Below are 56828 nucleotides of genomic sequence, written 5' to 3' on the forward strand. Positions count from 1 at the left end.
AGGTTGGTGATCTGGGCACGTTTGGTCACGTCCAAGACCTCGATGATGCGCTGGTACTGAATCTGGCTGTCGCCCTTTACCACGACCGGCAGCTCGGGGTCGGCGGCCCGATAGTCGCGCAGCCGCTGCTCCAGTTCCGGTAGCGTGACCTCTTGCGTGTCGAGGTAGATACGGCCTTCGGCGGTGACGGTGATGGCCTTCGTGCGTGGCTTGGCCAGACTCGGTGCCTGGCTGGCCTTGGGCAGGTCGACGCTGATGCCCTGCACGGTGGCGGTGGCCATGATGATGAAAACAACAAGCAGATTCCACGCCAGGTCCATCAGTGGGGTGACATTCAGGTCGTCATAAATGCGATGTTCACGCCGCCGCCGCATCTGTGCCCCCCTGCTTGCCATAGGCATGGACAAACCTGCCGAGCAGTTCGTTGGCGAACAGGTCCATGGCGTCTGTCAGGCGCCTGACCTGGGAGGCGAGCCCGTTGTAGGCAAACAAGCACGGGATAGCGACCACCAGCCCGGCCACAGTGGTGCTCATGGCCGACGCCACGCCAGGGGCGATGGTGTTGACGTCCACGTCGCCCTCGGCCGCCACCGAGGCGAAGGTGATCATCACCCCGAACACCGTACCGAGCAGGCCGAGGAAGGGTGCAGCGCTTACCGCCATGGTGATCAGCACCAGCCCCCGATCGAGGCGGCTGGCTTCCTCGACGATGGCGGAGTCGATGGCGCTGCGCAGCACTTCAAGACTCTCCGCAGTCAGGCGGCCGAAGCCCGTCTGGCCTGGTGTGCGCAGCAGCCGAACCAGTTCGGTGATCGCCCGCTGCTGCAGGCGTTGCAGCGGGCTGGTTGCAGCGCGTAGTGGTGTCGCCGGGTCAGTATCGGCCGCTGGAAGTTGCAGCCAGTCATCGGGGTTGGCGGCATAAAGTTTGAGAAAGTGCCGATTGGCGCGGCTCACCCGACCCAGGGTCAGCGTCTTGTCGACTATGACCTCGATGCTCATGACCCCGATCACGGCGATGATGCCGATTATGATCCAGCCGTCCACGCTGACCAGACCGGTCAGGGTGCGCAGCAACTCGCCGTAAGCGCTGACGCCGGAACGGCTCGCCTCGACTTCGCCGAACAGCAGTCGTGGCGTGTCCGGCTGCTGCAGGGCGACCGCCGCGGCGAGCCACTCGGGTCGGCGCGCGACGTGGCTCACGCGCAGCTCGTCGAGGTCGCCGACGAAGCCAGGTCCCCCGGCAGCAGCACCGACCACCAGCTCACCCTGGAGCAGCGCAGGGGGCACCTCGCTGCTGGCAACCACCGCGCCGTCGAGCAGTAGCGCCGCACCGCGGCCGAGCGTGAGCGCGAGGTGATACCAGCGATCCGCCTGTAGCGGTGTAGTGGCACTGAGCAGGATTTCACCCGCGGTGCCGCTCAGACGGGCGGTGAGGCGGCCATCGTCGATGCGCAGCAGCAGGCCCGAACCGCCGGCAGGATCGCCGACACTCAGCAGCCGCGCCGCGCCGGTGACCGCAGTGGGGCGGATCCAGGCCGATACGGTGAGCTCCCGGGCATCGTTCAGCACGCTCGCCGGCACGCTCAGCCCCTGGCTGCCGTCGAGATGGATGCCGCGGCCGATGAAGCCCATCTGACCCTGGGCGGCGGTGGATGTGGTCAGGTGGTTGGCAAACGCGCTGGCGTCCCGAGGCGGGCCGTCGGTCTCGCCAAAATGCAGAACCAGCCGCTCGGCGCCATCGTACGCGGCGCCCGACCGGCCCGGCGGCGCCTCGGGATTGCCAAAATACAGATTTATGGAACTGGCGCGGCCGGGCTCCAGGGCCGGCAAGCGCACCCATAGCAGTCCGATGCCGGTCGTCGGATCGTAGGTATCAATGTCGTAGGCAAGCTCGCTCCGGTCGTCGCCGGCAATCAGGCGCAGGTCGGCGCCATCACGCGCAGTGTCGAAGAAATAGCCGAAATTGGCGAACTGCAGGCGTACCAGCACCGGCACGTCGGGCACCGGCTGGGCGAGGTCCTCGGGGGCTGTGACTGCCAATGGCAGCCGGTACTCCCAGTCGCCGTTCCACCAAGCCAGCGTTGGGCCCGGCAACCACATCGACAATGTGCCGATCACAAATACCATCCGCCGCCATGTCATCGAACAGCCTCCAGAGCATGAAGGCCTCGGGCCTCCGGCGAGCAGCATTGAAAGCATTTTGGATTTTCAGCCGGGGACATCTGCGGCACCTTGGAGTCATTTAAAATAGTTTTTATTATCAAATAGTTGATTACAGAATACCGATACATCTCCCGTCGGCCAGAAGGCTTTGCTCGCTGTATCCGGCTGTATATGGCTTGATATGGGCTTCACTACGGTTCCCGTGTGTGAACCTCGCGAGGCTGACCCATCGTCACCCTTGTTTGTTTCTTTCCGTTGACATCCTGTGCCGAGGAGCCTTCTGTCTGTGGGCCGTCGGGTCGGGGGAGGCGTGGATATTGCCCAGTATGGCTACCGTTGCAGTGGCGTTCGCCGCCGGCCTGGGCGTGGCGCTGTGGCTGCCTGCCGTAGCTCCCTGCGTGCTGGTTCCGGCCACGGCGGGTGCCGGGCTTGCATGCGTCGTGCTGGGTCGACGACGGCGTGTGCTGCTCCTGCTGGCGGTGTGCCTAGCAAGTGGTGCCTTTGGTTTGCATGTGGCACAGCGGACGCTTGCCAGTCGCCTGCCGGTGGTGTTCGAGGGCCGTGATGCGCTGCTGCTTGGGGTCGTCAGCGACCTGCCACAGGGCGATGCGCTGCGGACTCGATTGCGCGTCGATGTCGAGCGACTCATCGTGGCCGGCGAGCCCGTGCGTGGGCCGCGCCGGGTGTTGTTGTCCTGGTATGGCGAGCGTCCGGCGCTGCGCGCCGGCGAGCGCTGGCAGTTGCCGGTGCGCCTGAAGGCGCCGCGCGGTTTCAGCAATCCGTCCGGATTCGACTACGAGCGCTGGCTAGTCGGCGAGGGCATCGACGCCACCGGCTATGTGCGCCCCGGCGCGGCGCGGCTGCCGGCATCGACCTTGGCGGCGCCGGTGCAGCGCCTGCGCCAGGCCATCGCCGAGCGGCTCGACCGATACCTTGGGCAGGACGATGCGGCGCGCATGGTGCGCGGTCTCGCCATCGGCGTCACCGGCGCGGTGAGCCCGGCGACCTGGCGCACGCTGCGCGAAACCGGCACGGCGCATCTGCTGGCGATTTCCGGCCTGCATGTGGCCCTGAGCGGACTGCTGGTGTACGCGCTGGTCGGCTGGCTATGGCGGCATCTGCCCGGTCTGGCGCGACGGCTGCCGGCGCCCCGCGCTGCGGCAGTGGCGGCGGCGCTGGGCGTATTCGGCTACGCGGCGCTGGCCGGGTTTGCGGTGCCGGCGCGGCGCACGGCGCTGATGTTCAGCGTGGCCGCGCTGGGCGCCGCGAGCGGACGTGAGACTTCGCCGGCGCGCCTGCTGGCGCTGGCCGGACTGGTGGTGTTGCTGTTCGATCCGCTGGCCTTGCTGGCGAGCGGATTCTGGCTGTCGTTCGGCGCGGTCGGCATCCTGCTGTGGCTGGCGCTGGGCCGTCTGCACGGGCGCGCTGACGACGAACCGGCGTCCGGCGCTCGGCAGCCGGATCGTGTGCGCGGGGTGTGGCGGCGGGCGCGCGAGGGAACGCTCGGCGCCGTGCGCCTGCAGCTGGCGGTGGCCTTGGCGCTGACGCCGTTGACGCTCGGCTTCTTCGGTTTGCTGTCGCCCACCTCGGTGCCGGCCAATCTGCTCGCCGTGCCGCTGCTCGGTCTGGTGGCAGTGCCGCTGACGCTGCTGGGCGTTCTCACCCTGCCCGTGCCGGCGCTGGCCGGGCCGCTGCTGCTCGGCGCGCAGGGCGTATGCGCCGGCACCCTGGCGGTGCTGGAGGCGCTGCGCGGGCTGGCGCCCGGGCTGTTGTGGCCGCCGGTGCCGTGGCCGCTGCTTGCCGCCTGCCTGCTTGGCGTGCTGATCTTGCTGTTGCCGCGCGGGTTTCCGGGCCGCTGGCTGGGTGTGCTGTGGTGCCTGCCGGCAGTGCTTTACCGACCGTCGTTGCCGCCCGCAGGGGCGTTCAGTGCCACCGTGCTCGACGTCGGTCAGGGTCTGGCGGTGGTGGTGCGCACCCGCAATCATGCGCTGGTCTATGACAGCGGGCCGCGCTTTTCGGAGCGTTTCAGTGCCGGCGAGGCCATCGTGCTGCCCGAGCTGGCGCGCCTGGGCGTGCGGCACCTGGACCTGCTGATGCTGTCGCACGCCGATACCGATCATGCCGGCGCCGCGGCCGACATCGCAGATGGCATCCGCACCGGCGGCATCGTCAGCGGCACGCCCAGGCAGATCAGGGGTGTGAGCGGCGTCGAGCCCTGCCGTGACGGGTACGGCTGGACCTGGGATGGCGTGCAATTCCGGCAGTTTCACCCGGGCGACCACCTGGCCACGGCTGGGGACAATGACCAGTCGTGCGTGCTGCTGGTCCGCGCTGCCGGCGGCGCCTCCATGCTGCTGACCGGGGACGTGGAACCGCCTGCGCAGCGCTGCCTTTTGGATGCCAATGTGCTGGACCCGGTCGATGTGGTCGTGGCGCCGCATCACGGCAGCCGGGGCGCGCTGTATCCGCCGTTGATTGCCCGCCTGGCGCCGCGGGAGGTGATTTTCTCCGCCGCTTACCGCAGTCGCTTTGGTCATCCGCATCCGCTCGTCACCGCGGCCTACGCGGCGGCTGGTGCGCGGTTGTGGAACACGGCGGACGCCGGTGCGCTGCTCATCGCAGCCGGCCCGCAGGGCCTCGAAGTGACGGCGCAGCGTGCCCGTCGGGGCCGCTGGTGGCGGGCCGGGGCGCCGCAGGCACCGTGATAGACTGCCAGCCCGCCGCCGCGGCGGGGTCTGTCTGTCCATCCCCATCCTTCAACATCGGGTCTCGGCCGCCGTGTGGGAATTGCTCAAGGCCGGTGACTGGCCGGTCATTCCGCTGGTCCTGTGCTCCGTCCTGGCGCTCGGCATCGTGCTGGAGCGGGCCTGGTCGCTGCAGCGCAGGCGGGTGCTGCCGCCCGGTTTGCTGCAGGAAGTGCAGAACTGGTGCATCGCCGGGCAGGTGGATGCGGCCCGTATCAACAACCTGCGCCAGCACTCGCCGCTGGGCCGAATCCTGGCGGCGGTGTTGATGCACGGCGGCGAGGACCGCCAGCGCCAGCGCGAGAACGTGGAGGACACCGGCCGTCACCTGGCGCTGGAGCTCGAGCGCTACCTGAACATGCTGGGCACGCTGGCCACCGTCTCGCCGCTGATCGGCCTGTTCGGCACCGTGATCGGCATGATCGAGACCTTCCACGCCATCGGCATGACCGGCCTGGGCGCGCCCGAGAAGCTGGCCAGCGGCATTTCGGTCGCGCTGGTGAACACGGCCTTCGGCCTGTTCGTGGCCATCCCAAGCTACATCTTTCACCGCTATTACCGCGGCCGGGTCGACGAGCTGGTGGCCGATCTGGAGCGTCAGGCGGCGGAGCTGGCCGAATCCCTGGCGCAGCTGGCCGCCCGTCTGCACCGCGACCGGGCGGCCTTGCGCGCATGAACTTTCGCACCCGGCGCAGGCCGGACGATGTGGAATTGAACTTCGTGCCGCTGATCGACGTGCTGGTGGTGCTGCTGATCTTTCTGATGGTCACCACCAGCTTCAGTCGCCTGGGGCAGCTGAAGGTGGAGCTGCCGCAGGCGGCCAGTGACGCCACCGCGCCCACCGACAACACGATCGAGCTGGCCATCAGCGCCGCGGGGGAATATGCGGTCGGTCAGGAAACCCTGGCCGCCGACAACGTGGTCGGTCTGACGGCGGCGCTGCGCCGCGCAGCCAGCGGGCGCAAGGAGCCGGTGCTGGTGCTGTCGGTCGACCGCAACACGCCCCACGAGCGGGTCATCGCCGCCATGACCGCGGCGCGCGAGGCAGGGCTGGAGCACCTCACCTTCGCCGTGGAGACGGCGGGCAAGACGCCATGACCGACGCGGTCGACAGCGCCGCCCGCTGGCAGATCTACGCCCGCCTGCTTGGCTACGCGCGACCGCACTGGCGGGTGTTCGCGCTGGCACTGATCGGCATGATCGGCGGCGCCGCCACGGATCCGGCTTTCGCCGCCCTGATGAAGCCGATGCTCGACGGCAGCTTCGTCGAGCGCGACCCGCAGACCATCCGCTGGTTGCCGGTGGTGATGGTCGGCCTGTTCGTGGTGCGCCTGGTGTGCAGCTTCATCGCCGACTTCGGCATGAACTGGGTGGCGCGGCGGGTCATCAAGGACCTGCGCACGGCCATGTTCGACCACCTGCTGCGCCTGCCGGCGAGTTTTTACGACCGCCAGGCCTCCGGCGCGCTGATTTCCAAGGTCACCTATGACGTCGAGATGGTGGCCGGCGCCACCAGCGACGCCCTGACCACGCTGCTCAAGGACAGCGTGGCGGTGCTGGGGCTGCTGGGCTGGATGTTCTACCTGAACTGGAAACTGGCGCTGATCTTCCTGGTGGTCGGGCCGGGCATGGCGGCCAGCATCAGCGCGGTGTCGAAGCGCTTTCGGCGCCTGAGCACGCACATTCAGTCCTCCATGGGCAGCATCACCGCCGCCGCCGGCGAGGTGGTGGAAGGCCACCTGGTGACCAAGCTGTTCAACGGCCAGGACCGCGAATCGGCAAGCTTCGATCGGCTGTCGGAGCGCAACCGCCACCTGCACATGAAATGGGTGTCCGTGGACGCGCTGGGCAACGGCGTGGTGCAGTTGCTGATCGCGCTGACCATGGCCGGCATCCTGTACGCCGCCACCACCTTTGCCAGCACCGAGCGCACCACGGTCGGCGGGTTCACGTCCTTCATCGTGGCGGTGACCATGCTGCAGGCGCCGGTCAAGCGCCTGACCAAGGTCAACGGCGTGCTGCAGAAGGGCATCACCGCCGCGCGCAGCGTGTTCGGGCTGATCGACGAGCTGGCCGAGCCGGACACCGGCCGGCGCGAGCTGGTCCGTGCGCGGGGCGAGGTCGAGTATCAGGACGTGGTGTTTTCCTACGCGACCAGCCCGGCGCCGGTGCTGCGCGGCGTGTCGCTGCACGCCAAGCCCGGCCAGCGGGTGGCGCTGGTCGGGCGCTCCGGCTCGGGCAAGACCAGCCTGGTCGGTCTGCTGCCGCGCTTCTACGAGCCGCAGGCCGGGCGCATCCTGATCGATGGCATCGACATCCGCGAGCTGACGCTGGCCTCGCTGCGGGCGCAGATCTCGCTGGTCAGCCAGCACGTGGTGCTGTTCAACGACACGGTGGGCAGCAACATCGCCTACGGTCGCCGCGGCGAGGTGAGCGAGGCCGACATCGTGCGCGCCGCCGAGCAGGCGCATGCCATGGAATTCATCCGCCAGTTGCCGCAGGGTCTGGACAGCCTGGTCGGCGACAACGGCGTGCTGCTGTCCGGCGGCCAGCGCCAGCGCATCGCCATTGCCCGGGCGCTGCTCAAGGACGCGCCGATTTTGATCCTGGACGAGGCCACCTCGGCCCTGGACAGCGAATCGGAGCGGCACATCAAGGCGGCGCTCGACGCACTGATGAGCCACCGCACCACGCTGGTTATCGCGCACCGCCTGTCGACCATCGAGAACGCCGACCTGATCCTGGTGATGCAGGACGGGCGCATCGTCGAGCGCGGTGATCATGCGTCCCTGCTGCGCCAGGGCGGTGCCTATGCCAGGCTGCACCGGATGCAGTTCGCCGACGTGCCGGTCGCGGTCTAGAACGCCCTGCGGTCAGCCGGGCCGGGCGCGCTGGTACGGCGCCGGCCAGTCGTCCACTGCGCCGCGCAAGGCCGTCGCGGCATGCAGCGGCCAGTACGGATCGCGCAGCAGAGCGCGGCCCAGGAACACCGCATCGGCCTGGCCAGTACGCAGGATATGTTCGGCCTGTTCGGGGCTGGTGATCAGGCCGACCGCGCCGCTGGCCAACCCCGTCTGTTCGCGCACCGCCGCCGCAAACCGGGTCTGGTAACCCGGACCCACGGGCGGTTTTGCATCCGGCACCGTGCCGCCGCTTGAGCAGTCCAGCAGATCGACACCCAGTGCCTTGAGCCGGCGGGCGAATTCGAGCGTGGACGGCAGATCCCAGCCACCCTCCGTCCAGTCGGTGCAGGACACGCGCACCAGCAGCGGCAGCTCGGCCGGCCAGGCGGCGCGCACTGCCTGAGCCACCCGCAGCGGAAAACGCAGCCGGTTGTCGAGGCTGCCGCCGTATTCGTCCGTGCGCCGGTTCGACAGCGGCGACAGAAAGGAATGCAGCAGATAGCCGTGTGCCATGTGCAGTTCCAGCACCTCGAAGCCGGCCTGCAAGGCCAGTTTGGTGGAGTGCACGAACTGGTCCAGCAGCACGTCCAGATGTACCGGTTCGAGTGCTGTGGGCACGGCGTGATCCGGCGCGAACGGCAGCGCGCTGGGCGCAACGGCACGCCAGCCGCCATCGGCGAGGGCGAGCGGCGTGCCACCTTCCCAGGGCACGCGCATCGACGCCTTGCGCCCGGCGTGGGCGAGCTGGATGCCGGCCACGGCGCCGTGGTGCCGGATGCCGGAGGCGATTTGGCGCAGTGGGGCCAGCTGGTCGGCATTCCACAGGCCAAGATCGCCAGGGCTGATGCGGCCCTCGGCGGTCACGGCGGTGGCTTCCACCATCACCATGCCGGCGCCGCCGACGGCGCGGCTGATGTAATGCACGCTGTGCCAGTCCTGCACCACGCCGCCGACGGCGCTGTACTGGCACATGGGCGACATCCAGGCGCGATTGCGAAAACGTACCGAGCGCAGGCCAAGAGGCTCGAACAGCAGGCTCATCGTTGCGGGACCATGAGATGGGGTGAAGCCGACGTCCTGGCGGGCTCAGTGCAGGACGGTGTCTTCGTCGATGGTGACGGTCGGCGTCGGCGAGGCGTGGTGCAGGATCATCCGCCAGCCAGCCGCCGTGTGCCGATAGACATTGGTCGCCACGACCGGTGGCTGCTGGGTCTCCTCGCCGCGCAGGCCAAGCTGCTCGTGGACCACGTGCGTGGCCAGATCGCCATCGCGGCGCTGCAGCACCGGCACGGTGCTGACCGTCAGGTGCGGGCCGGCCGCGAACATGCGCCGCCAGGCGGCGAAGATGGCGCGGTGACCGTGCAGTTCCGGCCACATTGGGTGCACGCACACCAAGTCAGGCCCTTCGTCCCATACCGCCTGCATGAGCGCGGTGTCGGCGGCTTCCAGGGCCTTGTAGAACGCAGCCTCGGCGGCGGCGGGGGTCTCGAATTCGTTGTTAGTCATCGCATCTGGCACGAGAGAGCCTGTTGGCGGTTGTCGATGCTGGCAGCTGGGGGCTAAAGTGCCCGCATTCAAGCATCCGGGGGCTTCCTCAGGTGCGGCGAGGAGGAATGAACATGCCCCGAACCCTATGGTATACGCGCTGTCCGGTGGCCACGGCTTCCGGTATCGCCTTTCAGCGCAAGTCCTTCGACGAGGAGTTTGCCGGTTCCGCGTTCGAGGTTCGCAACATCAAGGAACTGGGCCCGTCGCAGGCGGACACGCATTTCGATCACCGCTTGGCCGACTCGTTCCGCGAGGGCGGCGCCATCCCGCCGCTGTGGGCGCGCACGCGCGGCGCCGACACGCTGGCGGTGGGCCTGACCTTCGTCGCCGACTCGCTGGCCGTGTTCGTGCGTGCCGACGACAAGGCGCAGCGCGTGCAGGATCTGGCTGGCCGCCGCTGCGGGCTGCCGGTGCGTCCGTACATCCTGATCGATTTCATGAAGGTCAACGCCCACAAGGGCTTTTACTCGACCCTCGCCGCCAACGGCATGGCCGAGTCGGACGTCAGGTTCGTCGAGATGACCGTCAACGACGACATGCACGGCAGCATCAACGCGGACCTGCAGCAGGGTGACCGGCCGAGCCTGTACGACCCCGACGTCGCTTATTTGCTGCGCGGCGAGGTGGACGCCATCTTCTGCAAGAACGCCGAGGTCGGCCTGATCGAGCGCCGCTATGCCGGGCGCATCCGCAAGCTGTACGACCTGATGACCGACCAGACCGATCGCGCACACATGGTCAACGCCAACCCGCGCATCATCACCGTCAGCGCCGGCCTGGCCAGGGAGGCGCCCGAGGCCGTGGAACGCTACCTGCAGGTGCTGGTGCGCACCGCCAACTGGGCGGTCACGCACCCGGCCGAGGCGGCCGAAACCATGGCCCGTGAGCTGGGTGTGTCGGCGGACGACATCCGCAACACCTACGAGCCGGACTTCCACAAGAAACTGTGGCCATCGTTCGGACCGGAACTGCGCCGCCTGCTGCAGGTGCAGATCGATTTCATGCAAAGCCACGGCTATCTGGGGCCGGTCGACCTGGAAAGCTGGATGCAGCGGCGGTTTCTTGAACAGGCGTACCGGCGGGAAGGGCTGCCGGCGGTGGCCTGATTGCAGAAGTTCAGCCCTTAACAACGTGATCGGAGGGGAGCATGACGATAGCCTATTGGTGTGTGCTGGCACTGGTGTTCTTTCCGCCGGTGCTGGGCGCCTTGGCCAAGAGCGGCGGCTTTGACAACAGCCGGCCGCGCGAGAGCCTGGCCGCGGCAACCGGCTGGCGCAAGCGCGCCGACTGGGCGCAGCAGAATGCGCTGGAGAACTTCGCGCCGTTCGCGGCGGCCGTGATCATCGGCCACCTGACCGGCCTGGCGCAGGGCACGCTGGATCAGCTGGCGCTGGCCTTCGTGGCGCTGCGCGTGCTGCATGCGGTGTTCTACATCGCCGATCAGGCGACGCTGCGCTCGTTGTCCTACGTGGGCGGCCTGGCCTGCATCATTGCCATCTTCGTGATGGCGGCCTGATCGGTCCTGGCTGACAAACGCCGGCTGGGGACTGCACGCCCCAGCCGGCGTTTTTTTGCCCATCGGTCGCCTCGGGCGCTGAAAGATCCAGGATGGATTTATTCAGCGCTTCCATAGGGGGCTTTTCTCAGCCGAAGGGAACCCGATGCCGGCGACTATCGGGTGCTCCGACGGAACGCCGGTGTCTGCGACGTGGTCATTGAATTGCCCCTCCACGCCGCCGAGAGCCTGTCGCTGCGCATCAAAATAGAGATGCACGCCAGAACCTGCAGCCGATATTTTCGCTCAAGCTGCGCAGTGCCTACAATTGACAAGGCCGCGCCTGTTGCGGCAGGTGGTGTCGCACCGTGTCGGACAGAACCATGCGCAGGCCGAGGCGCTGCCCGCGCGTCGTCCGGGCAGACACACTGACCGTGACGCCGATCACCGAGCCGAAGATCAAGACCGAGGCCGTCCGGTGCCCGGGCGGTGACGCACTACGGCACGGCCAGGACCCGCTGCCCCGATCTGAGGTCATCGGGCCTGAGTAGTGGCATGGCCACCAGCATGCTGTGCCTACATGGATAACCTTTTGCTACGACCTTACTGCCTTGCTGACCACCATCACCGGCCCGCGATCAGGTGCAAGACTGCTGGTGGCGAGTCTGGATTCGGTGTTGCGGGCCGCAGTCCCGCTGCAGGATGGTGCAGTCCGGGTGCCGGTGTCGGGTTGCCGGGGATCGCTGTGGGCGGCCGGCCCAGCCTCCTCACCGCCTTGTGCCGGGCTGTCGAGCAAAAGGTCGAGACGGCCTGCGTGCCGAGGTTGGCTGGCCTGCCATGAGCAGATGTCAAGGCAAGCCCGGCGCGGCGATGAATCGCTGGCGCCGCCTGTTGCACGACGCCGCGCAGCTGCGTCACCGGCGCTGGCTGCGCTGGATGGGTCCGGCCCTGCACCACCCGCGGCTGTGGCACATGAGCCGCCGCGGCGTGTCTCTGGGTGTGGGCATCGGTGTGTTTTTCGGCCTCATGCTGCCGCTGGCGCAAATGCCAGCCGCCGCCGTGGTGGCTGTCGTCATGCGTGCCAACGTGCCGGTGGCGGCGGTCAGCACGCTGGTGACCAACCCGGTCACTTTCCCGGTTATCTACTATGGCGCCTACCGCATCGGCTCGCGTCTGATCGGCCAGGACCCACAGCGCCGCGACGCGTTCGACCATCCGCCGGAGCAGCTGCAGGAAGCAGTCGAGTATCCGCCACCGCGCACCTGGTGGCGCCGGGTCGGCATTCCCACCGTGCTCGGTTTGGCCGTGATGGCCACCACCTGCGGGCTGCTGACCTACCTGTTGGCCGGCTGGCTGCTGCGCCTGCGCACGCGGCGCATCTGGGAAAGGCGCGTGCGGCGGCGCCAGCGGCGCAACCGCAGCCAGCACTGAGACGATGTCGGTCGCCCCGATGCGTGTTGGGCGCGCTACCCGACAAGGAGCCAACGTGCGCGACTACCTGGTATTGACACTCAATGCCCGCGTCTACGACGTGGCCATCGAGTCGCCGCTGGATGTGGCCGATAGCCTGTCGCTGCGTCTGAACAACCGCGTGCTGCTCAAGCGCGAGGACATGCAGCCGGTTTTTTCCTTCAAGCTGCGCGGCGCCTACAACAAGATGGCGCATCTGACGCGGCGGGCCCTGAAGGCCGGCGTGATCACGGCGTCCGCCGGCAACCACGCGCAGGGCGTGGCGCTGGCGGCGCAGCGCCTCGGCAGCCATGCACTGATCGTGATGCCGGTCACCACGCCGCAGATCAAGATCGATGCCGTCGAGCGTCTGGGCGGCGAGGCGCTGTTGCATGGCGAGGATTACGCCGCCGCCGCCCGGCACGCACTGGTTCTCGCCGCCGAGCGGGGCCTGAGCTTCATCCATCCCTACGACGATCCGCTGGTGATTGCCGGGCAGGGCACCATCGGCGCCGAGCTGCTGCGCCAGCTTCAGGGGCCCTGCGACGCCATCTTCGTGCCGGTCGGCGGTGGCGGGCTGATCGGCGGCATCGCCGCCTACGTCAAGCGCCTGCGCCCGGAAATTCGCATCATCGGCGTGGAAGCCGACGACGCCGACGCCATGGAACGCTCCCTGCGTACCGGCCGACGGGTCAGCCTGCGCAGCGTCGGGCTGTTTGCCGACGGCACCGCGGTGCGTCAGGTCGGCCGCGAGCCGTTTCGCCTGGCGCGCCAGTACGTGGACGAGATGCTGCTGGTGAACCCGGACGAGATCTGCGCCGCCATCAAGGACACCTTCGAGGACACGCGCGCCATCGTGGAACCTGCCGGCGCGCTGGCGCTGGCGGGTCTGAAGCGCTATGTGGCCCGCGAACGCTGCCATGGCCGCACGCTGGTGGCCGTGTGCTCCGGCGCCAACATGAACTTCGACCGTCTGCGCTACGTGGCCGAGCGGGCCGAGATCGGCGAGCGACGCGAGGCGATCTTCGCCGCCACCATTCCCGAGCGGCCGGGCAGCTTTCTGCATTTTTGCGAAGCCATCGGCGCGCGCCAGATCACCGAGTTCAACTACCGCTACGCCAGTGCCGAGGAGGCGCACGTGTACGTGGGCGTGCAGACCGCCGGCAACCAGCGCCAGGCCTTGTATGAACAGCTGCGAAAGCACGGCTATGCGGTGGTCGACCTGACCGAGGATGAGACCGCCAAGCTGCACCTGCGGCACATGGTCGGTGGCCACGGCCAGCTGCCGGACGAGTTGCTGTACCGGTTCACCTTCGACGAACGGCCGGGCGCGCTGGCCCATTTCCTGGCCCGCCTGGGCGCGCACTGGAACATCAGCCTGTTCCATTACCGCAACCACGGTGCCGCCGACGGGCGGGCGCTGGTCGGGCTGCAGGTGCCGCCGGCCGAGCGGGCGCGTTTTCGGGCTCACCTCGCCCAGGGCGGTTTCGAGTACGTGGACGAGACTGCAAGCGCGGCCTACCGGCTGTTTCTTCGGTAGGCCATCGCAGGCGTGGCCGGCCTTGGCGCCCGCCGCCGCCGCCCGATCCGCCTCGCGCACCGATTGCCCGCGGGTCTGGCCCGAGTCTTGCGTTGAGCTGCCCATGATTCGTTTCGACCGCTTCGCATCCACCGGCATGCACCGCGCCGGGTCCGTCACGCTGCCGTTCGAGCGCCGGGTGCGGTCGCGTCAGCGCGTGCTGCTGGACGATGGCCGCGAGGCGCTGATCGACCTGCCGCGCGGCACGGTGCTGCGTGACGGCAGCCTGCTGGCCGATGCCCAGGGGCAGGTGCTTGCCGTGTGCGCGGCCCGGGAGGATGTATCCATCGCGTGTGCTGGGGATCCTCTCGTCCTGCTGCGCGGTGCCTATCACTTGGGCAATCGGCACGTTGCGGTGCAGCTGGGTCCCGGCTGGCTGCGCTACCTGCACGATCACGTGCTCGACGACATGCTGCGCGGGCTGGGCCTGCAGGTGGAACTCGCGCAGCTGCCCTTCGAGCCGGAAGCCGGTGCCTACGGGCCGGGCGCCGTATCCGGCCACGCACATGCGCACGATCATGACTGACCCGGTCGCCGATCTGCGCCTGCGCCAGCTGACCAGCGCCGCGCTGCCGGTGGGCGCCTTCGCGTATTCGCAGGGCCTGGAAAGCGCGGTCGAGCTGGGCTGGATTCGCGACCCGCTGCAGGCGCAGCAATGGATCGGCGGCCTGCTGGAGCACACACTGTCCGGGCTGGAGGTGCCGCTGCTGGCGCGCCTGATGGCGGCCTTTGCCAGTGCCGACGAGGCGGCCGCCGAGCGCTGGTCAGGACTGCTGCTGGCCATGCGCGACAGCGCCGAGCTGCGCGCACAGGAACGGGCACTGGGCACGGCCTGGGCGGCGCTGCTGGTCGATCTTGGCGTGCCGGGTGCGGCCTCCTGGGCCGAGCGGCCACAGCGCACGGCGCTGGCGCTGTATGCATTGGCGATGGTGCATTACGGCATTGCGGTGCAGGACGCCGCGCAGGCCTTGCTGTGGGCATGGCTGGAGGCGCAGGCGAGCGCGGCCCTGCGCGCGGTGCCGCTTGGCCACGCGGCGGCGCAGCAAGTGATCCACACGGTCGCCGCTGCCATTCCGGCCGCCGTCAGGCGCGGCCTGGCGCTGGCGGACGAGGACATCGGCGCCGGTGCCCCGGCGCTGGCCATCGCCAGCTGCCGGCACGAGACGCAGTACAGCCGGCTGTTTCGGTCCTGATACACGACGGGAGTGACGATGACGCAGCGCTCTGAATCCGGCCCACTGCGGGTAGGCATCGGCGGGCCGGTCGGCTCGGGCAAGACCGCGCTCACCGAGGCGCTGTGCAAGGCCCTGCGCGAGCGCTACCGGATCGCCGTGGTCACCAACGACATCTACACCCGCGAGGATGCCGAGTTCCTGACCCGCGCCGGGGCGCTGGCTCCGGAGCGCATCATGGGCGTGGAAACCGGCGGCTGTCCGCACACGGCGATTCGCGAGGATGCGTCGCTGAACCTGGCCGCCGTGGCCGAGCTGTCGCGCCGTTTTGCGCCGCTCGACCTGGTGTTCGTGGAATCCGGCGGCGACAACCTGGCCGCCACCTTCAGCCCGGAGCTGTCGGACCTGACGCTGTACGTGATCGACGTGGCGGCCGGCGACAAGATTCCGCGCAAGGGCGGGCCGGGCATCACCCGCTCGGACCTGCTGATCATCAACAAGACCGACCTGGCGCCGCATGTCGGGGCATCGCTGGAGGTGATGGACCGCGACTCCCGGCGCATGCGCGGCGAGCGCCCGTTCGTGTTCACCTGCCTCAAAACCGGTGCCGGACTGGACACGGTGATTGCATTCATCGTGCGCGAGGGCGGGCTGCCCGGCTGATACCGGCCGCCTGGTGCCCCAAGTTCGTGCCCGATGCTGAATGAATGCACCACGCCGAAGCCAGGATGCGTCTGCCGGGGCGGCGTCGATGCAGGTCGATCGACTTGAATACAAGGCGGTGCAGCAGGTGGCACAGCAGTTGCTGAAGCTACCGCGCCATCGGGGAGGAGGCATGACCTAACCCAGGGAGTACGGGCATGTCCTCAATAAGGTTTGCAAGACGCACCTTGCTGGCAGCCACGGCTGGTGCCAGCCTGTTTGCCGCTGACGCCGCCAGCGCCGGTGCCAAGTTCAGCATCGACGATACGCACTGGGTCTCCGTGGGTGCCGGCCTGCGTACCAGCTTCAGTTCCGTGGAGGACGCGGCGCCCGACGATGGGCGTTCCAACGACTTCACGGTCGACAGCATCCGGCTGTACCTGAACGCCCAGATCCACCAATACATCCTGCTGGAGTTCAACACCGAGCGCTACGACACCGGTGACGACGACGAAATCCGCGTGCTGGATGCGATCGCCAAGTTCACCATCGCGCCGGAGTTCAACATCTGGGCCGGCCGTCATCTGCCGCCCTCGGACCGTGCCAACCTGGACGGCCCGTACTACCTGAACGCGTGGACCTTCCCGATCGCGCAGGCCTATCCAGCCATCTTCGCCGGCCGCGACGAAGGGGTGTCGGTGAACGGCTCGATCGACGGCGGCGTGTTCGGCTACGCCCTGGGCGTCTACGACGGCATGGACACGTCGTACTCCGGCATCACCGACCTGAACAACCCCAACCAGGACGACAACCTGCTGTTTGCCGGTCGCCTGCAGTGGGCGCTGTGGGATCCGGAGCCGGGCTTCTACACCACCAGCTCCTACTTCGGCGAGAAGAACATCCTGACTTTCGGCGCCGCCGCGCAGTACCAGTCGGACGGCACCGGCACCCGGGCCTCTCCGGGCGATTTCTTCGGCTGGAACGTGGACGCGCTGCTGGAACACAAGGTCGGCGACGGCGGGGCGGTGAGCCTGGAAGGGGCCTATTACGACTATGACCACGACGACGAGATGCCGGCCTTCGGCTACCAGGGTGACGGCTACTACGTGCTGGCGAGCTTCCTGACGCCGCAGAAATTCGGCATCGGCAAGCTGCAGCCGCACGTGCGCTACCAGGCCGTGGATGACGACAACGCGCCCGACCACGACCGCTGGGAGCTGGGTCTGGGCTACATCATCGATGGCCAGAAAGCCAAGGTCATCGCCACCTACGGCGCCGACGATTTCGACGGTGGCGAGACCACCGATTTCTTCATCCTGGGCGTGCAGCTGCAGATCTAGCCCGCATCCCCCGCATCCGAACAACCCGCAAAGGAGAACCTCACATGACTGATCGCAAGAACCGATTTGCCGGACGCCTGGCGCTGGCCGCCGCCGGCGCGCTGCTCAGCGGCCTGGCGCACGCCGCCGACACCATCAAGGTCGGCGTGCTGCATTCCCTGTCCGGCACCATGGCCATTTCCGAAACCACGCTCAAGGACACCGTGCTGATGCTGGTGGACGAGCAGAACAAGAAGGGCGGCCTGCTGGGCAAGAAGCTGGAAGCCGTGGTGGTGGACCCGGCCTCGAACTGGCCGCTGTTCGCCGAGAAGGCGCGCGAGCTGCTGGCCAAGGACAAGGTGGACGTGGTGTTCGGTTGCTGGACCTCGGTGTCGCGCAAATCGGTACTGCCGGTGTTCGAGGAACTCAACGGCCTGCTGTTCTACCCGGTGCAGTACGAGGGCGAGGAATCGTCCAAGAACGTGTTCTACACCGGCGCCGCGCCCAACCAGCAGGCGATTCCGGCGGTCGATTACTTCATGAACGAGATGGGCGTGAAGCGCTGGGTGCTGGCCGGCACCGACTACGTGTACCCGCGCACCACCAACAAGATCCTGGAGGCTTACCTCAAATCCAAGGGCGTGAAGGACGAGGACATCCTGATCAACTACACGCCGTTCGGGCATTCGGACTGGCAGTCCATCGTCGCGGACATCAAGAAGTTCGGCGCGGCCGGCAAGAAGACCGGCGTGGTGTCCACCATCAACGGCGACGCCAATGTGCCGTTCTACAAGGAGCTGGCCGCCCAGGGCATCAAGGCCGAGGACATCCCGGTGGTGGCCTTCTCGGTCGGCGAGGAAGAGCTGTCGGGCCTGGACACCGGCCCGCTGGTCGGTCACCTGGCGGCCTGGAACTACTTCATGAGTGTGGACACGCCCGAGAACGCCGCCTTCATCAAGGAATGGCACGCCTTCATCAAGAATCCGAAGCGCGTGACCAATGATCCGATGGAAGCGCACGTGATCGGTTTCCACATGTGGGCCAAGGCGGTCGAGAAGGCCGGCACCACCGATGTCGCCAAGGTCAGCGACGCCATCATCGGCATCGAGGTGCCCAACATGACCGGTGGCACGGCCAAGATGCTGCCCAACCACCACATCACCAAGCCGGTGCTGATCGGCGAGATCCAGGCCGACGGCCAGTTCGAGACCGTGTGGCAGACCGACGGTCTGGTGCCGGGCGATGCCTGGTCGGATTTCCTGCCAGGCTCCAAGGACATCGAGGCCGACTGGGTCACCCTGAAGTGCGGTAACTACAACACCGTCACCAAGAAGTGCTCCGGACAGAACTACGAGTGATGTGACCGGCCTCGGGCGGGCAGACCGCCCGGGGTTTCCTTGCCATCCAGTGCCAGCGGGGAAGCGCTTGAACCCGATCCGATACTTGCCGGTCGTCCTGGCGGGACTGGGCCTGATGTTCTGCGCGCTGGTGGCGCCTGCCATCGCCGAACCGGCTGCCGATCCGCCCCCGGCTGCGGACGCCGCCGGCGCCGTGCAGGCGCTTGCCACGGCCGGATTCCTGGCCAAGCCGGCCCTGTTGCAGCAGATCGCGGGCAGCGGCGAACCGTGGGCGCGCGCCGTGCTGCAGGGCCTGCTGGATGGCACCCTGCAAATCCGCAAGGCCGATCAGCGGGTGCTGCTGGCAGTGCCGGCGGGGCAGGACTTCGAGCTTGTCGATCCGGTCAGTGGCGCATCGCTGGGTGAGGGCGAGCGCCTGGACCTGAAGCGCATCCCGATCAACAACAGCCTGCGCACCCAGCTGAACGGGCTGATCGCGCGCCTGAGCCTGGCCGATCCTGACCCGCGCCAGCGCCGAGCGGCGGTGCGATCTCTTTACGAAACGCTGGATGCCGCCAGCGCGGACCTGCTGCGCGAGCGGCGCTCCGTGGAAACCGATGACGGCGTGCGCGACGCCATCGACGTGGCCCTCGCGCTGGCCGATCTGTCCAGCACGGAGCACGGGACGCAGATCGCCGCCACCCGGCAGCTTGCCGGCAGCGTCGAGCCGTCGGTGCGGGTACGCCTGGGCGCCGTCGCGGACGATGCCACCCAGTCGCAGGATGTGCGCGACGCAGCCCGCCGGGCGCTGGCGCGCAGCGAGGCGCGCGTCGGTCTTTACCGCTCCGCGGAAATGGCATTTTTCGGCCTGTCGCTCGGTTCCGTGCTGCTGCTGGCGGCGATTGGTCTTGCCATCACCTTCGGCGTCATGGGCGTCATCAACATGGCGCATGGCGAGTTTCTGATGCTCGGCGCCTACACCACCTTCGTGGTGCAGCAGTGGGTGCCGGTGGACTGGTCATTGCCGTTGGCGATACCGCTGGCTTTTCTGGTCGCAGGTGCCGTGGGCGTGCTGCTGGAGGTGACCCTGATCCGCTTTCTGTATGGCCGGCCGCTGGAGACACTGCTGGCCACGTTCGGCGTCAGCCTGATCCTGCAGCAGGTGGTGCGCAGCGTGTTCTCGCCGCTGAATCGCCAGGTGGCGACGCCGTCATGGATGAGCGGCTCGATTGAAATCAACCCGGCCCTGTCGCTGACGCTCAATCGCCTCTACATCGTCCTGTTCAGCCTGGTTGTGTTCGCCGCCCTGCTGGCGGTACTGCGCTTCACCCGCTTCGGGCTGGAACTGCGCGCCGTGTCGCAGAACCGTGCCATGGCGCGGGCGCTTGGCGTGCGCAGCGCACGGGTCGATGCGCTGACCTTCGGGCTTGGCGCCGGTGTCGCCGGCGTGGGCGGGGTGGCGCTGTCGCAGCTGACCAACGTCGGGCCGAATCTGGGGCAGGCCTACATCGTGGATGCCTTCCTGGTGGTGGTGTTCGGCGGCGTGGGCAATCTGTGGGGCACGCTCACGGCAGCGCTGTCGCTGGGCGTGGCCAACAAGCTGATGGAGCCCCTGGTGGGCGCCGTGCTGGCCAAGATCCTGGTGCTGGTGTTCATCATCCTGTTCATCCAGCGTCGTCCGCGGGGCTTGTTCCCGCAGCGCGGCCGCAGCGTGGAGGCCTGACATGGGGCTGCCCAACTGGCGTCATGAACGTGGCGGCTTCGCCTTGCTGGTGGTGCTGGCGGTTGCGGCCGTGCTGGTGCCGCTGCTGAACCTGACGGTGCCGCCGGGCTCCGCCCTGCACGTGCCCGATTACACGGTGACCCTGCTCGGCAAATACCTGTGCTACGCGCTGGCCGCGGTGGCGCTGGACCTGGTGTGGGGTTACTGCGGGATTTTGAGTCTGGGCCACGGCGCGTTCTTCGCGCTCGGCGGCTACGCCATGGGCATGTACCTGATGCGCCAGATCGGCGAGCGGGGCGTGTATGGCAATGCGCTGCTGCCGGACTTCATGGTGTTCCTGAACTGGCAGGAACTGCCCTGGTACTGGCAGGGCTTCAACCACTTTCCGTTCGCCTTGCTGATGGTGGTGCTGGTGCCGGGCGCGCTGGCGTTCGCGTTCGGCTATCTGGCCTTCCGTTCGCGGGTGTCCGGCGTCTATCTGTCGATCATCACCCAGGCCCTCACCTTCGCCCTGATGCTGGCGTTTTTCCGCAACGACATGGGCTTTGGCGGCAACAACGGGCTGACCGACTTCAAGGAACTGCTGGGCTTCGACCTGCAGGCGCCGGCCACGCGGGCGGGTCTGTTCGTGATCTCGGCGCTGGCGCTGGCCGGCGGCTATCTGGTGTCGCGGGCGGTGGTGCGCTCGCGCGCCGGGCATGTGCTGATCGCGGTGCGCGATGCCGAGAGCCGCACGCGCTTCCTGGGTTACCGGGTAGAGCACTACAAGCTGGCCGTGTTCGTGCTGTCGGCCGTGCTGACCGGCATTGCCGGGGCGCTGTACGTGCCGCAGGTGGGGATCATCAACCCGGGCGAATTCGCGCCGCTCAATTCCATCGAGATGGTGGTGTGGGTGGCCCTTGGCGGGCGCGGCACGCTGTACGGCGCAGCGCTGGGCGCCGGCGTGGTCAATTACCTGAAGACCGTGCTGACCGGCGCGCTGCCGGAGGTGTGGCTGTTCTTCCTGGGCGGGCTGTTCATGCTGGTGACGGTGGCCCTGCCGCGGGGACTGATCGGCCTGCGCGCGCGGCGCCAGAGCGCGGCATGAACACCCAGGCCGAGACGCATCCGTCGCTGGGCCGCCACCGCGGCGCGCTGTTCGTGGAAAACGTCAGCGTGTCCTTCGATGGCTTCAAGGCCCTGAACGAGCTCACGCTGTACATGGACCCGGGCGAGCTGCGTTGCCTGATCGGCCCCAACGGCGCCGGCAAGACCACGCTGATGGACGTCATCACCGGCAAGACCCGCCCGGACGCAGGCGAAGTGTTCTTCGGCGACCGCATCGACCTGCTGCGCCTGTCGGAAGCGGAAATAGCCGAGGTCGGCATCGGCCGCAAGTTCCAGAAGCCGACCGTGTTCGAGCAGCTCTCCGTCCACGACAACCTGGCGTTGGCGCTCAAGCAGGATCGGCGCGTATGGGCCACGCTGCGCGCCAAGCTGACCGGCGCCGAACGCGACCGCATGGATGAGGCGGCGGTCCTGATCGGCCTGGCCGAGGACCGGCAGCGCCTGGCCGGGACGCTGTCGCACGGCCAGAAACAGTGGCTCGAAATCGGCATGCTGTTGCTGCAGGAACCGCACCTGATGCTGATCGACGAACCGGTCGCCGGCATGACGCGCGGCGAGATCGAACGCACTGCGCAGCTGCTGCAGGCGCTGGCCGGCGAGCGCTCGGTGCTGGTGGTGGAGCACGACATGGAGTTCGTGCGCTCCATTGCCCGGCACGTCACCGTGCTGCACCAGGGCCACGTACTGGCCGAGGGCACGATGGCGCAAATCCAGTCCGACCCGCGCGTGATCGAGGTTTATCTCGGTGAGTGAAGCCCTGCTCGAACTGACCGGCATCCAGCAGTACTACGGCCAGAGCCACATCCTGCGCGAGGTCAGCGTGCAGGTGCCGGCCGGCTCGTGCACCTGCCTGATGGGCCGCAATGGCGTTGGCAAGACCACGCTGCTGAAGGTCATCATGGGCCTGCTGCCGGCGCGTGCCGGCAGCATCAGCTTCGCCGGCCAGGATCTGACGCGCGCCGATACCCGCGAGCGGGCCCGCATCGGCATCGGCTACGTGCCGCAGGGGCGGGAGATCTTTGCGCGCCTGACGGTGGAAGAAAACCTGCGCGTGAGCCTGGGCATACGCGGCGCCAGAACGCTGCCGCAGCGCATCTACGAGCTGTTCCCGGTGCTGCGCGAGATGCTGCACCGGCGCGGCGGTGACCTGTCCGGCGGCCAGCAGCAACAGCTGGCCATCGCCCGCGCGCTGGTGTTGGAACCGAAGCTGCTGATCCTGGACGAGCCCTGCGAGGGCATCCAGCCGAACATCGTGCGCGACATCGGCGACGTGCTGACCCGCCTGCGCCAGGAAACCGGCCTGGCCGTGCTGCTGGTGGAACAGAAGCTGCCCTTCGCCCGCCGCGTGGCGGATCGCTTCTATCTGCTGGAGCGCGGCTCCGTGGTGGCCGACGGCGGCATTGCCGACCTCAGCGAAGACCTGGTGCAGCGGCACTTGGTGGTGTGACGGGAGCGCGGGCGCGTTTGCTGCGTGCCCGAGCGAGCGATGGGGGGCGTCCTGCCCGCAGCGCGTAAAATGCCGCTCCATTCCCGCCTCAACCGGTACGCACCGTGTCCGCGCCGCGCATCTTTCTGTACGACAGCACGCTGCGCGACGGCCAGCAGACGCAGGGCGTCGATTTTTCGGTCGGCGACAAGCTGGCCATCGCCGGCGAGCTGGATCACCTCGGAATCGACTACATCGAGGCCGGCTGGCCGGGCGCCAATCCGACCGACGATGCCGTTTTTGTGGCCGCCCCGAGCTTCAAGCGCGCGCGCCTGGTGGCCTTTGGCATGACGCGCCGGCCGGGCCGGGCGGCGGCCGACGACCCCGGTTTGCAGCGCCTGCTCGATAGCGGCGCGCCGGCCATCTGCCTGGTCGGCAAGACCTGGGACTTTCACGTCACGGTCGCGCTTCGCACCACGCTCGACGAGAACCTGCGGATGATCGAGGACAGCCTGGCCGCGTGCGTGGCGGCCGGGCGCGAGGCGCTGTTCGACGCCGAGCATTTCTTCGACGGTTACAAGGCCAATCCCTCCTATGCGCTGGCGTGTCTGGAAGCCGCACAGCGCGGCGGGGCGCGCTGGATCGTGCTGTGCGACACCAACGGCGGCACGCTGCCGCACGAGGTGGAGGCCATCGTCGGCGAAGTGGCCAAGGTAATCCCCGGCGAGCGGCTGGGCATCCACTGCCACAACGACACCGAAAACGCCGTCGCCAACAGCCTGGCGGCGGTGCGGGCCGGCGTGCGCCAGGTGCAGGGCACGCTGAACGGTCTTGGCGAGCGCTGCGGCAATGCCAACCTGATCTCGCTGCTGCCGACGCTGATGCTCAAGCTCGGCTACGAAACGGGACTCAGCGAGGCCGATCTGGCGCATGTCACGCACGTCTCGCGCTTCGTCGACGAGCGCCTGAACCGCACGCCCAACCGCCACGCGCCCTACGTCGGCGAGAACGCCTTTGCCCACAAGGGCGGCCTGCACGTGTCGGCGGTCGAGAAAGACCCGCGCAGCTACGAGCACATGGCGCCGGAGCGGATCGGCAATCACCGCAAGATCCTGGTCTCCGACCAGGCTGGCCGGGCCAATGTGCTGGCGCTGCTGGACGAGGTGGGTCTGACGCTGGCGGCCGACGATCCGCGCGTCGGCCAGCTGGTCGAGCAGGTCAAGGCGCGCGAGCTGCAGGGTTATACCTACGATGGCGCCGAGGCCAGCTTCGAGCTGCTGGCGCGCGGGTTGCTGCAGGGCCTGCCGCGGTATTTCGAGCTCGACAGCTTTCGCGTCATCGACGAGCGGCGCTGGGTTGACGGTCGGCTGGTGACGCTGTCGGAGGCCACCATGAAAGTGCGCGTGGCCGGCCAGGTGCACATGACGGTGGCCGAGGGCAACGGCCCGGTCAACGCGCTGGATCTGGCCCTGCGCCAGGCGCTGCTGGCGGCCTACCCGACCCTGGCCGGGCTGCAGCTGACCGACTACAAGGTGCGGATTCTGGAATCGGGCGCCGGCACCGGGGCGACGACGCGCGTGATGCTGGAGTGCAGCGACCCCAGCCGGCGCCGCTGGACCACGGTGGGCGCCTCCACCAACGTGATCGAGGCGTCCTGGCAGGCGCTGTCGGATGCCATCACGTACAAGCTGTGGCACGACGGCGTAAACGCCTGAGAACGAGTACGAAGGACTTCTGTGGGAGACCCGCCCGCGGGCCGAATGAGCGGGGCGCCGGTAGTTTGATTCGCGGCGGGGGTGCCGCTCTCACGGTCGGTTGCCTATACCTTCAGCAGATGCTCGCGGTAGTGGCGCAGTTCGCGGATCGAGTCGTGGACGTCTTCCAGCGCCAGGTGCGAGGAGCGCTTCTTGAATGAGGCGGCCACCTCAGGTGCCCAGCGCAGCGCCAGTTCCTTCAGCGTGCTGACGTCAAGATTCCGGTAGTGGAAATAGGCTTCCAGCTCGGGCATCAACCGGGCCAGGAAGCGGCGGTCCTGGCAGATGCTGCTGCCGCACATGGGCGATTCGTTGCGCCCCACGTGGCGGCGCAGGAAGTCCACCGTCTGGCGCTCGGCCTCGGCCAGCGTGATGGTGGAGTTGCGGACCCGCTCGACCAGGCCGCTTTTGGTGTGCTGGCGGGTGTTCCATTCGTCCATGCCGGCCAGCATCTCCTCCGGTTGCTGGATGGCCAGCATGGGTCCCTCGGCGATGACGTTCAGGTCCGCATCGGTGACCACGGTGGCGATCTCGATGATGCCGTCCCAGGCCGTATTCAGGCCGGTCATTTCGAGGTCTATCCAGATCAGGGAGCCGGCTTTCGGGGGCATCAGGTATCCAGCGGGGCGGGTGACGCGGACGATTAAACGCCACGCGCAACCGGGGGGCAAACGAGGGGGCGCGGACTATAGCATGCCGGTTCGTGGCGTCCGGCGCACAAGGAAACGCTGCGCTCTTTGGCGTTGCCCGCAGCGCCGGGACGCGCTGCCAAAATCAGCGGCTGTAGGAGCCCGGCTGCGCCGGGCGATCCTCGCGCAGGGAAGCTGCGCTGACCTGGTTTTTCCAGGTGGCGGGCGCTGAGAAATCCAGGATGGATTTATTCAGCGCTCCATCAGGCGCCGTAGTCGCGCCGGCCCAGCAGCGCCTGGCGCAGCGTGCCGCCGTCGACGAATTCCAGGTCGCCGCCCATCGGCACGCCGTGGGCGATGCGCGTGCTGCGGATGCCGCGCGCGCGGGCCAGTTCCGCGATGTAGTGGGCGGTGGCCTCGCCCTCGACGGTGGGGTTGGTGGCCAGGATCAGTTCCTGCACCTCGCCGCTGTCCAGGCGCGTCGTGAGGCGGTCCAGCTCCAGTTCTGCGGGGCCGATGCCGTCCAGCGGCGACAGGTGGCCGTGCAGCACGTAATACAGTCCCTGGAAGCCGCTTGCCTGGTCGATGGCCTGCACGTCGGCCGGGCTTTCCACCACGCACAGCAGGCTGTGGTCGCGCCGCGGCGAGCTGCACACTGCGCAAACGTCCTGTTCGGTCAGGTTGCGACACTGGCTGCAACGGCCGACCCGCTCCATGGCCTCCAGCAGCACCTGCCCCAGCCGCCGGCCACCGTCGCGGTCGCGCACCAGCAGGTGGAAGGCCATGCGCCGGGCCGACTTGGGGCCGACGCCCGGCAGGCGCTGCAGGGCCTGCGTCAGTGCCTCGATAAGTCCCTGGGCCACGACGCCGTCGGATCAGAACGGCAGGTTCATGCCGGGCAGCTTCATGCCGCCCAGCGCGCTGTTCATGTGTTCCTGCGTGGCCTGTTCGACCTTGCGCAGGGCGTCGTTGACGGCGGCAGCGACCAGGTCTTCGAGCATGTCGCGATCGTCGCCGAGCAGGCCGGGGTCGATGCTGACCCGCCGCACCTGGTGGTTGCAGCTGATGGTCACGGTGACCAGCCCGCCGCCGGCGGCGCCGCTGACTTCGATGCCCGCCAGCGCCTGCTGCGCCTTTTGCATGGCCTCCTGCATGCGTTGGGCCTGTTGCATGAGCTGATTCATGTTGCCTTTCATGGGCGTTCCTCGTGTTCGTGGCGAGTGCCGAGTTTAGCGGGCGCGGCCCGGCCCGGGCGGCCTAATCGGTGCGGCCCAACCGGGGCGGCCTAATCGGCCGCTGCTTCAGAGCCGTCGATGATGCGCGCATCGAGTGTGTCCATCAGGCCGCGCACCAGCGGGTTGCTTTCCAATGTGCTGCGAGCCTGCGCCTGGCGCTCGGCCGCGGCGCGGGCCGATTGCTGCGCCGGCGTGTCGGCCGCGGCGGCCTGGTCGCTGAAGTCCACCCGTGCCGGCTGACCGATCAGGCCCGACAGGGCTTCGGTCAACGCTTGCCGGGTCGCCGGCGTGAGCAGGCCCCGGCTGCGGGCGTCCACTGCCAGCTCGAAATGGTTGTCCCGACGTTGCAGCAGCGCGCAGTGTTGTGCCAATTGATTGGCAGCCCCGCGCAGGCCGAGCTGCGCGGCGAGTGTGGCCCAGTCGTCGAGGGCTGCGGTCGGCTGCCGCGCGGTCGTTGGCGCTGCCGGTTGCCGGGGCGGCTCGATGGCCGCTGACGCCGCCGGTACGGGCCTGGCGGTTGGTCTTTCAGCCGCTCCCGATGTCCGGACCGTCGTCGCTGGAGCCGTCGACACCGGCGCGGGGCGGCTTGCCGGCGGCGCTGCCGGGGCGGCCTTTTGCGGTTCCGGCCGCCGCGTGGGCGCGTCCTCGCCGCCGTCCGGGCGGAACACCAGCAGGCGCAGCAGCAGCATTTCAAGGCCGCTGGCCGGGTCCGGCGCCAGCGGCAGGTCGCGGCGGCCGATCAGCGCCATCTGGTAGTAGAGCTGCACGTCCTCGGCGGCGATGCGATGGGCGAGTGCATCGACCACCGCCGGGTCGGCATCGGCGGCCAGACTGGCGCCCGGTACCGCCTGGCACAGCGCCACCTGGTGCAGCAGGCGCAGCAGGTCGTCCAGCACGGCGGCCGGGTCGGCGGCCTGGGCGTTGGTTTCGGCCAGCGCCGCCAGCAGGGCCGGGCCGTCGCCATCGGCCAGGGCGTTCAGCAGCCGCACGGCATGGCTGCGGTCCAGCGTGCCCAGCATGGCGCGCACCGCATCGGCATGCAGTTCGCCGCCGCCGTGCGCCAGCGCCTGGTCGAGCAGGCTCAGCGCGTCGCGCATGCTGCCGGCCGCGGCGCGTGCCAGCAGTTCCACGGCGGCCGCATCCGGCGCGATCTGCTCGGCCAGCAGCACGCGTGTCAGTTGTCCGCCGACCTGCTCCGGCGTCAACGCGCGCAGGTTGAACTGCAGGCAGCGCGACAGGATGGTGGCCGGAATCTTCTGCGGGTCGGTGGTGGCCAGCAGGAACTTGATGTGCGGCGGCGGTTCTTCAAGGGTCTTGAGCAGCGCGTTGAAGCTGCTCTTGGAGAACATGTGCACCTCGTCGATGAGGTACACCTTGTAGCGGCCCTGCGTGGGCGCGTACTGGACGTTTTCGAGCAGGTCGCGGGTGTCGTCGACGCCCGTGCGCGAGGCGGCATCGACCTCGATCATGTCCATGAAGCGCCCGGCGTCGATGGCGGTGCAGGCCGCGCACTGGCCGCAGGGCTCGACGCTGACGCCCTGCTCGCAGTTCAGCGCCTTGGCGAACAGGCGGGCGACGGTGGTCTTGCCGACGCCCCGGGTGCCGGTGAACAGATACGCGTGGTGCAGGCGATCGCTGGCCAGGGCATTGGTCAGGGCGCGGCGCACGTGCTCCTGACCGACCATGTCGGCGAAGCGGCGCGGCCGCCACTTGCGGGCGAGCGCCTGGTAGCTCACAAGACGCACGCAAACATGAGGGCGGCGGAACCTGCCAGCCGGGCCCCGGCGCCTGAATCGTTCGCTACCGTTGCTCCCTTCCGGGCCTGGCGGGGTTCACGAGCTATCACCGCGGGGAGACTGACAGGCCCGCCATTGAACCGAACACATCGACAGAACTGGCGGAGAGGGAGGGATTCGAACCCTCGATACGCTTTTGACGTATACACACTTTCCAGGCGTGCTCCTTCAACCACTCGGACACCTCTCCGGGAATCGGCCCCGGCCATGAGGAGCATCGAGTACGGCCGGATGGCGGCGCGGCAGACCCGCGCCAAGATCAACTCACGCGCGAGTAGTACTCGACGACGAAGTTTTCCTGCACCTCGAGCGGGATGTCGGCGCGTTCGGGCATGTGCCGGAAGGTGCCGGTCATCGTGCTGGCGTCCATGTCCAGGTACTCGGGCAGGCTCAGCGACGGCGACTGCAGGGTCTCCACGATCACCGGATGCTGGCGGCTGCCTTCGTGCACGCCGATCACGTCACCGGGACGCAGCGGGTAGCTCGGAATGTCCACGCGCCGGCCGTTGACCGTGATGTGGCCGTGCTTTACCACCTGGCGGGCGGCCGGGATGGTCGGCGCGAAGCCGAGGCGGAACACCACGTTGTCCAGGCGCGATTCGAGCAGCGCCAGCAGGTTTTTGCCGGTGTCGCCCTTGCGGCTGGCGGCGGCCTTGAAGTAATTGCGAAGCTGACGCTCGCCAAGGCCGTAGTTGTAGACCAGCTTCTGCTTCTCATCCAGGCGCAGGCGATAGTCGCTGGGCCGGCCGCGGCGGGCGCCGTGCTGGCCGGGCGGGTTGGCGCGCACGCCGTCGGTCTTGCGGGTAAGACCCGGCAGCTGCTGCTGAAAACGCCGTACAACCCTGAGCCGGGGACCGGTATACCGTGCCATCGATGCTGTGTCCTGACCTGAAAAAAACGCCGGGCGGGTGCCCGGCGGTTCAAAAACAAGGGGGCTATGTTACCCGCGCCGGCGTGTGGGTTTCAAGCCGCCGCTGCTGCGCACCGGCCGGCTGGCCGTCGCCGGGCGCACGGACACGCTGGCCAGCTCGGCCGCAGTGGCCTCGCGGTACTGGCCACGGCCGAGCGCGCGCGGCAGCTGCAAGGGCCCGAAGCGCACCCGCAGCAGCCGGCTGACGACGATGCCCTGCGAGGCCCACAGGCGGCGCACCAGGCGATTGCGGCCCTCGTCGACGGTGACGTTGTACCAGTGGTTGCGCCCCTCGCCGCCGCCGTCGGTGATGATCACGAAGCGGGCCGGACCGTCCTCCAGTTCCACGCCGGCGCGCAGCCGCTCCAGCATGGCCGCGTCCACGTCGCCATTGACGCGCACCGCGTATTCGCGCTGCAGGTGGTTCGAGGGGTGCATCAGCCGGTTGGCCAGGGCGCCGTCGGTGGTCAGCAGCAGCAGGCCGGAGCTGCTGATGTCCAGGCGCCCGACGCTGATCCAGCGCCCGGTCGGCAACGGCGGCAGGCGGTCGAACACGGTCGGTCGGCCCTGCGGGTCGTGGCGGGTGCAGACCTCGCCTTCCGGCTTGTGGTAGATCAGAAGCCGTGTCTTGGCCGGCGCCGCCAGCGTGACCGGCTGGCCATCCACGGTGATGCGATCGGCGCCGGTCACGCTCTGGCCGAGCACCGCCGGCTGATCGTTGACGTGCACGCGCCCGGCGCGGATCCAGTCCTCGATCTGCCGCCGCGAGCCCAGGCCCACCTGCGCCAATACCTTGTGCAGCCGCTCGCCGGCGGGTGGATGCTTGCGCTCAGTTGGCATGGTCGGCCGCCTCCGGCGGCAGCATTGACAGTTGCAGATCGCCCACCCGCTCATCGTCGGGGTTGGCCAGGTCCGCCAGCGCCGGCAGTTGGCTGAGGCTGCGCAGGCCGAAGTAGTCCAAGAAGGCCTTGGTGGTGCCAAACACGGCCGGCCGGCCCGGTACCTCGCGGTGGCCGAGCACGCGCACCCAGCCGCGGTCGAGCAAGGATTTGATCATGCCGCTGCCCAGCGTGACGCCGCGGATGTCCTCGATATCGGCGCGCGTCACCGGCTGGCGGTAGGCGATGATGGCAAGCGTCTCGAGCACCGCGCGCGAGTAGCGCGGCGCCCGTTCGGCCAGCAGCGGCGCCACCGCCGCGGCATGCACGGCGCGCACCTGGTAGCGGTAGCCGCTGGCGGTGTGCACCAACTCCAGCGCACGGTCCGCGCACTCCAGGGTTAGCTGGTCGATGGCGCGGGTGATGTCGGCGCGGGTTGCCGTCTGGCCTTGCGGCAGCAGGCGCTGCAGGCGCTCCACGTCCAGCGGCTCGCTGGCCACCAGCAGGGCCGCCTCGATGACGCGCAGCAGGTCCATCAGGCGGCCGGGCGCAGGTAGATCGGTCCGAAGGCCTCGGCCTGGCCAAGCTCGATCAGGCGTTCGCGCACCAGTTCCAGGATGGCCAGGAAGCTCACCACCACCCCGGCGCGGCCCTCGGCCGGCTGCAGCAGCGACAGCAGGGGCGTGAACTCACCGGCCGTCAGGCGCTGCAAAATCAGGCTCATGCGCTCGCGCACCGACAGCGGCTCGCGGCGCACGTGGTGGTGCACCTTGAGCGCGCCGCGGGCCAGCACTTCGGTCATCGCGCCGAGCAGCTCGGCAAGGCTGACCTGCGCCTCCGGCGCCGGCTGGTCCAGCTCCGGCAGCGCCACCGAGAGCGGCAGCACATCGCGGCCGAACTGCGGTCGCAGCGCCAGTGCCTCGCTGGCATGACGAAAGCGTGCGTAGTCCTGCAGGCGGCGCACCAGCGCCGCGCGCGGGTCGTCCTCTTCGGTGTCGCCGGCCGGGCGCGGCAGCAGCATGCGCGATTTGATTTCCGTCAGCACCGCCGCCATGACCAGGTAATCGGCCGCCAGCTCCAGGCGCAGGTCGCGCATCAGGTCGACGTAGGCCATGTACTGCGCCGCCACTTCGGCCACCGGGATGTCCAGGATGTCCAGGTTCTGGCGCCGGATCAGCCACAGCAGGAAATCGAGCGGCCCCTCGAAGGCATCCAGGAACACCTCCAGCGCGTCCGGAGGGATGTAGAGGTCTTCCGGCAGGCGCGTCAGGCGCTCGCCGTGCACGCGGGCGAGGGGCAGTTCCTGCTGCGCCGGCGCTGCGGCCGTGTCGGTGTCGGCGCTCAGCGGTAGCCCAGCCCCATGACCTGGCGCACCTCGTCCAGGGTCTCGCGAGCGTGCTCGCGGGCCTGCTCGCAGCCGCCAGCGATGATCTCGCGCACCAGGCCGGGGTCGTCCTCGAACGGCCGCGCACGTTCGCGAAACAACGAAAGCTCGGCTTGCACCGCATCGATCAGCGGCTTCTTGCAGTCTAGACAGCCGATAGCGGCGCTGCGGCAACCTTCCTGTACCCAGGCGCGCTGTGCATCGTCCGAGTAGACCTGATGCAGGCTCCAGACCGGGCACTTTTCAGGATCGCCGGGGTCGCTGCGGCGCACGCGCGCCGGGTCGGTGGGCATGGTGCGCAGTTTTTGCGCCACCGCGTCCGGATCCTCGCGCAAGCCGATGGCGTTGCCGTAGGACTTGGACATCTTGCGCCCGTCCAGGCCCGGCATGCGGGCAGTTGCGGTCAGCAGCGGCTGCGGCTCGGGCAGCACGATGATGCCGCTGCCTTCCAGGTTGCCCAGCAGCCGCTCGCGATCGCCAAGGCTGATGTTGGCCTGGCCACGGATCAGCGCCTGCGCCACGGCCAGCGCTTCCTGGTCGCCGCGTTCCTGATAGGCGCGGCGGTTGTCCTCGTAAAGCTGGGCCTGTTTGCGGCCGAGCTTGCGCAGCGCTGCCTGCACGCGGCTCTCGAAATCCACCTCGCGCCCATAAAGATGGTTGAAGCGCCGCGCCACCTCGCGCGTCAGTTCCAGATGCGCCACCTGGTCCTCGCCCACCGGCACCAGGGTCGCCTTGTAGGCCAGGATGTCGGCGCCCTGCAGCAGCGGGTAGCCAAGAAAGCCATAGGTGGCCAGATCCTTGTCCCGCAGCTGTTCCTGCTGATCCTTGTAGGTGGGCACCCGTTCGAGCCAGCCCAGCGGCGTGATCATCGACAGCAGCAGGTGCAGTTCGGCGTGCTCCGGCACCCGCGACTGCACGAACAGCACCGCGCTGCCCGGATCGACGCCGGCCGCCAGCCAGTCGACGATCATGTCCTGCGTGTGCTCGGCGACCTGCTGCGGGTGTTCGTAGTCGGTGGTCAGCGCGTGCCAGTCGGCGGCGAAGAAAAAGCAGCGGTGCTGGTGCTGCAGGCGCACCCAGTTCTTCAGCACCCCGTGGTAGTGACCCAGGTGCAGGCGCCCGGTCGGGCGCATGCCGGACAGGACGCGATCATGAGGCGCGGCCACAGTGTTCAAGCAGACCCTCCCAGGCCAACCAGTGTCAATAGTATTTCGTTGAGCAGGCCGATGGCCGGCTGCAACAGCCGGCCGAGCACCCCGGTCATCAGCAGCGCCAGCACGATCATCAGCCCGTAGGGTTCCAGGGCCGCGAAGCGAGCTGCCTGCCGATTGGGCAGGATACCGGTCAGCACCCGCCCGCCGTCCAGTGGCGGTACCGGCACCAGGTTCAGCACCATCAGGATCAGGTTGATGGCGACGCCGGCCTGGGCCATGAAAAACAGCGGCTGCGCCGCCCACGGCAGCGTGTTCAAAAACGCCACCGACAGGCGCAGCAGCAGCACCCAGCCGATGGCCATGACCAGGTTCGACAGGGGGCCGGCCGCCGCCACGATGGCCATGTCCCGCTTGGGGTTGCCAAGATTGCGGTAGTCGACCGGCACCGGCTTGGCCCAACCGAACAGGAAGCCGCCGGGCAGCAGCAGCATGACCAGCGGCACCAGCACGGTACCGATCGGGTCGATGTGCCGGAGCGGATTCAGCGTCAGGCGGCCCAGCATCTGCGCCGTGCGGTCGCCCAGGCGCCGCGCGACGTAGCCATGCGCCACCTCGTGCACGGTGATGGCGAACAGGACCGGCAGGGCCCAGATGGCGATTTTTTGCGGCAGGGAGAAATCGAGCATGGTGGCGCCGTGGGAAAGGCGCGTGGGCGCCGGAGTGTCTCAGCGGCCCTGGTAGTGGCCGGGACGCTTCTCGAAGAAGGCCGCCAGCGCCTCGGCGTGATCGTCGGTGCCGTGGCAGGCCGCCTGCAGCGCCGCGCTGTAATCCAGGAAGTGTTTCAGGTCCATGGCCTGGCCGGCGCGCAGCAGGCGCTTGGCCAGGCGCAGCGCCTGCGGCGGCTTGCCGGCGATCTGCGCGGCCAGTTGCCGGGCCCGCGCCATCAGGTCGGCCGGCGGCAGCACTTCGAGCACGATGCCCAGGCGCAGCGCCTCGTCGGCATCCACCAGGCGGCCGGTGAAGGTCAGTTCCGCCGCCCGCTGGTGGCCGAGCGCGCGCGGCAGGAACCACGCCCCGCCGTCGCCCGGAATGATGCCCAGGTTCAGAAAGGTCTCGCCAAAGCGCGCCGTGGTCGATGCCAGGCGCAGGTCGCACATCATGGCGACGTCGAAGCCCGCGCCGACCGCCGCGCCGTTCACGGCGGCGATCACCGGCACTTCGAGTTCGTACAGCGCCAGCGGAATGCGCTGGATGCCCAGGCGATAGGACTGCTGGATGTCCATGGCGCTGCCGGCGAAGATGCCGTCCTTGGCCTGCATCTTCTTGACGTTGCCGCCCGACGAGAAGGCCTCGCCAGCGCCGGTCACGATCAGCACCGAGATGTCCGGCCGGGTCGGGATGGCCGACAGCACCGACACGATCTCGTCGATCATGCCCTCGTCGCTGATGGCGTTGCGCGTGGCCGGCTGGTTGAAGGTGAGGGTGGCGACGCGCTCGGCAACCTCGAAACTGACGTGCTGGTAGCTCATGAACGATCCGGGTGGGTTACAGCGTGCAGCGGCCGGCGTCGACCACGTGCGCAGCAATGCGCTGGCGCAGCGCCATCACGTCGGCGGCCGGCCGGGTCACGGTGGGGGTGGCGATGCCAAGGTGCGTGGCCGCCTCGGCGGCCAGTTGCGCCACCTGCGCGGCGGCCTGCGCCAGCACCAGCTGCGCCACGTCCTCGTGCACCGGCTGGCGGTGTGGGTGGTAGGCCACGCGCAGCGCGGTCGACTCGGCCAGATAGATGGCCGTCATCATGTCGGCCAGGTGCGCCATCAGTTCCTGGTCTACATCGAAGCCCTTGCCGCTGCCGTGTTTTTCCAGGGCCGCGCTGAAACAGCGGGCATGGGCCAGTTTCAGACTGGCCAATAGGTCGTCCCCGGCGCTGCCGGTCAGGCCCAGTTCGCCGGCACCGAGCTTTTTCAGCAGCGTGCGCGGCATGACGATGCGGTTGATCTCGTTGGTGCCCTCGTAGATGCGGGCGATGCGCGCGTCGCGCAGGTACTTGGCCGCCGGGTATTCCTCCAGAAAGCCGTAGCCGCCGAACATCTGCAGCGACTCGTCGGCCACCCGGCCCAGCAGTTCCGAGCCGGCGATCTTGGCGATCGAGCATTCCAGTGCGAAATCCTGCAGCGCCGCCAGCTTGGCCTCGCTGCTGCGCCCGCCGGCGTTGGTCAGCGCGTCGATGGCGCCGCCGGCGCGGTAGATGGCGCTCTCGACGGCGTAGATGTCGGCCGCCGCCTGGCCGATCTTGCGCCGGATCATGCCGAAGTCGGCGATGCGCTGGCCGAACTGCTTGCGCCCGACGGCGTAGTCGAGCGCCGCGTCGAGCGCGCACTTGGCGCTGCCCAGCGCCGTGCCGCCCAGCTTGTAGCGGCCGTTGTTCAGGATGTTGAAGGCGATCACATGCCCGCGGCCGATCTGCCCCAGCACGTGCTCGCGCGGGATGCGCGCGTCCTGCAGGATGACCTGGCACGTGGATGAGCCGTGCATGCCGAGCTTGTGTTCCTCGGCGCCCAGGCTCACGCCCGGCGCGTCGAAAGGCACGATGAAGCAGGTGAAGCCGCTGGCGCCGTCCACCTCGCCCTGCACCTTGGCGAACACGAAGCCGACGTCGGCGATGCCGGCGTTGGTGATGAACTGCTTGGTGCCGGTCAGGCGCCAATCGTTGCCGTCCAGCACGGCCGTGGTGCGCGCGGCCAGTGCGTCGGAGCCGGAGCCCGGCTCGGTCAGGCAGTAGCAGCCGCGAAGTTCGCCGCTGGCGAAGCCGGGCAGCCAGGCAGCCTTTTGCGCGTCCGTTCCGAACAGCGCCACCGGCAGTGAGCCGATGCCGTTTTGCACCATCAGCGTCAGCATGAAGGACTGCTCGCGGCCGGTGCTCTCGAGCACCCGCATCGACACCGGCAGCGGCAGGTCGAGGCCACCGTACTGCTCGGGCAGGTCGAGCATGGTCAGGCCAAGTTCGGACGCCTGCTGCATCAGGCCCGCCAGCACGCCGGGCGTCTTGGCCTCGATGTCGGCCAGCCTGGGCCACACCTGCTCGTCGCAAAAGCGCCGGGCGGTATCGAACAGCGCCTGATCCTCGGCGCTGAAGTGCTCGGGCGTGAAGGTCGCGCCCGGCGCCTGCGCCGGGTCCAGGAAGGTGCCGCCGTGTGTGTCACTCATGATCGGTTCGTCAGCGGGAATGGGTCAGCGGCTTGGGTGCCGTCACTTCGGCGCCAGCCGGATGGCGCCGTCCAGGCGGATGGTCTCGCCGTTCAGCAGCACGTTCTCGACGATGGCCTGCACCAGCGCCGCGTACTCGGCCGGATCGCCCAGGCGCGGCGGAAACGGCACGCTGGCGCCCAGGCTCTGCTGCACGGATTCGGGCAGCGATTCTAGCATCGGGGTCCGAAACAGCCCCGGCGCGATGCTCATCACGCGGATGCCGTGGCGGGCGAACTCACGCGCCAGCGGCAGCGTCATGCCGACCACGCCGCCCTTGGATGCCGAATACGCGGCCTGGCCGATCTGGCCGTCGAAGGCGGCCACCGAGGCGGTGTTGACGATCACGCCGCGTTCGCCGTCGGCGCGCGGCGCGTTGCCCTGCATGCGCACGGCGGCCAGGCGCACCAGGTTGAAGGTGCCGATCAGGTTGATGCCGATGGTGCGCGCGAACTGCTCCAGCGGCATGGGGCCGGTCTTGCCCAGCGTCAGCCCGGCGCCGACCACCCCGGCGCAGCTGACCGCCAGATCGAGCCCGCCCAGCGTCGCGAGGCCGTCGTCGAGCGCCGCTTCCAGCGCCGCGCCGTCGGTCACGTCGACGGCGCGGAAGCATGCCCGCGGGCCGAGTGCCGCGACGGCCGCGGCGCCGGCGTCGGCATTCACATCCAGCAGCAAGGCCTGCCCACCGGCCGCGATCACCCGTCCGGCCGTGGCCAGACCCAAACCGGATGCGCCGCCGGTGACGACGGCACGAATACCTTCGAATTGCATGGAGAACCTCAGGGAACGCTTTTTCAGGGCGATGCTGACGCGGCGGGCGGTCGCTTGTCCAGCATCCCCTGCATCGAAGGTGGGGGCAGAAAGTGATGGCTCGCGCCCCGATCGGCGGCGCTGCGCGCGTGGCTGGCCGGATCCGTCAGCGCACTGGCAGGACCGCCCGGCTGCCTTGCACAGCCGGGCCTCGAGCGCCGTCGGCCGCCCTCAGAGCAGGAAGCTCAGGTTCGGCGACTGGATGATGGACTGGTCGATGGCGGCATCGCGCCGGGCGATCCGAAAGCCGTCGCCCGCGATGCGCAGCCGGTCCTTGCGCCGGGCGCCCAGGATGAACGGCACCGGTTCACTGGCACGCACGCGGTAGATCAGCAGGCGACTGTCGACGTCGATCGCGTCCGCCTCGTCGGTTGCCCGGCGGGCGCGGATGTTGGTGACGAAGTAGTTGTAGATGCTGGGCGGGTTCTCGGCCGTGGTAGTGGTCGGGTTGCCCAGCAGGTTGGTGCGCACTTTCAGGCTGACGTGGTTGTCGTCGAAGTAGGGATTGCCGATGCCGACCTGGCGCCGGGTGCCGTGCTCGTAGAACTCCGGGAAGCCGACGCGGTAGTGGATGTCCTCGGCCAGCAGGGCGAACCATTTCACATACTGACGCTGCGACAGCAGGTCGGCTTCGTCGTAATAGAAGTCGCACAGGCGGCGGTAGAGCGCGTCTTCAACGACGCGCGGGGCGGTCTCGGTGCTCACTCGGAACTCTCCAGAAAAAGGCGAGCTGCCGGCCGCATCCGGGCCGGCGGCAATGGTTGGCGACGGATTTCAGCGCGCGCCGGACATGTAGGCGCGCCACTGCAGCAGGTTGTTGAATTCCGTGACCTCGCAGTAGTTCGACGGGTAGGCAACGCCGGGGCCGGCCCAGTCGGCAATCGGCCGGTCGCGGTAGTTCAGCGCCACCTGGAAATTCACGTCCAGGGTGCGCGAGATCTCCCCCTCGCTGCCGCGCTGGATGCCGTGCCAGGCTTCGGCATCGTCCTGATCGAAGGTGCCACCGGCGGTGAAGGTGCGCACGCCGGCCAGCATGGCCTGGTGTTTCAGTGCCTCGCCGGCTTCTTCCTCGGCCAGGAACCAGTTCCAGATTTCGGTGCGGTTCACGGCGATTGGTTGCCAGACGCGGATGGCGAAGAAGTTCACGATCGGCTCGCGCTGCATGTCGAAGCTGACCGGGCCGTAAACCCAAGAGAAATTGGGGAACACCGTGCCGACCGACGCGATGCAGCGCTTGAACAGCTGGAACTGTTCCGGTTTCAGGGTGCGCTCGTACAGCGCGACCAGTTCCGGATCGTGGCCCATCCATTCCGGCATTTCGGCCGGGCCTTGCGTCCAGATGCCGTTGTAGGGGCCGGCGTGGACCGACGGGCTGTCGAGCAGCGCCCTGTGGATCATGGCGCGGGCACCGCCGCCACCGGCCAGGGTGGCATCCACGATCGGGCCGTGGACCTTGACCGCGTGCGGACCGTCGGCGCCGAAGTTCAGCGGGCCGAGCTTCCAGTTGTTGGTGGGGCTCCAGCGGTGCGGCAGGCCGAGCACGGTCATGCCCTTGGGCGTGCGGCCGAACATGATGTCCAGGTACCAGCGGGCATCGCCCAGGTGCTCGTCCAGCGACGGTGCGTCGTGATTCCAGGTGGCGAACACCAGGCCGGCGTAGCTGCCCACGCGCGCCTGGCGCAGGTCCAGGCTGCGAAAATCGACCTTGCCGCCGTAGGTGTCGTCCTCGGCAGTTGCCACCAGGGCGCCGCTGGTGCCAAAGACCCAGCCATGATAGGGGCAGGTGAAGCCGCGGCCGTGGCCGCTGTCGGTGCGGCACACCAGGGTGCCGCGGTGGGTGCAGCTGTTCAGCAGCACGCGCACCCGGCCCTTGTCGTCGCGCACCAGGATGACCGGGTCGTTACCCATCTTGCGGGTGACGTAATCGCCGTTTCTCGGAATTTCCGACTCGTGGCCGATGTACAGCCAGGTGCGCGTGAAGATGCGCTGCAGCTCCAGGCGAAACAGGTTCTCGTCGGTAAAGATCAGGCGGCTGGCGGTGGCGTTCTCGACGTCCACCAGGCGCTCGATTTCAGACGGTTGCCATCCTTGTTCGATCTGCATGGGTCATTCCTCCGTGAATTGACTGGTGCATCACCGGGTCTGAACGACCGTTCGGCTTTGGCTATTGTTCATCAGCGCAGCGTGCGGATGCAAACGGGCGAACGGCTTGCCGCCCGGCCGGCTGCGCTGCCTGTCAGGCGCCACCGGGATCGTCATCCGCCCGGCCGCCGATGGTCTGCGCGGCCTGCGCCGACACGCTGCGCAGGTGCACGTCCCGTTGCGGGAAGGGGATTTCGATGCCGGCCTCGCGCAGCGCCTGGTGGATGGCCATGTGCAACTCGTGCTGGGCCGGAATCGAATCCTGCAGCGTGCGCACATAGGCGCGGACCTCGAATTCCAGCGCACTGTCGCCGAAACGGGTGAACAACACCTGCGGCGCCGGCTCGCGCGTCAACCTCGGGTTGGCGTGCACCACGTCCAGCAGTATCTGCTGCGCCACGGCCGGATCGGCACCGTAGGCGATGCCGACCTTGACCACCACGCGCAGCACCTGGTCGGACAGGGTCCAGTTGACGAACTGCTCGGTGATGAAGGTCTTGTTCGGGACGATCAGTTCCTTGCGGTCGAAGTCGGTGATGGTGGTGGCGCGGATGCGGATGCGCGCCACATTGCCGCTGACGCCGCCCACGGTGACGATGTCGCCGACCCGAAACGGCCGCTCGGCCAGAATGATCAGACCGGAGATGAAGTTGGCGATGATCTCCTGCAGGCCGAAGCCGATGCCCACGCCCAGTGCCGCCACCAGCCACTGCGCCTTGGCCCATTCGACGCCCAGCAGGTTGACCGCCACCAGCACACCGACCGTGACGATGACGTAGCGGGTGACGGTGATGGCGGCGTAACGGGCGCCGGCGTCCATGTCGAGGCGCTGCAGGACGGCGATTTCCAGCACCCCCGGCAGGTTTCGCGAAGCGAACACCGTCATGGCCGAAATGCCGGCCGCCAGCAGCAGGCTCAACAGGGTGACGACGCCGGAGGCAGCGCCGGCCTCGTCACCCAGCCGGTAGCGCCACAGCACGATCTGGTCGAGCGACTGCAGGGCCGGCAGCAGGTCTGCCCACACCCACAGCAGCACGCCCGCGATTGCCAGCGACAGAACGAAACCCAGCAGGCTGCGTGCCTGTTCGTCCACCGCCTCGATGTCGAGCACGTCGGCGGGTTCCTCTTCACCGTCCATTGCGAAGCCCGCGCTCAGCGCCTGCTTCAGGCGCAGGCGGCGCTGTGCCACCGCCAGTGCGCGCAGCACCAGGTAGTACACCAGCAGCAGGCCCAGCAGCCACCAGCCGGTCTGCACGGCCCGCCCCTGCAGCTGCAGGGCCGCGTAATAGAAACCGAGCGTGGCGAGCACTGCCGGCAGCAGTGGGCTGGCCGCCGCCAACGGATGCCACACCCGGCGCCAGCGCCCCAGCCAGCTGCTCTGCCGCGACGCCAGGTACGCCGCCGGGGCGCCCCGCTGCGGATGCAGCGTGCGCCACAGAAACGCCGCCAGTGCCACCGAGAACACGACGAAGGCCAGCCGCCCGACGGTGGCGCGCGTGGCGGCCTGCCCGAGGCGCTCGGTAAAGACCACCAGCAGGCCGGCCGGCACCACCACCAGGCGCAGACGCGCCACCTGCCGGCGCAGAATCTGCCGTGCCTGGGCCTGCCACTGATAGTGCGCTTCCAGCCCCCCGCCTTGGCGGGCAATTTCCCGGATGAAGCCGAGCACGAACACCGCCGGCGCCATGCCCGACAGCGCGCCTGCACTGGCATCGACGAACGAAGCATCCGGCGCGTCGGAGGCCAGCAGGCGACCGAGTAGATACATCAACAACGGTCCGGGCAGCACGCGCAGGGCGGCGTAAACAAGCGCCAGTGCCGTGAACCAGGCACTGTCGCGATGAATGTCCATCAGGCGCACGGCATCGGCCTGTTGCCGGTGTTGCAGGCGACCTCGCAAGGCGAACAGGACCAGCGGCAGCAGCAACCCGAGCGCCGCCAGCGGCCGGGCGACAAGCACGGTGACCAGCGCCGCCGGCAGCTCGGCCCAGCGCGCCGGCTGCAGCAACTCGTGCAGGGCTGCTGGCCAGGCCCGCAGCCAGGCCGGGCCGAGCGGATCGACATCCGGTATCCACAGCAACCGCCGGTCGAGCAGGCTGGCGTAGTTCTGCGCCACTTGCAGTAACTGCTGCTGGCGCCGATCAAGCTCGCTGAGCAGGGCGATGCGCCGGGCGTAGGCATCGTCGAGCCGCCCCATCAGGTCGGCCTGTGCACGCAGCAGGTTGCCCAGCTGCTGCTGCAGCGCGCTGCGCTGTGCCTCGTCGAGCGCCGGTTGGCGCTGCTGCACAAGTTCGCCCGCGCGCTGGTAGGGCAGGCCTAGCTCGCGCCTCTGCTCGCCCAGACGCAACTGGCGCAGGCGTGCTTCGCCGATGTCGCGGTTGCGCACGGCGGCCTCGCGCCGGTAGTCCTGCGGACGCGGCAGGCGCTGGCGCCGATCATGCAATGCCTGCGCCAGGGCGCCGCTGAGCTCGGCCAGATCGAGCTGCGCCTGGGTTGCGCGGTACAGGGTCTCGACCTCGACCTGGCGCGCCCGGGTCTGTTCGATGGCGGCCCCGGTGACATCATCCGCCTGCAGTACGCCAGCCAGCTCGCGGGTCAGTTCCGCCTGCTGGGCAGCCGCTTCGCGGATCAGTGGATCGGCGTCGGCGGTGCCTGCCACCAGCGCCTCGGCGTCGGCCAGTTCCTGGCGCGCCAGTGCCTGGCGCGCCCCGCTCAGGCGCGCCGACAGGACCGTGACGTGATCCTCCAGGGCCGCGGCCCGACGTTCGGCGGCATCGCGTTCGGCCTGCGCCAGTTCACGCCGTATTTCTACCGTGCGCAGCTGCTCTTCGCGCAGGGCGATGCCGGCCAGCAGCGCGGCGCGCCGGGCGGCGCGGGCCAGTGCCTGTGCCTCGGCCAGCGCTTCGCCACCGGCTTGCGGAATCGTCTCCGGAGTGTCCAGTGCCTGCAGCTCGGCGCGTGCCTGTGCCAGCTCCGGTTGCAGCGTGATCGGCGCCTGCGTGAGCGCCTGCACGCGCCGGTCGAGCGCGTCCTGTTCGCCGAGCACGGCTTCGAGCGCCGCCTGCGCCTCGGCCAGCGCGGAGCCGAGGCTGGCGATGTCGGCGCCGTCCGGTGGCGGCGCGGGAGATGTGGCGCGCTGGTTGCGCAGGGCAGCGATGCGAGCGGGCGCCGAGCGCACGGTGCGGATCAGCGCGTCGCGCTCGGCGCGCTGCGCGGCGGCCTCCCGCAGGGAGCGCTGGGCCGCCTGCAGCTGGGCCACTACGGCCGTCCGCTCGGCCTCGGCCAGGGACTGGTCGGCCTGGGCAGCGGCCAGGCGCTGTTCGATCAGGGCGGCATCCGGCGCGCTTGCGTCCGCTGCCGCCTCACCCGCGGCCCCGGCCAGGCCGGGAACCGCGCTTGCGGCCACCGCCAGCCATAGCAGCAGGTGCCGCACTGCCGGCAGCACCGGCCAGCCGGCCGGCGGCCGCTCAGGCGGCTGCAATCCGCTCACGCAGGGCGGCGGCCACCGTCGGGTGCAGAAACACCGATACGTCGCCGCCGAAGCGTGCCACTTCCTTGACCAGGCTGGACGAGATGAACGAATGCTGCTCGGCCGGGGTCAGGAAAATGGTCTCGATCTGTGGGCGCAGGTGGCGGTTCATGGTGGCCAGCTGGAACTCGTACTCGAAGTCCGACACCGCGCGCAGGCCGCGCAGGATGACCTGCCCTTTCTGCGCCGTGACGAAATCGACCAGCAGGCCGTCGATCGGCATCACGCGCACGTTGGGCAGCTCACCGATGGCGGCGCGCACCAGGTCGATGCGCTCGTCCAGGCTGAACAGGGGATGTTTGCTGATGTTGCGGGCAACGCCGACGATGACCTGACTGAACAGGCGTGCCGCCCGCTGGATTAGGTCGGCGTGGCCGTTGGTGATCGGATCGAACGATCCGGGATAAACCACAATTGCCATGTGCTCCCCGCGCCGTGGCTGCGTTTTCGGTGAATCCGCCATGCGTGTGGCGGACTGCGTGCACGCGCTGGGGCTGCCTCAGGCGCTGCCCTCCCACGCCAGAAGATGATAGCCGACCTCCCCGGCGCGCTTGCTGCGCCAGGGTGTGAGGCCGGCCGGCAGGGTGGGCAGCCCGTCCCGGGCCGCATGTTCGATATAGACCCGCGCGGCGGGCGCCAGCTGGCCGCTGCCGGCCAGCGTCCCCAGCAGCGGCTCGAGGGCGCCCTCGGCGAACGGCGGGTCCAGAAATACCAGGTCGAAACGCCGCGCGCCGCTGCGCAGAAAGGCCTGCGCATCGACCCTGCGCACCTCGCCGCCGCGGGCGTCCAGCTGCGTCAGTGTGGCCTGCAGGTAGGCGGCGACCCGCGGATCGCGCTCCACCAGCACCACGCTGTCGGCGCCACGCGACAGCGCCTCGATACCCAGCGCCCCGCTGCCGGCGAACAGATCCAGACAGCGCGCACCGTCGATGCTGCCCTGCAGCCAGTTGAACAGCGTCTCGCGTACGCGGTCCGGCGTCGGGCGGATGCCGGTGTCGGGCGGAAAGCGCAGCCGCCGGCCGCGCCACTGGCCGCCGATGATGCGCACCTCGTTGCGCGGTGCGCTCACTGGCCGGTCGGGCCCGAGTCGCCGCCGACGCGGATCAGCACCAGCCTTTCAGGGTCGATACGCCGCTCGAAGGCGTCCCGCACCTGCTCCACGGTGACGGCGTTGACGCGTTCGACGTAGCGGTCCAGCCAGTCCAGTGGCAGGCCGTAGAAGCCCAGCATGGCCAGGTATTCGACGATTTCCTTGTTGCTGTCCAGGCGCAGTGGAAAGCCGCCAGACAGATTGCGCTGCGCGGCCTGCAACTCGGCCGCGGTCGGCCCCTGGGCGATGAACTCGTCGAGCGTCTGGCGCAGCAGGGCGGTTGCCTCGCCGGCCTGATCGCCGCGCGTCTGCAGGCCCATCAGGAACGGACCCGCCTGGCGCATCGGCATGAAGTAGCTGTAGGCGCTGTAGGCCAGGCCGCGCTGCTCGCGGATGACGTTGCTGACCCGCGACACCAGGCCCGAACCGCCCAGCACGTGGTTGCCAACCACCAGCGGGAAGTAGTCCGGATCGTCCCGCGTGAGCACCGGTGCGCCAAGCACGATGTGCGTCTGGGCCGCCGGGTGGCGGATGCGCTCGTTGACCGCCTGCGCCAGCGGCAGCACGGCGGACAGGGCCGGCGCCGGCTCGCCGGATGGCAGGCCGGCCAGCAGGCGCTCGGCCAGCGCCTGTGCCGCCGGCCGGTCCAGATCGCCGACCAGTGCCACCACCGCGTTGCGCGCCACGTAGTAGCGGCGGTGGAAGGCCTGCGCCGCGTCCCGCGTGAGCAGCGGCAGGGCTTCGGGTTCGCCGTCCGGCCAGCCGGCATAGGGGTGGGCGCGATAGGCGGCCTGATAGAAGGCCCGGCTGGCGATCTGCGCCGGCTGCTCGCGCTCCTGCGCCAGGGCGACTTCCAGCGTGCGCCGGCTGCGGGCGACCGCGTCTGGCGGAAACTCGGGGCTGGCCAGAATGCGGGCCAGCAGGTCGACGGCCGGGTCCAGCAGCGGCCGATCGCTCAGCGAGCGCAGCGACACGACGGCCATGTCGCGCTCGGCCTGCGCCCCGTACTGGGCGCCGAGGCGCTCGAAACCGCTGGCGATGGCCTGCGCGTCCAGGCCGGCGGCGCCGTCGAACAGCAGGCCGCTGGTGAAGCGGGCCAGGCCGGGCGTGGCCTCGTCACGCGCGGCGCCGGCGTCGAAGGCCACGCGCACATCCACCATCGGCAGGTCGGGCGTGCTGACCAGCAGCACCCGGGCGCCGTTGCCGGTGGTCCAGGTTTCGATGGCCGGAATGGCGCCGGCCTGCAGGCTCAGGAGGCTGCCGAGAAACGCCGCCGCCACTGTGAGCAGGGCCGTTGCGCGCGTCCGCTCGCATTGGCGCGGCCTGGCGCTGCCGCCCTGGCCTGCGCGGCCCACCTCAACCACCGATGTCATGACGACCTCCGGGAACCTTGTTCGTGCGCTTGGGCAGGGCGCCCGGCTGCGGGCGCAGCACGCCGACCGTGAGCTTGTCCTCGCCCAGATACCGCAGCGCCACCTGCTGCACCTGCTCGGGCGTGACGGCGCGGATGCGCGCCGCGTAATCCTCGCCGACCCGCCAGCCCAGACCAATGGTCTCCAGCAAGCCGATGCGCATGGCCTGGTAGAACACCGAATCGCGCTGGTAGACCTCGGCCGCTACCACCTGCGCCTTGACCCGCTCCAACTCGTCGGCCGACACGGGCTGTTGGGTCAGCGTGCGGATCTGCGCCCGCAGCGCCTGTTCCAGTTCCTCCACGCTGCGCCCCTGGGCTGGCGTGCCTTCCAGCAGGAACAGACCCGGCGCGCGCTGGAAGGACCGATAGCCGGCCCCGGCGCTGGCCGCGATTTCCTGCCCGCGCCGCACTTGACTGGCCAGACGCGCACTCTCGCCGCCGTCCAGCACGCCGGCCAGCACCTCCAGCGCATACGGCTCCCAGTCGGCGGCATCGGCGGTGGCCGCCGGCGCGTGGTAGCCCATGATGATGTAGGGCACCTCGGCCGGGGCCTTCAGTTCCAGGCGTCGCTCGCCGCGTTGCAGCGGCTCCAGCTGTCGCTTCGGGGGCGTCACCGTGCCGCCCGGCAGCCCGCCGAAATAGCGCCGGGCCAGTGAGAACACCCGCGCCGGCTCGACGTCGCCGACCACCACCAGCGTCGCGTTGCTGGGCTGGTACCAGCGCCGGTACCAGTCCTTCAGGTCCGCCACGGTCAGGGTGGCCAGGTCGTCTTCCCAGCCGATGACCGGGTTTCGATAGGGGTGGGCCAGGAAGGCAGTGGCGTTGAACTGCTCGTACAGCAGCGCCTGCGGCTGGTCGTCGGTGCGCAGGCGCCGCTCTTCCTTGACCACCTCGATTTCCTTGGCGAATTCGCCAGCGTCCAGGCGCAGGTTGCGCATGCGGTCCGCTTCCAGACGCAGGCTGACCTCCAGCCGGTCGGCCGCCAGGGTCTGGAAATAGGCCGTGTAGTCGCTGCCGGTGAAGGCGTTTTCCTCACCGCCGTTGTCGGCAATGATGCGCGAGAACTCGTTGGGCTTCAGGCGCGCCGTGCCCTTGAACATCATGTGTTCGAGCACGTGCGAGGCGCCGGTCAGGCCGCCCGGCTCGTAGCTGCTGCCGACCTTGTACCAGACCTGCGTGACGACCACCGGCGCGCGGTGGTCCTCGCGCACGATGACCTTCATGCCGTTGCCGAGAGTCTGTTCCTGGGTTGCCGAAGCGGCCGATACCGCGGCGGTGGTTGCTGGGGTAGCCGCGTACAGCGGCGCACCTGCCAGCAGCAGGGCGCTGAGAATGCGTTTCACCGGAAAGCTCCTGTCGATGGGGGCGCCACGGCCGGCCGCGGCGCCGGTGTTAGCATAACCGGGCCAGGCCGACGCGGCCTTTGACCACCGATTCGCCTGCACGGTTGCACCCCGCTCCATGACCGACTCATCCCGGCCGGGCCTGTTCGCCCGCCTGCGTCAGGGCCTCTCGCGCACCCGCGAACGCCTGGGCGGCGGCATTGCCGACCTGGTGCTCGGCCGGCGCAGCATCGACGCGCTCACGGTCGAGGAAATCGAAACCCTGCTGCTGGGCGCCGACGCCGGTGTCGAGGCCACCACCGCCCTGGTCGACGACCTGAACGCCCGCCTGGCGCGCCACGAACTGGCCGACGGCGAGGCGGTGCTCAAGGCGCTCAAGGAACGCATGCTCAAGCTGCTGGCCCCGTGCGAGGTGCCCGCACCGGTCTTCACTGCGCGCCCGCACGTCATCCTCATGGCCGGCGTGAACGGAGCCGGCAAGACCACCACCATCGGCAAACTGGCGCAGCGCCTGAAGGGCGAAGGCAAACAGGTGGTGCTGGCGGCCGGCGACACCTTCCGCGCCGCTGCCGTCGAGCAGCTGAAGGTCTGGGGTGAGCGCCTGGGCGTGCCGGTGATCGCCCAGCAGCCGGGCGCCGATCCGGCGGCGGTGATCTACGACGCCCTGCTGGCGGCGCGCAGCCGCGGCGCCGACGTGGTGATCGCCGACACCTCCGGGCGTCTGCACACGCAGGCCGGGCTGATGGACGAGCTGCGCAAGATCCGCCGCGTGATGGGCAAGTTCGATGCCACGGCGCCGCACGAAACGCTGCTGGTGCTCGATGCCGGCAACGGCCAGAACGCCCTGGTGCAGGCGCGTCAGTTCAACGAGGCCATCGGCGTCACGGGTCTGGTGCTGAGCAAGCTCGACGGCACCGCCAAGGGCGGGGTGGTGCTGGCCATCGCCAGCCAGCTCGGTCTGCCGATCAGGTACCTGGGCGTGGGCGAGGGCGCCGAGGACCTGCGCCCGTTCGTGGCCCGGGATTTCGTGGACGCGCTTTTGAGCCGGGACAGCACGCCCGAATGATCAATTTCGAGCACGTCAGCAAGCGCTACGCCAACGGCGGCGACGCGCTCAAGGACGTCAGCTTCAGACTGGAAGCGGGCGAGCTGGCCTTCGTCACCGGCCACTCCGGCGCCGGCAAGAGCACGCTGCTGAAGCTGATCGCCGGCATCGAGAAACCCAGCCGCGGCCAGGCGCTGGTCAACGGCCAGAACCTGGCGCGCCTGTCCCGCCGCCGCCTGCCGTATTACCGGCGCGGCATCGGCATCATCTTCCAGGACCACAAGCTGCTGCCGGAGCTGAGCGTGGCCGACAACGTCGCCCTGCCGCTGGTGGTGGCCGGCCACCACGGCCCGGAGGTCGGGCGCCGGGTGCGCGCGGCGCTCGACAAGGTCGGCTTGCTCGGCAAGGAACGCAGCTTCCCGCAGGCCCTGTCCGGCGGCGAGCAGCAGCGGGTCGGCATCGCCCGCGCGCTGGTGGCCAGGCCACCGCTGCTGCTGGCCGACGAGCCGACCGGCAACCTCGACCCGGAGTTGTCGCGCGAGGTGATGCGCCTGTTCCGGGACTTCAACCAGGTCGGCGTGGCGGTACTGATTGCCAGCCACGATCATGCCCTGATCGAGGAAATGGACGCCCGCACGCTGACCCTGCATGCCGGCAGCCTGGTCAGCGACGCGTAGATTCAGCCGTGCCGCGCTACCTCGAACGCCACCTGCAGGCGCTGGTCGGCAGCCTCGGTCAGCTGTACCGCCAGCGCATGAACACGCTGCTGACGGCGCTGGTGATCGGCGTCAGTCTGGCCCTGCCGGCGAGCCTGCTGCTGGGTCTGGCTACCCTGCGCCAGGCGACCGCCGCCTGGGACGGCGACGCACGCCTGACCGCCTATCTGAAGACCGACCTGCCGGATGCCGACGCCAGCGCCCTGGCCGGCAGCCTGCGCAAGGATCTGGCCGGGCAGGCCAATGTGACCCTGATCGATCGCGCCCAGGCGCTGGCCGAGTTCGAGCGCAGTTCGGGCCTGGGCGAGGCGCTGGCCCTGCTCGGCGAGAATCCACTGCCGGCCGCGCTGGTAGTGACGCCCGAAGCCCCCGCCGACGAGGCAACGCTGGCACGCCTCGCCGAGCGGCTGCACGCGCTGCCGCAGGTCGACGACGTGCAGTCCGACCTGGACTGGGTGCGGCGCCTGAACGCCCTGCTGGAACTGGGCAAACGCACGCTGTGGGCCTTCGCCGGGCTGCTGGGCGCCGGCGTGGTGCTGGTGACCGGCAACACTATTCGCCTGGCCATCTTCAACCGGCGGGCGGAAATCGAAATCACCAAGCTCATCGGCGGTACGGACGCCTTCATCCGCCGGCCGTTCCTGTACTGGGGCCTGCTGCAGGGCCTCATCGGCGGGTTGGTGGCGGTACTGTTGCTGATCGCGGTCAACGCCGGCCTGGCCGGGTCGGTGCGCACGCTGGCCGGCCTGTACGGTTCGACGCTGCGCCTGGCCACACCGGGGTTCTTCGGCAGCCTCGGCCTGCTGCTGCTCGGTGGCGGCCTGGGCCTGGTCGGCGCGGCGCTGGCCGTGGGGCGGCATCTGCGCGAGATCGAACCGACCTGAGGCGGGTTGATCCGCGCCGGTCCGCGGCGCACCGCCCACCGGGTGGCAGACCGCTCGCGCGGATCAGTGCAGCCAGTGCTCCAGCGCCAGGTGGCTGAGCACGATGGTGCCGATGCCGGCGCCGATCAGCAGCACCTGCGCCAGCGTGGCGGCCGGCTCGGGCCGGCGGTGCAGGTCCGGGATCAGGTCGGCGACGGCAATATAGATGAAGCTCGCCGCCGCCAGGGTCAGCACATAGGGCAACGCACCGTGCAGCGGCTCCAGGGCGAAATAGGCGACCACGCCGCCGATTAGCGTCGGCAGATTGGTCAGCAGGTTGTAGAGCATGGCCTTGCCGCGCGAGTAGCCGCTGTGCACCAGCACCGCCACGTCGCCGATTTCCTGCGGAATCTCGTGCGCCACGATGGCCAGCGCCGTCAGCACGCCGAGCCGCGCGTCGGTCAGGAAGGCCGCCGCGATCAGCACGCCGTCGATCAGGTTGTGCACGCTGTCGCCGACCAGCACCAGCGTGCCGGCAGCCCGCCAGGGCCGCGCCGTGGCCAGCGGCGCATGGCTGCCGTGGGCGGCGCACGCATCGGTGTGGCAATGGCGCCAGAGCACGAATTTTTCCAGCACGAAGAACAGCAGAATGCCGCCCAGCAGGACGCCGGTGACCTGCTGCGGGGTGGTGCCGGGATACTCGAAGGCCTCCGGCAACAGCCCCAGGAACGCCGCCGCCAGCATGGCGCCCACCGCGTAGCTGACCAGCGATGGCAGCAGGCGCTCACGCAGCCGATCCGGCACCAGCAGCAGGGCGCCGGCCGCGCCGGCACTGGCAGCGCCGCCCAGCAGCGTGAAAAGCACGATCCACAGCAGCGTCATGGGGCCGGTCCGGAACGAAAAAGTTCGCGATTCTAGCGCGTCGCCGGACCGTCTCCGGGCCGCCAGGCGCCCCGATCAGTGACGCTCGGACGCCCGTGGCACAATTCGACATCCCGCCGTGCCCGCGTGGCGACGACCGACGATTCCCTATCAGGAGGCCCCCCATGACGCCCAACGATCTGAACCGGCTGCTGATCGACCGCCCGCAGGACGGCCTGTTCGAGGTCAGCCGCAAGCTGTTCACGGATGAAGAACTGTTCGAGCTGGAGATGAAACACATCTTCGAGGGCACCTGGATCTACCTGTGCCACGAGAGCCAGCTGGCCAAGCCGCACGATCATTTCACCACCCACATCGGCCGCCAGCCGGTGATCGTCAGCCGCGACGGCGACGGCAAGCTGCACTGCTTCGTGAACGCCTGCGCGCACCGCGGCGCCACGCTGTGCCGCACCGCCAAGAGCAACAGCAAGTTCCTGACCTGCCCCTACCACGGCTGGGTATACGACTCGGCCGGTCGGAACATGGAAATCAAGGACCGCGCCACGGGCGCCTACCCGCCGGCCTTCGAGCGGCAGGACCACGACCTCAAGCACATCGCGCGCCTGGACAGCTACAAGGGCTTCGTGTTCGGCAGCCTGAACCCGGATGTGCCGCCGCTGCGCGAGCACCTGGCCGACGCGGCGCCCTTCGTGGACATGATCGACGCCATGTCGGCGCAGGGCGCCGAGGTCATCAAGGGCTGCTCCACCTACCGCTACCGCGGCAACTGGAAGATGCAGGCCGAAAACGGCATCGACGGTTACCACTTCACCACCATCCACGCCAACTACGTGGGCGTCATCGCGCGGCGCATGAAGGCCTCGGCCGCCGGCAAGGACGACAAGGTCAAGGTCGCCTACGACGAGTCCATGATGAAGGGTTTCAAGAGCGGCTGCTACGACCTGCAGCGCGGCCACGCGCTGATCTGGATCGACTTTCCGATGCCGCAGAACCGCCCGCTGTGGGAGCACAAGGACGAGGTCGAGCAGCGCGTCGGCGGCGCCATGGCCGAGTGGATGCTAAAGCGCCAGCGCAACCTGCTGATCTACCCCAACGTGCAGCTGATGGAGCAGGCCTCGTCGCAGATTCGCGTGTTCCGGCCGATTTCCCACGACCTCACCGAGGTCAAGATCTACTGCATCGCCGCCAAGGGCGAGTCGGCCAGCATGCGCGAGCGGCGCATCCGCCAGTACGAGGACTTCTTCAACGCCACCGGCATGGCCACGCCGGACGATCTGGCCATCTTCGAGGCCTGCCAGGAAGGCTACGAGGCGCGCCTGGTGGAATGGCAGCAGGGCTACGACCGTGGCATGACGCACATGGTCAACGGCCCGGACGCCTTCGCTAAGGAACTGGGCATCCACCCGAGCAGCAGCGGCCCGGACGCCACCGACGAGACGCTGTACCACGGCCAGTACCGCGAATGGCTGCGCCTGATGCAGGCCGGCCTGGGCGGCCAGCAGGGTGCCGAATCGGTCAAGCGCTCGGCCAGCGCCTGACCGCGAGGGCGGACCATGAGCGACTGCCTGTTCTGCAGGATGGTGTCCGGCGACATCAAGCCGGACCTGCTGCACGCCGACGAGCACCTGCTGGCGATTCGCGACATCAACCCGCAGGCGCCGTTTCACGCGCTGGTGATTCCGCGCGAGCACATCGCGACCCTGAACGAGCTTGAACCGCGCCACGCGGAAACCGTCGGGCGCATGTACCTGGCCGCGCGCGACCTGGCTGCGGCGCAGGGCTTCGCGGCCGACGGCTTTCGCACCGTGATGAACTGCAACCGCCTGGCCGGGCAGACGGTGTTCCACATCCACCTGCACGTGCTGGCCGGACGGGCCATGCATTGGCCGCCCGGCTGATGCGCCGGCCGGCCCAGGGTGTTAGCAGTGGATAGGTCGGTACTGCTGCGCCGCCTCGGGCCGCCGCTGGTGATGGCTGCCATCTTTTTCACCTCCAGCCTGTCGGGTGCGGCGCCGGATGGCTTGTTGTCGCGAGTTCCGAGCGCGCTGCACGACCCGCTGCACATCCCGGCCTATGCGCTGCTGGCGGCGACGCTGTGTCTGGCCCTGCCGCGCCAGCGTGGTTGGCGCACGGCGCTGCTGGTCGCAATGCTGACGCTGGGCTACGGCCTGTTCGACGAGTGGCACCAGAGTTTCGTGCCGGGTCGGCAGGTGTCGGTCGCCGATCTTGGGCGCGACGCCCTCGGTTGCGCGCTGGGGCTGTGGCTGACCCGGCGCCTGTGGAGCGTGCGTGCGACCGCCCCCGTGCCGCTGCGGGTACGAGGCGACTGCTAGACTCGAAGCGCCCAATCCCGGTCCAGATCACGCTACGCCCCAACCATGTCCGGAACCCGTTTAAGCCTGCTGCCCGCCCGTGCCACCGATGCGCCGGCGCTTGCCGAGCTGGTGCGTCTTGCAACGGCGGAAAGCCTGCACGCGCGCTGGGATGCTGCGCGCATCGCGCGGCGTGTCCGCAGTCCCAACAGCAGCGTGGTGCTTGCGGTGTCCGGCCGCTGCCTGGCCGGCGCGGCAGTGCTCGACCTGCTCAGCGAGCAGGCGCAGATTGCCCTGCTGGTGGTGCACCCGCACTACCGGCGCATCGGCATCGGCAGCGCGCTGCTCGGCTGGCTGGAAACGACAGCCAGCACCGCCGGCCTGTTCACGCTGCAACTGAAACTCGAGGCCAGCAACGGTGCCGGCCGCGCCTTCTGCTTTGCCCATCACTACCGCGAGCGCGGCCGCTTGCCGGCGTTTTACGTGGATGGCACCGCCGCGATTCGCCTGGTGCGCGATCTGCGGGTCAATTCAGAACCTGCGTAAGGGCGTCTGCGAGCGGTCGGAGCCGGCATTGATCGTCACGGCAGGCAACGGTTGCCGGCACTGCCGGCGTGGCCATGCGGTGCGCAGGTGGTCGGAATGGCGCGTGTCCGAAGCCGCGGCCAGCGCGGCACCGTTTGGGATGTGACGGTTGCACGACGGTCCCATGCTCCCGGTCGGCGCCCTGCGTATCGACTGGCTCGTGACCGACGATGGCGGTCGCCTGCGGCGGGGGATTTGGCGGCCCGAGACGCCACGCGGGCGCGTCGTGCTGCTGCAGGGCCTGTCGGAGTTTCTCGAGAAATACACCGAGGTGGCGGCCCGGCTGACCGGCAGGGGCTTCGAGGTATGGAGCTTCGACTGGCGCGGGCAGGGTCACTCGCCGGCCGGCGGCGGGGCGCCGCATGGCGTTTTCGATCGCCACCTGGCGGACCTGGAGGCCGTGTTCGCGGCCCTGCCGCCGGGCGATCCGCCCCTGCTGCTGGCCCATTCCATGGGCGCGCACCTGGCGCTGCGTCACCTGGCCCTGCGCCCGCAGGCGGTGGCACGGGCGGTGCTGTGCGCGCCGATGATCGGCATCCGCACCGGTCGTTGGTCGCAGCGCCTGGCGCGCCGGCTGGCGCGGCTGATGATCCGCCTCGGCCAGGGCCGGCGGCCACTGCCGGGGCGCCGCAACTACACCCCGCTCAGCATCCCCTTTGCCATCAATCCCTTGACTTCGGATCCGGACAGTTACGAACGTCTGCGCCAGCGCATCCGCAGTGACCCCGATCTGGCCTTCGGTCAGGTGGACTGGTACTGGCTGGCGGCGGCCTTCGATTCGCTGGACCGCCTGCACGCTCCCGGCGTGGCGCAGTCCATCACCACCCCGCTGACCGTGCTGCTGGCCGAACAGGACCTGGTGGTGGACAGCCAGGCCGCGGCGGCCTTCGCTGCCCGTCTGCCGCGGGCCGAAATTCAGTGGATCGCCGGCGCGCGCCACGAGTTGCTGCAGGAGGCCCCGGCGATCCAGGACCGGGTATGGGCGGCCCTGGAGCGCGCCTTCGGCAACTGGTGATAGTCGCCGGCAGCGCTTAGCCGGTGGCGCTGACGGTCTTCCCGCCGGCCGGGAACAGGGCCCGCCAGGCGACGATGGCCCAGGCGATCCACACCGCATGGATGACCAGCGTGAGGATGCCCATCCAGGCGACCTCGTGGCTCCAGATGATGCTGTAGATGTCCCACGCGCCATCGACGATCTCGGTGACGATGACCACCGGAATCACCGCCGCGTAGCGCAGCGGGTCGCGGGCGCCCCACAGCGCCACCAGGCCGATCGCGCCCAGCTGGATGCCGACGATGATCCAGGCGTCCTGCAACAGGCGAAATATCGGTTCGCCCGCGTGCAGGTCGATGCCCGGGTACATGGTGCCCAGGTAGCCGGCGGTGGCGAACGGCAGGGTACCCAGGAAGTTGAACACGGCGTAGAAGATGCCGATGCCGATCAGGAAGGCGCGGGCGGTTTTCATGGCACTGCTCCGTGTGACGTGACAGGTGACACCGCAGGCGGCGGCTGCCGGGGACGGTCATCCCGGGCCGCGCCAGTATGGCAAACCGGCCGGCGCCTGGCACGCCCGGCGCCGCTGCGCCCCGTGGCATTGTCCGGTGTGATGCAGCCCTTGCATCGTCCGCTGGTTGCCCCAATTAAGGGAACGCCGAAGTTTTGCCGTCGGAAAACCGTAGGAGCCCGGCTGCGCCGGGCGATCATCGCGCTCGCCGCGCACATGACCTGATCGTTGTCCCTTTCGCACGAGGCCGCCATGTCCCAAGCCGAAACCCTCAGCTTCGCCACCGAAACCCGTCAGCTGCTCAAGCTGATGATCCACAGCCTGTACAGCAACCGCGAGATTTTCCTGCGCGAGCTGGTCTCCAACGCCTCCGACGCGCTCGACAAGCTGCGCTTCGAGGGCTACAGCGACGCCGCGCTGATGGACGGCGGCGGCGAGCTGGGCATCGAAATCGAGTGCGATCCGCAGGCGCACACCGTCACCGTGCGCGACAACGGCATCGGCATGAGCCGTGAGGAAGTCATCGCCAACATCGGCACCATCGCCCATTCCGGCACTGCCGAGTTCCTGAAGACGCTGCAGGCCGGCCAGGCCCCCGGCCAGACGCAAGATGCGCGCCTGATCGGCCAGTTCGGCGTCGGCTTCTACTCGGCCTTCATCGTCGCCGACCGCGTCACGCTGACCACCCGCCGCGCCGGCCGGCCGGACGCGGAGGGCGTGCGCTGGCAGTCGGCCGGCGAGGGCGAGTACAGCATCGAGACCGTCAGTGCGCCGCGCGGGACCGAAATCGTGCTGCACCTGCGCGACGACGCGCACGAGTTCGCCGACGCCTGGCGCCTGAAATCCATCATCCGCACCTACTCCGACCACATCACCTTCCCGGTGCGCATGCCGGCCGCCAAGCCCGCCGCCGAAAAGGGCGAAGCCGAGGTGGCAGACGCCGCCACCGCGCCCGCCTGGGACACCGTCAACCAGGCCACCGCCCTGTGGGCGCGGCCGCGCACGGACGTCACGCAGGACGAATACGACGCCTTCTACAAGCAGCTCAGCTACGACATGCAGGCGCCGCTGGCGCAGCTGCACAGCCGCGTCGAGGGCAGCCACGAATACACCGCCCTGCTGTTCGTGCCGGCCGCCGAGCCGTTCGACCTGTGGGACCGCGACCGCCGCCACGGCGTGCGCCTGTATGTGAAGCGCGTGTTCATCATGGACGACGCGGCGCATCTGCTGCCGACCTATCTGCGCTTCGTGCGCGGCGTGATCGACGCCGACGACCTGCCGCTGAACGTGTCGCGCGAGATCCTGCAGGGCAGCAAGGTGGTGGACAGCATCCGCGCCGGCTGCACGCGGCGCATTCTGGGCCTGCTGGAGGACATGGCGCGCGAGGACACCGAAAAGTACGCCCGCTTCTGGGGCCTGTTCGGGCGGGTGCTCAAGGAAGGCGTGGTCGAGGATCACGCCAACCGCGACCGCATCGCCGGCCTGCTGCGTTTTGCCACCACGGCCGAATCGACGCCCACGGTGTCGCTGGCCGACTACGTGGCGCGCATGAAGGACGGCCAGAAGGCCATCTACTACATCACCGCAGACTCGGTGGCCGCGGCCGCTGCCTCGCCGCACCTGGAGGCCCTGCGCGCCCGTGGCGTGGAAGTGCTGCTGCTGGGCGACCGCATCGACGAGTGGCTGGTCGGCAGCCTGCCCGCCTTCGACGGCAAGCCGCTGCAATCGGCCGCGCAGGCGGATTTGAACCTGGACGAGCTCGGCCCGGCCGAAACCGAATTGCCGCCGGTGGCCGACGCCGACTGGCAGCCGACCCTCAGCGCCCTGCAGACGGCGCTCAAGGACACCGTCGAATCGGTACGCCTGTCGGATCGCCTGACCGAATCGCCGGTGTGCCTGGTGGCCGGCAAGGAAGGCCTGTCCGGCAACCTGGAGCGGCTTCTCAAGTCCGCCGGCCAGGCCGTGCCGGACAACAAGCGGGTGCTGGAGATCAACCCCCGCCACCCGCTGCTGGCGCGCGTCAAGGCCGGCGCCGACGCCGAGCACATCGACGACTGGGCGCGGCTGCTGTATGAACAGGCGCTGCTGGCCGAGGGCGGGCAGCTGGAGGCGCCGGCGCAGTTCGTGCAGCGGTTGAACCGGTTGTTGTTGGGTGGGTGAAGAGGCAAGAGACAAGAGACAAGAGGCAAGGGGATGGTTTTGACGATGTGTGGTGACGCGGGTTTTGGTGCCGGTCTGGAAAATGACAGGCCGCGCTTGCGCTTCCGGAGCCTTGGCCGGCGATTGATCGGGCCGGGTGCAAGGTCGTGAGCGGCGGGGAAACGAATCCGGGCCCGCCGGCCTGGGTCAGCGAGGCGTTGCAGGCGCCGGTCAGCGAGGCCGAAGTCCTGCACGACGGCGCGCTGTTGCGCTACCGGTCCTGGGGCACGCCCGGCCTGCCGGGACTGGTGCTGATCCACGGCGCCATGGCGCACGCCAACTGGTGGGATTTCATCGCGCCGCGCTTTGCCGAGCGTTTTCACGTGGTGGCGCCGCACCTGTCCGGCATGGGCGACAGCGAGCATCGGGAGGCGTATTCGACCGCGCTGTTCAGCGACGACGTGGTTGCCGTCATGGACCATGCCGGTCTGGGTGCCGATACGGTGGTCATCGGCCACAGCCTGGGCGGGGCGGTGGCGCTGACGCTGGGCGTGCGCCATGCGGGGCGCGTGCGCGGCATCGTGATGCTGGACTCGGCTGTGTTTCCGCCGGATGAGCCCTCGCCGTTCGACCCGACCAAGGCGCCGTATCGCCCAAAGACCGTCTGCGCCGACTATGAGACCGCTGTTCGCCGGTTTTTCCTGTTGCCGCAGCAGCCCTGTCAGCATCCCTACCTGCTGCAGCACATCGCCCACCATTCGGTGGCGCCGATGAAGGGCGGCTGGAGCTGGAAATTCGACGATGCGCTGTTCAAAAAGCTGCACCTGCACGAGCCGTGGCGCGAGCTGGAAGCCCTCGAA

At 68.9% G+C, this 56828-nt stretch carries 52 protein-coding genes, 1 tRNA gene, 1 other RNA gene and 2 pseudogenes (2 of these 56 only partly in view); 28 read left to right on the forward strand and 28 right to left on the reverse strand.

The window, feature by feature from the left end:
- Together H5U26_RS06805 and H5U26_RS06810 are read right to left on the reverse strand one after the other, a co-directional pair.
- Positions 1-374, reverse strand: the 5' portion of a protein-coding gene (locus tag H5U26_RS06805; RefSeq protein WP_290617969.1) for a biopolymer transporter ExbD. 31 nt of this gene lie to the left of the window's left edge; 374 of the gene's 405 nt are visible here — the first part of the coding sequence; its start codon is at positions 372-374; its stop codon lies beyond the left edge, outside the window.
- The gene (locus H5U26_RS06810) at positions 358-2142 is read right to left on the reverse strand and encodes a DUF2341 domain-containing protein (RefSeq protein WP_290617971.1); all 1785 of its coding nucleotides are present in this window, start codon (positions 2140-2142) and stop codon (positions 358-360) included. Before H5U26_RS06810 ends, H5U26_RS06805 begins: the two co-directional genes overlap by 17 nt.
- A gap of 347 nt (positions 2143-2489) precedes the next feature.
- Here H5U26_RS06810 and H5U26_RS06815 point away from each other — a divergent pair, with 347 nt between their 5' ends.
- The 4 genes from H5U26_RS06815 (at position 2490) to msbA (ending at position 7768) form a co-directional block, all read left to right on the forward strand.
- Positions 2490-4868 carry a DNA internalization-related competence protein ComEC/Rec2 gene (locus H5U26_RS06815; protein WP_290617973.1) on the forward strand — a complete coding sequence of 793 codons (2379 nt, stop codon included), beginning with the start codon at positions 2490-2492 and terminating at the stop codon, positions 4866-4868.
- Positions 4869-4941: 73 nt separating this feature from the next.
- Positions 4942-5583 (forward strand): MotA/TolQ/ExbB proton channel family protein, encoded by a 642-nt coding sequence (locus H5U26_RS06820; protein WP_290617975.1) that lies wholly within the window; start codon positions 4942-4944, stop codon positions 5581-5583.
- Positions 5580-6005: a biopolymer transporter ExbD gene (locus H5U26_RS06825; RefSeq protein WP_290617977.1), complete on the forward strand. Its 426-nt coding sequence runs from the start codon at positions 5580-5582 to the stop codon at positions 6003-6005. Before H5U26_RS06820 ends, H5U26_RS06825 begins: the two co-directional genes overlap by 4 nt.
- Positions 6002-7768: a lipid A export permease/ATP-binding protein MsbA gene (msbA, locus tag H5U26_RS06830; RefSeq protein WP_290617979.1), complete on the forward strand. Its 1767-nt coding sequence runs from the start codon at positions 6002-6004 to the stop codon at positions 7766-7768. The genes H5U26_RS06825 and msbA overlap by 4 nt, the downstream gene beginning before the upstream one ends.
- Positions 7769-7780: 12 nt before the next feature.
- Here the strand turns inward: msbA and H5U26_RS06835 are convergent, their stop codons facing one another.
- Positions 7781-8851, reverse strand: a complete 1071-nt coding sequence (locus H5U26_RS06835; protein WP_290617981.1) for an NADH:flavin oxidoreductase/NADH oxidase — start codon at positions 8849-8851, stop codon at positions 7781-7783.
- A 45-nt stretch (positions 8852-8896) separates the two neighbouring features.
- Positions 8897-9316 (reverse strand): nuclear transport factor 2 family protein, encoded by a 420-nt coding sequence (locus H5U26_RS06840; RefSeq protein ID WP_290617983.1) that lies wholly within the window; start codon positions 9314-9316, stop codon positions 8897-8899.
- A gap of 113 nt (positions 9317-9429) precedes the next feature.
- Here H5U26_RS06840 and H5U26_RS06845 point away from each other — a divergent pair, with 113 nt between their 5' ends.
- The 14 genes from H5U26_RS06845 (at position 9430) to cimA (ending at position 24322) form a co-directional block, all read left to right on the forward strand.
- On the forward strand, positions 9430-10464 hold the full coding sequence (locus H5U26_RS06845; protein ID WP_290617985.1) for a hypothetical protein: 1035 nt from the start codon (positions 9430-9432) through the stop codon (positions 10462-10464).
- A 41-nt stretch (positions 10465-10505) separates the two neighbouring features.
- Complete coding sequence (locus H5U26_RS06850) at positions 10506-10874, forward strand: MAPEG family protein (protein ID WP_290617987.1); 369 nt, start codon at positions 10506-10508, stop codon at positions 10872-10874.
- Between the two features lie 816 nt (positions 10875-11690).
- Positions 11691-12284: a DUF2062 domain-containing protein gene (locus H5U26_RS06855; RefSeq protein WP_290617989.1), complete on the forward strand. Its 594-nt coding sequence runs from the start codon at positions 11691-11693 to the stop codon at positions 12282-12284.
- A gap of 19 nt (positions 12285-12303) precedes the next feature.
- The gene (gene ilvA, locus H5U26_RS06860) at positions 12304-13842 is read left to right on the forward strand and encodes a threonine ammonia-lyase, biosynthetic (protein ID WP_290618271.1); all 1539 of its coding nucleotides are present in this window, start codon (positions 12304-12306) and stop codon (positions 13840-13842) included.
- 103 nt (positions 13843-13945) lie between these two features.
- Positions 13946-14407 (forward strand): urease accessory protein UreE, encoded by a 462-nt coding sequence (gene ureE, locus H5U26_RS06865; protein WP_290617991.1) that lies wholly within the window; start codon positions 13946-13948, stop codon positions 14405-14407.
- Complete coding sequence (locus H5U26_RS06870; protein ID WP_290617993.1) at positions 14400-15074, forward strand: urease accessory UreF family protein; 675 nt, start codon at positions 14400-14402, stop codon at positions 15072-15074. Before ureE ends, H5U26_RS06870 begins: the two co-directional genes overlap by 8 nt.
- An 18-nt stretch (positions 15075-15092) precedes the next feature.
- Positions 15093-15716, forward strand: a complete 624-nt coding sequence (gene ureG / locus H5U26_RS06875) for an urease accessory protein UreG (protein WP_290617995.1) — start codon at positions 15093-15095, stop codon at positions 15714-15716.
- A gap of 197 nt (positions 15717-15913) precedes the next feature.
- Positions 15914-17035: a hypothetical protein gene (locus H5U26_RS06880; protein WP_290617997.1), complete on the forward strand. Its 1122-nt coding sequence runs from the start codon at positions 15914-15916 to the stop codon at positions 17033-17035.
- A 44-nt stretch (positions 17036-17079) separates the two neighbouring features.
- A complete protein-coding gene (gene urtA, locus H5U26_RS06885; protein ID WP_290617999.1) occupies positions 17080-18372 on the forward strand; it encodes an urea ABC transporter substrate-binding protein in 1293 nt (430 codons plus the stop codon).
- A 67-nt stretch (positions 18373-18439) separates the two neighbouring features.
- Entirely contained in the window at positions 18440-20074 is a 1635-nt protein-coding gene (gene urtB / locus H5U26_RS06890) for an urea ABC transporter permease subunit UrtB (RefSeq protein WP_290618001.1), read from the forward strand.
- A 1-nt stretch (position 20075) separates the two neighbouring features.
- Positions 20076-21161, forward strand: a complete 1086-nt coding sequence (urtC, locus tag H5U26_RS06895) for an urea ABC transporter permease subunit UrtC (protein WP_290618003.1) — start codon at positions 20076-20078, stop codon at positions 21159-21161.
- Positions 21158-21934: an urea ABC transporter ATP-binding protein UrtD gene (gene urtD / locus H5U26_RS06900; RefSeq protein ID WP_290618005.1), complete on the forward strand. Its 777-nt coding sequence runs from the start codon at positions 21158-21160 to the stop codon at positions 21932-21934. Before urtC ends, urtD begins: the two co-directional genes overlap by 4 nt.
- A gap of 4 nt (positions 21935-21938) precedes the next feature.
- Positions 21939-22628 (forward strand): urea ABC transporter ATP-binding subunit UrtE, encoded by a 690-nt coding sequence (gene urtE / locus H5U26_RS06905; RefSeq protein ID WP_323758760.1) that lies wholly within the window; start codon positions 21939-21941, stop codon positions 22626-22628.
- A 104-nt stretch (positions 22629-22732) separates the two neighbouring features.
- A complete protein-coding gene (gene cimA, locus H5U26_RS06910; RefSeq protein WP_290618009.1) occupies positions 22733-24322 on the forward strand; it encodes a citramalate synthase in 1590 nt (529 codons plus the stop codon).
- Positions 24323-24426: 104 nt separating this feature from the next.
- Here cimA and orn read toward each other — a convergent pair whose 3' ends face one another.
- From orn to H5U26_RS07020, 22 genes and pseudogenes are all read right to left on the reverse strand, one after another.
- Positions 24427-24972 carry an oligoribonuclease gene (gene orn, locus H5U26_RS06915; RefSeq protein ID WP_290618011.1) on the reverse strand — a complete coding sequence of 182 codons (546 nt, stop codon included), beginning with the start codon at positions 24970-24972 and terminating at the stop codon, positions 24427-24429.
- A 281-nt stretch (positions 24973-25253) separates the two neighbouring features.
- Positions 25254-25853: a recombination mediator RecR gene (recR, locus tag H5U26_RS06920; RefSeq protein ID WP_290618013.1), complete on the reverse strand. Its 600-nt coding sequence runs from the start codon at positions 25851-25853 to the stop codon at positions 25254-25256.
- 12 nt (positions 25854-25865) lie between these two features.
- On the reverse strand, positions 25866-26186 hold the full coding sequence (locus tag H5U26_RS06925; RefSeq protein ID WP_290618015.1) for a YbaB/EbfC family nucleoid-associated protein: 321 nt from the start codon (positions 26184-26186) through the stop codon (positions 25866-25868).
- Between the two features lie 89 nt (positions 26187-26275).
- Positions 26276-27970, reverse strand: coding sequence for a DNA polymerase III subunit gamma/tau (gene dnaX, locus H5U26_RS06930; protein WP_290618017.1), 1695 nt, complete (start codon positions 27968-27970; stop codon positions 26276-26278).
- A 20-nt stretch (positions 27971-27990) separates the two neighbouring features.
- Positions 27991-28087, reverse strand: an RNA gene (gene ffs, locus H5U26_RS06935) — signal recognition particle sRNA small type.
- A 33-nt stretch (positions 28088-28120) separates the two neighbouring features.
- Positions 28121-28211: transfer RNA gene (locus H5U26_RS06940), tRNA-Ser, on the reverse strand.
- Positions 28212-28280: 69 nt separating this feature from the next.
- Positions 28281-28892 (reverse strand): 30S ribosomal protein S4, encoded by a 612-nt coding sequence (gene rpsD, locus H5U26_RS06945; protein WP_290618019.1) that lies wholly within the window; start codon positions 28890-28892, stop codon positions 28281-28283.
- Between the two features lie 171 nt (positions 28893-29063).
- A pseudogene (rluB, locus tag H5U26_RS06950) lies at positions 29064-29771 on the reverse strand (23S rRNA pseudouridine(2605) synthase RluB); the annotation flags it as partial.
- Positions 29761-30345: an SMC-Scp complex subunit ScpB gene (scpB, locus tag H5U26_RS06955; RefSeq protein ID WP_290618023.1), complete on the reverse strand. Its 585-nt coding sequence runs from the start codon at positions 30343-30345 to the stop codon at positions 29761-29763. The gene scpB and the pseudogene rluB, both read right to left, overlap by 11 nt.
- Entirely contained in the window at positions 30345-31094 is a 750-nt protein-coding gene (locus H5U26_RS06960; RefSeq protein ID WP_290618025.1) for a ScpA family protein, read from the reverse strand. The genes scpB and H5U26_RS06960 overlap by 1 nt, the downstream gene beginning before the upstream one ends.
- A gap of 56 nt (positions 31095-31150) precedes the next feature.
- The gene (locus tag H5U26_RS06965) at positions 31151-32368 is read right to left on the reverse strand and encodes a tryptophan--tRNA ligase (RefSeq protein WP_366055904.1); all 1218 of its coding nucleotides are present in this window, start codon (positions 32366-32368) and stop codon (positions 31151-31153) included.
- Positions 32365-33033 (reverse strand): site-2 protease family protein, encoded by a 669-nt coding sequence (locus tag H5U26_RS06970; RefSeq protein ID WP_290618027.1) that lies wholly within the window; start codon positions 33031-33033, stop codon positions 32365-32367. The genes H5U26_RS06965 and H5U26_RS06970 overlap by 4 nt, the downstream gene beginning before the upstream one ends.
- A gap of 39 nt (positions 33034-33072) precedes the next feature.
- A complete protein-coding gene (locus tag H5U26_RS06975; protein WP_290618029.1) occupies positions 33073-33876 on the reverse strand; it encodes a crotonase/enoyl-CoA hydratase family protein in 804 nt (267 codons plus the stop codon).
- A 16-nt stretch (positions 33877-33892) separates the two neighbouring features.
- Positions 33893-35554 carry an acyl-CoA dehydrogenase family protein gene (locus H5U26_RS06980; protein WP_290618031.1) on the reverse strand — a complete coding sequence of 554 codons (1662 nt, stop codon included), beginning with the start codon at positions 35552-35554 and terminating at the stop codon, positions 33893-33895.
- A 42-nt stretch (positions 35555-35596) separates the two neighbouring features.
- Positions 35597-36364: an SDR family NAD(P)-dependent oxidoreductase gene (locus H5U26_RS06985; RefSeq protein WP_290618033.1), complete on the reverse strand. Its 768-nt coding sequence runs from the start codon at positions 36362-36364 to the stop codon at positions 35597-35599.
- A gap of 210 nt (positions 36365-36574) precedes the next feature.
- Positions 36575-37108 (reverse strand): aromatic-ring-hydroxylating dioxygenase subunit beta, encoded by a 534-nt coding sequence (locus H5U26_RS06990; protein WP_290618036.1) that lies wholly within the window; start codon positions 37106-37108, stop codon positions 36575-36577.
- A gap of 69 nt (positions 37109-37177) precedes the next feature.
- A complete protein-coding gene (locus H5U26_RS06995; RefSeq protein WP_290618038.1) occupies positions 37178-38506 on the reverse strand; it encodes an aromatic ring-hydroxylating dioxygenase subunit alpha in 1329 nt (442 codons plus the stop codon).
- A gap of 133 nt (positions 38507-38639) precedes the next feature.
- Positions 38640-42035, reverse strand: coding sequence for a mechanosensitive ion channel domain-containing protein (locus H5U26_RS07000; RefSeq protein ID WP_290618040.1), 3396 nt, complete (start codon positions 42033-42035; stop codon positions 38640-38642).
- Positions 42013-42495, reverse strand: coding sequence for a pantetheine-phosphate adenylyltransferase (gene coaD, locus H5U26_RS07005; protein ID WP_290618042.1), 483 nt, complete (start codon positions 42493-42495; stop codon positions 42013-42015). The genes H5U26_RS07000 and coaD overlap by 23 nt, the downstream gene beginning before the upstream one ends.
- Positions 42496-42573: 78 nt before the next feature.
- A complete protein-coding gene (gene rsmD / locus H5U26_RS07010) occupies positions 42574-43143 on the reverse strand; it encodes a 16S rRNA (guanine(966)-N(2))-methyltransferase RsmD (protein ID WP_290618044.1) in 570 nt (189 codons plus the stop codon).
- Entirely contained in the window at positions 43140-44537 is a 1398-nt protein-coding gene (locus tag H5U26_RS07015) for a pitrilysin family protein (RefSeq protein WP_290618046.1), read from the reverse strand. The genes rsmD and H5U26_RS07015 overlap by 4 nt, the downstream gene beginning before the upstream one ends.
- The gene (locus H5U26_RS07020; RefSeq protein ID WP_366055910.1) at positions 44521-45801 is read right to left on the reverse strand and encodes a pitrilysin family protein; all 1281 of its coding nucleotides are present in this window, start codon (positions 45799-45801) and stop codon (positions 44521-44523) included. Before H5U26_RS07020 ends, H5U26_RS07015 begins: the two co-directional genes overlap by 17 nt.
- 247 nt (positions 45802-46048) lie before the next feature.
- On the opposite strand from H5U26_RS07020, the pseudogene ftsY reads away from it, so the two are divergent.
- The 3 genes and pseudogenes from ftsY to ftsX form a co-directional block, all read left to right on the forward strand.
- Positions 46049-46987, forward strand: a pseudogene (gene ftsY, locus H5U26_RS07025) (signal recognition particle-docking protein FtsY); the annotation flags it as partial.
- Positions 46984-47643 carry a cell division ATP-binding protein FtsE gene (gene ftsE / locus H5U26_RS07030; RefSeq protein WP_290618052.1) on the forward strand — a complete coding sequence of 220 codons (660 nt, stop codon included), beginning with the start codon at positions 46984-46986 and terminating at the stop codon, positions 47641-47643. The pseudogene ftsY and the gene ftsE, both read left to right, overlap by 4 nt.
- Before the next feature lie 8 nt (positions 47644-47651).
- Entirely contained in the window at positions 47652-48566 is a 915-nt protein-coding gene (gene ftsX, locus H5U26_RS07035) for a permease-like cell division protein FtsX (protein WP_290618054.1), read from the forward strand.
- A 63-nt stretch (positions 48567-48629) separates the two neighbouring features.
- Here the strand turns inward: ftsX and H5U26_RS07040 are convergent, their stop codons facing one another.
- The gene (locus H5U26_RS07040) at positions 48630-49427 is read right to left on the reverse strand and encodes a ZIP family metal transporter (RefSeq protein WP_290618056.1); all 798 of its coding nucleotides are present in this window, start codon (positions 49425-49427) and stop codon (positions 48630-48632) included.
- A gap of 164 nt (positions 49428-49591) precedes the next feature.
- Between H5U26_RS07040 and H5U26_RS07045 the strand changes: the two genes are divergently transcribed.
- The 5 genes from H5U26_RS07045 (at position 49592) to H5U26_RS07065 (ending at position 53339) form a co-directional block, all read left to right on the forward strand.
- A complete protein-coding gene (locus tag H5U26_RS07045) occupies positions 49592-50965 on the forward strand; it encodes a Rieske 2Fe-2S domain-containing protein (RefSeq protein WP_290618058.1) in 1374 nt (457 codons plus the stop codon).
- A gap of 15 nt (positions 50966-50980) precedes the next feature.
- The gene (locus tag H5U26_RS07050; protein WP_290618060.1) at positions 50981-51325 is read left to right on the forward strand and encodes a histidine triad nucleotide-binding protein; all 345 of its coding nucleotides are present in this window, start codon (positions 50981-50983) and stop codon (positions 51323-51325) included.
- Between the two features lie 27 nt (positions 51326-51352).
- Positions 51353-51760 (forward strand): VanZ family protein, encoded by a 408-nt coding sequence (locus tag H5U26_RS07055; RefSeq protein WP_290618062.1) that lies wholly within the window; start codon positions 51353-51355, stop codon positions 51758-51760.
- Between the two features lie 45 nt (positions 51761-51805).
- Positions 51806-52285 (forward strand): GNAT family N-acetyltransferase, encoded by a 480-nt coding sequence (locus tag H5U26_RS07060; protein ID WP_290618064.1) that lies wholly within the window; start codon positions 51806-51808, stop codon positions 52283-52285.
- Between the two features lie 163 nt (positions 52286-52448).
- On the forward strand, positions 52449-53339 hold the full coding sequence (locus tag H5U26_RS07065; RefSeq protein WP_290618066.1) for an alpha/beta hydrolase: 891 nt from the start codon (positions 52449-52451) through the stop codon (positions 53337-53339).
- A 16-nt stretch (positions 53340-53355) separates the two neighbouring features.
- On the opposite strand, the gene H5U26_RS07070 is transcribed toward H5U26_RS07065, so the two are convergent.
- Positions 53356-53790, reverse strand: a complete 435-nt coding sequence (locus tag H5U26_RS07070) for a BphX family protein (protein WP_290618068.1) — start codon at positions 53788-53790, stop codon at positions 53356-53358.
- A 291-nt stretch (positions 53791-54081) separates the two neighbouring features.
- Here H5U26_RS07070 and htpG point away from each other — a divergent pair, with 291 nt between their 5' ends.
- Both htpG and H5U26_RS07080 read left to right on the forward strand, forming a co-directional pair.
- Entirely contained in the window at positions 54082-55989 is a 1908-nt protein-coding gene (gene htpG, locus H5U26_RS07075; RefSeq protein WP_290618071.1) for a molecular chaperone HtpG, read from the forward strand.
- 146 nt (positions 55990-56135) lie between these two features.
- Positions 56136-56828: the 5' portion of an alpha/beta hydrolase gene (locus H5U26_RS07080; protein ID WP_290618072.1), read on the forward strand. It continues 201 nt past the right edge of the window; 693 of the gene's 894 nt are visible here — the first part of the coding sequence; it begins with the start codon at positions 56136-56138; its stop codon lies off the right edge, out of view.

This window comes from Immundisolibacter sp., from assembly GCF_014359565.1.
GTDB lineage: Bacteria > Pseudomonadota > Gammaproteobacteria > Immundisolibacterales > Immundisolibacteraceae > Immundisolibacter.

Coding starts and splice junctions, on each gene's coding strand:
- H5U26_RS06810 (WP_290617971.1), bottom strand. CDS start 2,142: ATGACATGGCGGCGGATGGTATTTGTGATCGGCACATTGTCGATGTGG.
- H5U26_RS06815 (WP_290617973.1), top strand. CDS start 2,490: ATGGCTACCGTTGCAGTGGCGTTCGCCGCCGGCCTGGGCGTGGCGCTG.
- H5U26_RS06825 (WP_290617977.1), top strand. CDS start 5,580: ATGAACTTTCGCACCCGGCGCAGGCCGGACGATGTGGAATTGAACTTC.
- msbA (WP_290617979.1), top strand. CDS start 6,002: ATGACCGACGCGGTCGACAGCGCCGCCCGCTGGCAGATCTACGCCCGC.
- H5U26_RS06835 (WP_290617981.1), bottom strand. CDS start 8,851: ATGAGCCTGCTGTTCGAGCCTCTTGGCCTGCGCTCGGTACGTTTTCGC.
- H5U26_RS06840 (WP_290617983.1), bottom strand. CDS start 9,316: ATGACTAACAACGAATTCGAGACCCCCGCCGCCGCCGAGGCTGCGTTC.
- H5U26_RS06845 (WP_290617985.1), top strand. CDS start 9,430: ATGCCCCGAACCCTATGGTATACGCGCTGTCCGGTGGCCACGGCTTCC.
- H5U26_RS06850 (WP_290617987.1), top strand. CDS start 10,506: ATGACGATAGCCTATTGGTGTGTGCTGGCACTGGTGTTCTTTCCGCCG.
- H5U26_RS06855 (WP_290617989.1), top strand. CDS start 11,691: ATGAGCAGATGTCAAGGCAAGCCCGGCGCGGCGATGAATCGCTGGCGC.
- ilvA (WP_290618271.1), top strand. CDS start 12,304: ATGCGTGTTGGGCGCGCTACCCGACAAGGAGCCAACGTGCGCGACTAC.
- ureE (WP_290617991.1), top strand. CDS start 13,946: ATGATTCGTTTCGACCGCTTCGCATCCACCGGCATGCACCGCGCCGGG.
- H5U26_RS06870 (WP_290617993.1), top strand. CDS start 14,400: ATGACTGACCCGGTCGCCGATCTGCGCCTGCGCCAGCTGACCAGCGCC.
- ureG (WP_290617995.1), top strand. CDS start 15,093: ATGACGCAGCGCTCTGAATCCGGCCCACTGCGGGTAGGCATCGGCGGG.
- H5U26_RS06880 (WP_290617997.1), top strand. CDS start 15,914: ATGTCCTCAATAAGGTTTGCAAGACGCACCTTGCTGGCAGCCACGGCT.
- urtA (WP_290617999.1), top strand. CDS start 17,080: ATGACTGATCGCAAGAACCGATTTGCCGGACGCCTGGCGCTGGCCGCC.
- urtC (WP_290618003.1), top strand. CDS start 20,076: ATGGGGCTGCCCAACTGGCGTCATGAACGTGGCGGCTTCGCCTTGCTG.
- urtD (WP_290618005.1), top strand. CDS start 21,158: ATGAACACCCAGGCCGAGACGCATCCGTCGCTGGGCCGCCACCGCGGC.
- orn (WP_290618011.1), bottom strand. CDS start 24,972: ATGCCCCCGAAAGCCGGCTCCCTGATCTGGATAGACCTCGAAATGACC.
- H5U26_RS06925 (WP_290618015.1), bottom strand. CDS start 26,186: ATGAAAGGCAACATGAATCAGCTCATGCAACAGGCCCAACGCATGCAG.
- rpsD (WP_290618019.1), bottom strand. CDS start 28,892: ATGGCACGGTATACCGGTCCCCGGCTCAGGGTTGTACGGCGTTTTCAG.
- scpB (WP_290618023.1), bottom strand. CDS start 30,345: ATGGACCTGCTGCGCGTCATCGAGGCGGCCCTGCTGGTGGCCAGCGAG.
- H5U26_RS06970 (WP_290618027.1), bottom strand. CDS start 33,033: ATGCTCGATTTCTCCCTGCCGCAAAAAATCGCCATCTGGGCCCTGCCG.
- H5U26_RS06975 (WP_290618029.1), bottom strand. CDS start 33,876: ATGAGCTACCAGCACGTCAGTTTCGAGGTTGCCGAGCGCGTCGCCACC.
- H5U26_RS06980 (WP_290618031.1), bottom strand. CDS start 35,554: ATGAGTGACACACACGGCGGCACCTTCCTGGACCCGGCGCAGGCGCCG.
- H5U26_RS06985 (WP_290618033.1), bottom strand. CDS start 36,364: ATGCAATTCGAAGGTATTCGTGCCGTCGTCACCGGCGGCGCATCCGGT.
- H5U26_RS06995 (WP_290618038.1), bottom strand. CDS start 38,506: ATGCAGATCGAACAAGGATGGCAACCGTCTGAAATCGAGCGCCTGGTG.
- coaD (WP_290618042.1), bottom strand. CDS start 42,495: ATGGCAATTGTGGTTTATCCCGGATCGTTCGATCCGATCACCAACGGC.
- H5U26_RS07015 (WP_290618046.1), bottom strand. CDS start 44,537: ATGACATCGGTGGTTGAGGTGGGCCGCGCAGGCCAGGGCGGCAGCGCC.
- H5U26_RS07020 (WP_366055910.1), bottom strand. CDS start 45,801: ATGAAGGTCATCGTGCGCGAGGACCACCGCGCGCCGGTGGTCGTCACG.
- ftsE (WP_290618052.1), top strand. CDS start 46,984: ATGATCAATTTCGAGCACGTCAGCAAGCGCTACGCCAACGGCGGCGAC.
- H5U26_RS07040 (WP_290618056.1), bottom strand. CDS start 49,427: ATGACGCTGCTGTGGATCGTGCTTTTCACGCTGCTGGGCGGCGCTGCC.
- H5U26_RS07045 (WP_290618058.1), top strand. CDS start 49,592: ATGACGCCCAACGATCTGAACCGGCTGCTGATCGACCGCCCGCAGGAC.
- H5U26_RS07050 (WP_290618060.1), top strand. CDS start 50,981: ATGAGCGACTGCCTGTTCTGCAGGATGGTGTCCGGCGACATCAAGCCG.
- H5U26_RS07060 (WP_290618064.1), top strand. CDS start 51,806: ATGTCCGGAACCCGTTTAAGCCTGCTGCCCGCCCGTGCCACCGATGCG.
- H5U26_RS07065 (WP_290618066.1), top strand. CDS start 52,449: ATGCTCCCGGTCGGCGCCCTGCGTATCGACTGGCTCGTGACCGACGAT.
- H5U26_RS07070 (WP_290618068.1), bottom strand. CDS start 53,790: ATGAAAACCGCCCGCGCCTTCCTGATCGGCATCGGCATCTTCTACGCC.
- htpG (WP_290618071.1), top strand. CDS start 54,082: ATGTCCCAAGCCGAAACCCTCAGCTTCGCCACCGAAACCCGTCAGCTG.